Here is a 52,785-nt window from a genome sequence, read left to right as displayed (position 1 = left end):
GGCGTCGCCCGGCATCGCCTCGCGGCACAGCTCGCCTTTGTAGCGGAAATACACGCGCACGCGATTACCGCGCACCTCAACTCCATCTGCCATCTGCGTCCCCACGCTGTTGCAAAAATCCAGCTTACTGGCCGGAAAAGAAAAGGCCCGTCGCCGGGCCTAGAGGTTTGTTGTGATTTTTCTAGGTGTTCAGTCAGGCGCCCGGCTTGTGGCATCGGTAAGGCGTAGCACGTCGGCCAGCCTGACCAGGCTATCGCCGCGACCTACCGTGCATCCGGGCCGGCGCTGCACTGCGACGACTTCCAGTCTCCGCAGGGCCTCCGGCAACTGGCGCCAGGCCTTGGCGTCGAGCTGGCGCTGCAGCTCCTCCTGCAGGCGCTGCTTTTTCGCCAGCTTCTCGCGCATGCGTCCGGCGCAGGGCTCGACCAGGTACTCATGCACCCGGCGATCATCGCCGCAATCGTTCAGGCAGTCGCAGGGCTCAGCCATGCTGCACCTCCGCAGTCTGCCTATCGGCGCGGCGCAGCATGGCCAGGGCGTTGAGGTAGGCCCGCCGATCGCTTGGCGTGCTGCTGGTGAAGATGGCCGCGCACCCGGGCTTGGCAAAGCGCAGATGGCCACCCCGGGTGCGAGTGATCGACCAGCCGGCCGTCCAGGCATAAGCGAACAGCGAATAGGCAGGCTTGCGGAGCTGGCGGGGCTGAGTGATGACGATATCGGTCATGGCCGATTCTCCGCGCCGCAGTTTGGACATTCGTCGTAGTTCTGGCGCTCGGTCAGGAACCGGCCGCATGGCTCGCAGCGGTAGGTGTATTTGCGGATTTTCTGAGGCTTGATCCTCTTCAGCTTCAAGCGTGCGCCGCGCAGGGCTTCCTTGTGGTTCATGCGCTCGACTGATACCAGCCGGCGTGACTTGCTGTCGATGTAGGTAGCAGGCAACGGCCAGTAGCCGCGAGCAGCCAGGCCAGCGACGTGCCCAAAGGTGAACGCCTTTGCATCGGCTAGGTTCGAGCTGCTACCGCCGCCACAGGCCATCCAGATGAGGTCGTTGCCGTTCCACTCGCGGTGATAGGCAGCATAGAAGCGCTGCTCACCATCGGCCGCCAGGGCTGCCTCGTCGTCCTTCACGTATTGGCAATCGACGCCGACGTGGTGTCGCTCGTCGATATACGCCTTGGGCCAGGGCAGATCGGTTTCGCGGCACTCGTACTGCTTCACCGCACTCTCGCGGGTGAACTGCTCGGCCTTGTCAAGGTTCGAGGTGTAGCCGCCGGCAAGCGCCCACCACATTGCGCCGGAGCCGACATTTGAGCGGCTGTCCTGCAGGTAGAAAAGATCGGTCATGCCACCTCTCCCGGATGGCTGAACACCATCACCTTGTTGGGGCTGACTAGGTCGTTTTGTTGCTCCTGGAGCAGTGCCGGGTCGAGGCCGAGCTTGCGAGCCAGGGCTGCGGCGGCTGCGCGGGCACTTTCGGTGCAGCTGGCGGTGCCTTTGTGGCCCTTGGCCCGGGCCACGTAGGTGTTGGTGGCGTAGCGGGCGAGGATTTCAACGGGCATAACGGCGCTCCTTTGCTGCCTTGGCGGCGGCTTTCTCGGACATCAGGGCGGCCCATTCGTCGGCCTTGTGCTGCTGGCGGATGCGGCTGCAGGCCTGGTGCTTGCGGGTGGAGCGGGCTTTGCCGCAGATGTCGCAGATGCTCGGCAGGCTCAGGCGGTGGCTGGCCAGCGGTGGGCGCTCACGCATGGGGCACCTCCAGCACCAGGACGCAACGGGCGCCGTCGCTGTTAATGCCGCTGACGATGCCGGCGCGCTCGAGTTCATCCATCAGTAGGCTGGCGCGGTTGTAGCCGATCGCCAGGCGGCGCTGCAGGACGGATACGCTGGCCCGCTGGTTGCTGATGACGTGCTCCATGGCCTCGCGGTAAAGCGGGTCGAGTGTGCTAGCCTCGGCGTCGCCGCCTTGGGGTTGATTCACTTGCATGGTGCTTCTCCTTTGGGGTGGTTGGCGTCGAGGGGTTGCAGCCCCTCGGCGCCGTCTTTTTCCGGCCTGGCCGGTGTCAGTTGGCGCGTGGCGCCCAGTCTTTTTTCAGTTGCGACCAGATGGCGTCGCCGTTCTCGATGTACTCATGCACCTCCTGCTCGGGGCGCCGGTCCAGGCGCAGCATGGTCATGCAGTCGTTCCACAGTGCCGTGTCGAGCCCGCGCAGGTCGGTGAGTGGGAAGGGAAATGCCGCGCCGTTGTACAAGCTGAGCAGGAAGCAACCGACGATGCGGCTTTGCCCGCTATCGCGTTGCGCTACCGGCAGCAGCCGTTGCAGGGCCTCGATGCCGGCGGCGCGGATGTACGGGCGCTCGGCTTCTTCTACGGCCAGGCGGTTTAGGTCGTCCTGGATGCGATCGCGGGCGTTCATGCGCTGGCCACCTCCTTCTGTTGCTCGAGCTTGTTGTGGCGAGCAGCCTGGAACTCGCTGGCCACGATCTCGACGGCACCCTCGATCCAGCCAGCGGTTGGTTGGCACGCGGCGACCTCGGCCAGGTGTTCGGCCTCGTTTATGGCAAAGCCCAGGTGGAAGTAGGCCGTGCCATCCAGCTCGAACTTGATCCCGCCGCACATCATCAGGCTGCCGGTGTTCACCCCGAGCTGGCCCCAGAACTTATGCGCGCTCAGGCGAGGCGGGCAGTGATCGCGCCAAAGGCCCAGCAGGCGTTCGTGCTCGGCGCGGATCGCCGCGCGCTCCTCCTTTGTCGTGCCCTTGGCGGGTGTGGCCGCTACGCGCAGAGCTCGGTAGCCGTAGTCATCCGGGCGGCGCCAGTGCACGTCGAGCTCGCGACTGGCGCTGAGTTTCACGCCGCCGGCATAGTGGCCGGTGATGTCGCGCATGGGGGCGACAGCCCCGCCGAACAGCTGGCCGAGGGCGAGTAGGCCGGCATTCAGTGCGTCCTTCTGGGTGTAGAAGTCGCGCACGATGGCCACGACGGCAGGGGCTGCGGATTTGTAGAAGTAGTCGGACATGATCAGCGCCCCCCCATCGGTGCGAGCGGGCCGAGCCATTCGAAGTCTTCGCTTAGCTGCTGGATGGTGAAGCCGTATTCGTAGCGCTTCTCGGTGTTGACCTGGTGCAGGTTTGACCACAGCACGCCATCTACCAGCTCGACCTGCACCAGGGCGTCAGCCTGCAGCAGATTGCCGCGAATCCAATAGGCGCCTGGTTGGGTGGGCTGGTCGTGCGTCCACTTGCTCGGTGCAACAGGCTCATTCGCCAGCATCAGCCCCGCCATGTAGTCGATGGCCTGCATGGTGTCTGGATCGGCCGCACCGAACACCAGGCGGGCGGTGGCTTCGGCGCGCGCGACAGCGGTTTTCCAGTCGGCGGGCGGCTGCTCGGGTTCGTCTGCATCCCAGCCGATGGCGCGGCGGCGGCGCATAAGGTTGAGCGCTTCGGCTGCGCCTTGGGTCAGGTGCGCGGGCTGGTGGCAGTTGCCGGCGGCCAAGTCTTCGACGAGCTCCTGCAGGGCATCCATCGCCGCCAATTCGTGGCCACGGCTCCAAGCGACTACCTCGCCACCGTCCACCTCTTTCGGTACGGTTTCGCCCTTGGCTCCACGAATAACGATGGTGTCGTAGCGTGGTGTGCTTGTCTCGGCGTCGCCGCCTTGGGGTTGATTCACTTGCACGGTGCTTCTCCTTTGGGGTTGCCCAGGCGTTGCAGCGCCTGGGCGATGGGTTAGTGGGCGAGGGTCAGGAGCAGGTCGGGCACCTGGCTGGCGATGGCCACCAGCGCCACCAGGGCGAGGGCGCTGCCGATCAGGGTCAGGGCGAATTCCAGCCCGCTGGTTTCGTGGTCGTGGTCGTGGGTTTGCATGGTGCTTCTCCTTTGGGGTGGTGCAGGCGTTGCAGCGCCTGGGTTAAACAGCGGTACTAACTTCAAGTACTTCCAGGTCGAGCCTGGTGAATGAGCAATTAATCTTCTCGGCGTGAATCCCGAGCAGGCTTGTAAGAACAAGAATCTGTGGCGCCAAAAGCAGGGGGCTGACCATTAACCAGCCGAGCGTTCTTGGGTCGGATTTCGCCGCTTGATTCAGTAGAAGGATCGTCCGCTCAATGAGTTGCGCGTCATGCCTATGGTCAAAGCGATATAGAGCAAATAGCTCAAGTCCTTCTGGCGCCAGGTATTTCCGGCGCCTGCAGCCGGTGAATATCTGATTCAGGCGGCTATAGGGGGACTCTGTAATCCCGACTTTGGCGACGCATGATTCGGATCCAGGCGCTCCGATGATGTAGAGGTAAGTCGTCATTTCTTTTCCCTGTTTGGCCTGCTTACTTCGCCTTGAAAATCCAGCATTTGACGGTGGTGCAGCGCGGGGACATCTGGTTGCGCAGGTTGAAGGCCGCGCGCACGGCGCTGTCGACGCTCTTGTTGCTCTCGACGTAGGTGCGGCTGCGGCTGCTTTTCAGCAGGTTGCGCAGGGTGGCGATATCAGCGACCTTCTGCCGGTGCTCCGCCGCCCGCTCGCAGAACTCGTTGAGGTTGATGGCGATCAGGTCGTTCTTGCTGTGGTTCACCATCGGGTCATCGCTAATGCTTTCCAGGTACTCGTAGACCTCCCAGAACTCGGCCACTTCCTGCGGGTCGGCGTTGATCGCGCCCTGGCGCTCGATGGCCATGCGGGTGAGTTCGGCGAGTGCCGCGCTGTGCTGCTGGTCGGTGATGGGCACCATCAGGCGCAGGGCGTCGACCGCTGCCATCAGCTGGGCGTGGTTCTTGATGATCCGCTCGACGCGGATCTGGTTGAGGGCGCGCAGGGTGCCCTCATGCACCTTGACCTGGCGGCGGAACACCTCGAGCACCGCCTGCTCGGCCTTCACGGCCATCAGCAGAAAGTGGCTGACGTCCAGCGTGCTGAGGTGGTTGAGGTTATCGACCGCCGCGCGGCTGGCACTGGTGACCTCGGGGCGCACGAAGTGCAGCTTGATGATGCGCGTGAGGATGGCCTCGCTGGCGGTCACCGTGGCGTTCTGGCTGATGGCGATGGTGCCGCGAAACGGTGGCTCATAGGTTTCGTTGCCGGCCGTCTTCACGCCCGTGACGCCCAGGGTGCCGCCGTTGAACAGCGGCTTGAGCTCGTCCCAGTCATAGGCCTTGGCCGGGCCGCGATCGTTGTCGCTGCGGTCGGCCTCGAGCAGCACCAGGGGCATGCCCGATATCTGGCCCATCCAGCGGCGCAGGCCGGCGCGGGTCATCTTCGAGGGGTCTTTGCCTTCTTCGTCGGGGCGGCCGAGCAGCTTCCACAGAAAGTTGAGCAGGGTGGTCTTGCCAGCGCCGGCCTCGCCGGTCACCTCCAGGAAGGGGAAGCTCTGAAACTCGGCGCGGATCTGCTCGGCGAACAGCGAGCCAAACCAGAAGGCCAGCGCCACCAGGCCCTGGGTACCGAAGCTAATCCACAGCCAGTCGAGCCACTCCTGCCGATAGCCGTGGCTGTCGCGGGCGATCTCCAGGCGGATGGACTTCTGCAGGGTCTTGAGGCGCAGCTTCTTGAACTCGAAGTAGTCCTCGGCGTTGGCCTTCTCGACCAGGCCGCCATGCACCGCCACGTCGCCGAACACATAACAGCTGTGCTCTTTGCTGTAGCCCACGTAGTCAATGGTCTGCACGGTTTTCAGGCCGTAGAGCTGGTCTTTCATGATCTTGTCGAGCTGACCGCCGGTACCGGCGAACATCGCGCCGGCGGCCATGCCGAGCAGGCGCTTCTTGAACTCGCTGGCAGCTGCTACCTGCCCGCCGGTGAAGGTGTTGCGCACCGCCGGGGCGTCGTGCGGGAAGTCGACGCGGAAGTAGTACCAGCTCTCGTCGGTCACCTCGTTGCGCTGGAAGTACAGGGCGGTGGGGTAGCAGTTGGCGATTTCGACCACGGCGCCGCACTGGCGCAGGGCTTTGTCGCGGATCTGACGATCGTTGAGCAACTGGTCATCTTGGCGCTCGGAGCTTTCGAGCTGATGCTTGGCCTTGGTGAACTTGTCCATGTCCATCTTGAACCAGTACATGCGGCTGCTGTAGCCGAAGTGGAATTCGTTACGCTCGTTCCAGTCGTACATCAGCACGCCCTTCTCAGTGGCGCTCTCGGCCAGCAGCAGGGCGCCGTGGTAGCGGGCTTCGTCCAGATCGCGCTCGACTTTATCGGCACGCTTTTCGGCGTCATCGATGAAGGCCCAGCGCTGGTGCAGGTCGTTCCAGTCGACCTTGCGCTCGCGCTGGGGGATCTGCGCCGCCACGCAGCTGTAGCCCAGGTCGCTGGCCAGCTTGACGTGCTTGCGGGTGTAGCGGTGCGCGCCGGGCTCGTTGTCCAGCGCCCAGACCAGGCGCGGCAGCTTGCCGCCACGCTGGCGTGACAGTTCCTTGAGCGACTCCTCGGGGAAGTAGGCGCTGCTCATGGCCGACACGGCGGCGATGCCGTGGTGCAGCAGGGCGATGGCGTCGAAGATGCCCTCGACAATCCACAACTCTTTGGCCTCGAGCAGGTCGACGCATGGCGGGCACCACCAGTGGCCCTTCGGTGACTGGCCAGGGGCGAAGCGCGCTTTCATCTTGCCGAAGCGGTGCGGGCGATCGATCAGGCGTTCCCAGTAGCCGCCTTTGTCCAGGGCGAAGCGCACGGTGGCGCTGCCTTCGTTGATCTCGCGGCTCCAGTAGTTGTCCTGGCTGTAGCAGCCCTTGATCAGGCTCAGGTCGAAGCCGCGGGCGAACAGCAGGTAGTTGTCGGCCGAGGCGTTGGGGTTGGCCTCGGTGGCCGGGGCGCGCTTGCTCCAGTCGTCGAACAGATCCTCGAACAGCTCTTTGACGTGCCACTGCTCGCCGCACTTGCTCTCGCGGCCACAGCGGATGAACCAGGGCTCGTCCTGGCGGGAATACAGCTCACGCTTGCCGCAGCTCGGGCAGGTGCCCTTGCGCATCCAGGGCGTGCCTTTGGCGTGCTGCAGGCCGTAGTCGCTTTCCAGGCGGCGCAGTACTTCGCTGCGGATCTCGCGGTCCATGGTCTTCATTGGCCAAACTGCTCCCAGGTGGTGGCGAGGTTTTGCAGGTCGCGCAGGGCCTGCTGAGTGACGCCCCACTGAATGAGGTAGTTGTCGGCCATGGCCGTGAGGTAGCCGCTCAACCGGTCCTGGTATTCGTAAAGGCCCAGGGTATTGCCGGCGCGCGCGGCCTTCTCCAGCTGGCTGAGCCAGCCCAGGGCCATAGGCCGGTTGGCGATGTGGCGGGCCAAGGGGGCGGACGCCTCGAGTGCGGCTTTAACGGCGGGGCTCATGCCTGCACTCCCTGCTCGGCCAGCTGCTTGCGCAGTTCGCGGGCGCTGCGGCAGATGCCGGCGATGTGTGGGTGGTCGGCTAGCACGCGCTGGGCACGAAAGCCCTCGGCCACGTAGCGGTAGCGGTCGGAGTACCAGCACGCGGCCATGGCCTGCTCGTACTGGTTGACCAGCCAGCGCAAATACGCCTCGGCCTGGCTCTGGTTCAGTTGGATGGAAACGCTGATGTCATTCATAACGGTCACCAATCGGGCGCAACTTGCCCCTGCCCACGGTGGGCGGGCATAGGCAGGGGCAATGGGTTTAGAGGTTGTGGCTGGTGATGAAGCGGCTGGGCAGGATGCGGCGTGGCATCAGGGCGCGCTCGCCGTTACGCCGGTCGATCACCCACACATCGCTGCTGCGGTCGGTACCGATGGCCAGGTCGATGCCGATCCAGGGTTGCTGTGGCTTGCCCAAGTTGCTCATGGCCAGGTGCACCAAGCGCGGCGCCATGAACACCGGCACTTCCAGCGTGTTGACCAGGTGGCTGGTGGCGCGGTCGAACAGTGCGCCATCGTCGGCCAGGTGCTCGCTCTGGTGGCGTTGGAGAAAGCCCAGGGCGGCGGCCTGCATGCTGTCGCGGTAATCCGGTTGGCTGAGGATGTTCATGCTGTTGCCTCCACTGCATCGAGCAGGTCGAGTTGGTCGGTGTGTTCGCGAAAGTCCTGCTGGGCCTGCTTGCGCACGGCCGAAGGGGCCAGCGGCAGCGCCAGTCGCGGCTGGTCCAGGCCGGAGGGGCTCAGGGCGTAGTCCCAGCTGAGCGAGCCGCTAAAGGTGGCGCCGCAGGGGATGTGGGTGCACTGGGCGTACATGCTGCGGAACACCGGGGTCTGGCCCTCGCTGTTACGGATGCGCATGCGGTTACCGCAGGCCGGGCACACCAGCTTGTAGACGCTCATGGCTTGACCACCGTGTGCAGGGTGATCACGGCGCTGACTTCGCTATGGCGGGCGGCGATGTGTTCGCGGTGGGCGGCGATGATGGTGGCCAGCTCGGCCTCGTTGATCACGCCATCTGCCAAGGCCTGGGCAATCACCTGGTCGACATGGCCCTTCTTCACGTCGGTGGCCAGGGAGCGGGTGTAGAGGTCGAGGTTGTCCAGCGTCTCGGCCTCGGGCATGGCCACGTAGACGCCGCCGTACAGGGCGCAGATGTAGTCCGGCAGGTGGGTGGTGCCGGCCTGCTGCTCGAGCATGTGGATCTGTTCGTCGGTGAGCGGTTGGCTGCCGGCGTTCTCGTACACATGGTTGTCGAGCTTCTTGACCGTGCTCAGGCCCAGGCGGCTGGCGGCGCATTCACGGCCGCCCGGGTAGGCGCTGACTACAGCACTCATGACCTGTCGGCGGGTTTCTAGAATCGGGCGTTTCATCTTCTGGTTTTCCCCTGTCCCTAAGCGCATTACGGTTTAACCACGCCATCTTTGATGCCGAGTAATACGGCGGCGCGATGTGCTTCGCCGCGTTTGCCTTTCTTACGGCCGTTGAGCAGGTCGCTGACCATATTTCTGTTCAAGTCATGGGTGCGACAAAACTCGGCAATGCTGATCCCCTCGCGGTCAAGAGCCGCGCGGGCTTGCTCGGGAGTTAGTAGGGAATGCATAGTGTTCATCCGTGTTTAATCGTGTTTGATGAAGGGGATTCTTGGGCAGAAATCTGTTCAAGTCAACTGATATTGATCAAAAAAATGCTCATAACCCCCGGGGTCGGCGAACGCCTGCGCGAAGAGCGTGATCGGCTGGGCCTGAATCAGACCGATTTCGGCATAGCTGCTGGGGTCAGTCGCGGCACGCAAAAGGCCTACGAACTGGAATCCAGCTCGCCTGATATCCGCTACCTCAGCACCGTGCAGGGCATGGGTGTCGACGTGCTGTACCTGTTGACCGGCAACCGAGCAGCGGCCGACGGTGAAAGCCTCAGCGCGGGGGAGGCCAAGGTGCTCGAGCAGTACCGGAGCATGACCGAGGAGAGCAGGGCCTCGGTCGAGCGCGTGGCCGAGGCGCTGGCGAATTACAAAATCTAAGGAATGTCGATGACCAGGAATGGATTGTTCGGGCTGGCGATCGCCGGCCTGCTGCTTGCGGTCACTGCGGCGGCCGCCGCCAATATCGAGCTGGTGAGCGCCGAGGACTACGGCCAGGACTGGCCGTTCAAAGGCGAAGAAATGCACCTGCTGTGCATGCCAGGCAATGCCGTGGTGGCATCCGATCCGGAAAGCGGGCGTATGTACCCGCTGAACGGCACCGCCAGCAGCCAGGCCAAGCGTTTGGGGCTGGATCCGCTCGAGGCTATCTGGCTGGATAACCCGGCGATACCTGGCACCAAGGTCAGTGTGGGGCCGCTGATCGAGCGAGGGCTTGCACTGTGCAAGAGCTGATCGAACTCGACGACGACACGGCCTTCGGCGCGCGCCTGCGCGCAGAGCGTGAACGGCTGGGGCTGGAGGTACACGAACTGGCGCACCTGTCCGGTCGCCCGGATATCACCCAGAAGCGGTACGAGGCGGGCTCCACCCCCATTCCGATCGACTACCTGCAGGCGCTGCATGCGCGCAGTGATGTGGACGTGTGGTACCTAGTTACTGGTCGCAGGTCATCGGAGCGCGGGCGTTAATGACTGAGCACGAATTGTTCGCCCACTACGAGAAAATCTACTTCCATGAGCTTGGCCGCAAAGAGCAGATATTTTCTCGGCTGAATATCCCGTTAGCTGTAATAGTTGCGATTGTCGGCTTTTACGCGGTGATTCTGGGCGGTGACTACAAGCAACTTTCATTCGGCATGACGATTTGGTTTTGGGTGTTCTTCGGGCTTTCAGCCTTGGCACTAGTGGTTGGCACTGTCTTTTTTGTGGATTCTTTGCTGGGCCGGATGGACCAAGCACTTCCAACTGCCAACGACACGGAATCTTGGCGAGTTGAGATGCTTACTTACTACAGCGACCAACCCGATCCAGAGGCGATCGTCGCTACCGAGCTGCGGCAAATGCTGTATCGCGCCTACATGAACTGCGGGACGATCAGCACACTGAACAATGACAGGAAGTCATCCAGCCTCTACTTCTGCAATATGGCACTTATCACTGCCGCGGCTTTAGCGGTCATTGCTTACTCTTTCGGAATGCTGCCGAAACTTTAGGAGTACTTCATGTCACAGAAGCCACCACCACCTCCGCCGCCACCGACACGGTTGGTAAGGAACGATGTTCGCCCGCCACCGCCACCGCCACCGCCACCTAGGCCACCGATTAGCCACAAGTAGTAAGCGCAAGCCCCGGCCAATAGCCGGGGGGTTGCGAAATGTGCCAGCCGTTTGAATTCACTTGATTGCTGTGTTGGTGGCACGTTGCCATATGCTGACAATGGAACGCTCCCGGGCGTTTTAGGCGGTGCTGGTTTGGCACCGGGCGCCCGTCACATGGAAATGGACTGGAGTGCAGCATGTTGAGCAACCTTACCGACCTGGTACGCCTGATCAGGCTTTATTGCTCGTTGAGCAAGCGGCAGCGCGGGGACATCTTGCGGATATCTGAGGCGTACGCGCAGTCAGCCAAGTAAGGAAACACGAACCCCCGACCTGGTGCCGGGGGGATTCTGGAATATCTCACCCTGCAAGGATGCGCCCATGTTGATTCTTACCCGCCGTATTGATGAATCCCTCGTGTTGACCGTTGCCGATGACGTCGACCCCGTGCAACTGGCCGAAAGCCTGCGCCAGGGCATCACCATCACCCTGTGCGATATCGCCGCCCATCAGAGCTGGGCAAAGATTGGCGTGGAAGCGCCCAGAGAGGTGCGGATTATGCGAACTGAGTTGTTGAGCCGGGGCGACTAGCGTGCTTTTTCAGCCAAGTAAAGGAGTCTCGAGCATGCGTCATCCAGTCCCAGCATCACTAGCAGCTACCTACACCACTGACCTCTGCCTGCGAGCCGTTCCGGGTGCGCTGCCAATATCGGTGCCGTATGAGCCGCTGGCTGGCAAGCCGCAGATGGAGTGCTTCCCGATTGTGGCCGAGCATGTGGCCCTGCATGGTGGGGAGGCTCTTATCGGTTGGGCAATTTGGGAGGTGCCGGGTGTTTTTATCGAGGCCGAGTTCCACAGTGTCTGGAAGGATGCCAGCGGTTTACTGCACGACCTGACGCCTCGGTCGATTCCTTTTGAAGCCATCCTTTTCCTGCCGGACTCGACCCGGCAATACCGTGGCCGGCAGGTTGACAATATTCGCCAGCCCTTGGCGAAGGATCTGGATGTTTACCGGTACTTGTACCTGGTGTCGCGGACTTTCGAGTTGATGAATGCCGGAGACCTGGCCGAGCAGTATGGTGAAATCAGCCTGCCGCCGAAGGCTGCTAAGGAATACCGGAAAGTATTGGGCGAGCTGGCGAAGCTGCAGGCGCGGCTTGATCGGCGCTATCCATGAGTACCCTACATTGCGCGTTTTATAGATGATGGCTGGTCTGTTCATTGTTGGTTCTCCTGCATCTTCTTCCATTCCCGATCCACCGCCCGCTGTGCGCTGGCCTTGCTGCTGTAGAGGTGGTGCAGGCGCTTGGGCGTGCTCTGCTCGCCGGCGGTGAGGCGCTTCTCGGTGCCGGTTTTCTCGTCGCGGTACCAGGCCAGTACGCCGCTGTAGTTGCCGCCGCTGGTGTCGGCCAGTTCATCGAGGTTGTCCTCGGGCAGCTGGCTCTGTAGCTCCAGGCTCATGGTGTAGCCGGCATCTGCGGTGAGGCTGTGCTGCACGTTGCCGCCGTGCCAGATGATGGCGTCTATCTCGCCCTTGACCCCGGCCAGGGTGTAGGTGAGCTCGGGGATCAGCTCCGGGCGGGCTTTGGCCAGGGTGTAGCTGAGCGTGGCGCTGCCGCGTTGCAGGCGCTGCCATTCGGCGCGGGCGGCGCGCAGGGCGCTTTGTTGGTCGCTGTAGCTGTGGCGCAGGTCCTTGAGGTTGGCGCCACCGCCGGCGATGGCCTCCTGCTTTTTCGCGCTGTTGACGTCGTAGAAGTAGGCGCGCACGCCGTCGTAGCTGTCGCGGTCGGCCTGCAGGTAGCGGTGCTGGTCGCCGTCTGCCCTGGTGAGGGTAATGTGTGGCAGGTTGGCGCCGCTGACGCTCTTGCCGCCGCTGGCGGGCATGCACAGCAGACAGCCGGCCTTGACGGTGGCCACCGCGTCGAAGTCCTCGCCGAGGCGGGTGAGCAGGTTGGCGTCGGACTCGTTGGCCTGGTCGAGCTGCAGGATGGGCAGGGCGGCCAGGGCCTCGGCGATTTTGGCGGTGAGCTGGTTGCGGCTGGCGATTGTTTGCAGCACGGCGCCGAGGGTGGTGTCGCTCCAGCTGGTCTCGCGCTTGACCTTGAAGCCCTTGCGCAGGTCGGCGCTGCGGGCGCGGATGTTGAGCACGTCTGGCGCGCCGCTGTGTTCGGTTTCGTCCACGGTGTAGCTGCCTTTGTCTACCAGGCCGCTGTCGCTCCAGCCGAGCCACAGGCGCAGCACCGCGCCCTTGGGCGGGATGGCGAGCAGGCCGTCGTGGTCGCTGAGGCTGAGGTCGAGGGTGTCGGCCTCGATGCCGCGGTTGTCGGTGAGCCCGAGGCTGATCAGCCGCGGGCTGATGAGCTGGGCGATGTCCTGGCCGTCTACGGTGATGCGGTACAGCGCAACCGGGTAGTCGTTGTCGCCGATCAGGCGGCGGCCGGCCTGGCGGATGGCGCCGGTCACGGCGCTGATGGCGGCCTCGATCACAGCACGGCCCGGAGGATGTTGCCGACACTGCCGAGGGCGGCGCCGAGCTTGTCGACCTGGCCGTCATCGATGCGCGCCAGGCTTATGCTGAACTCGATACGCCGCGCGGCGCCGTCGGGGAAAAACAGGGTGCGGGTTTCGCTCAGATCCTCGATCACCCAGATGCCGAGAATGCGCCCGGTGCCCTCGACCAGGGGCCAGGCCTTGCCGGTGTCGGCCATGGTGCGCAGCACGTCGAGGCTGATCGGCGTGCCGGCCAGCTCCGGCAGGATGATGCCGGGCAGGGTGATGAGGTCATCGCCGCGGCCGGCGAACTGGCGCGCCGGGTTGGTGCCGACGCGGGCACTGCTGGGGTGTCGCCAGTCTGTTTTACGTTGCAGCTCCTGGTAGGCCAGGGTGGGCAGGCTGAACACGAACATGCCGAGGGCCATCATCATGGGGAGTACTCCTGTTAGTCCTGGTCGGCGAGGCGACCGCGCTGGCGGGCCTGCTGCTGTTGCTGGGCGGCGGCCAGCTGGCGTTGCACTTCGCGGCCGATGGCGGCGGCGTCCATGCCGGGGGCGGCGTTGATGGTGAAGTTGTAGGTGTCGCCGCCGCGTGCAGGGCTGGCACCGTTGCGGGCGCTGATCGGCGCACGGCTGTCGAAGCTGATGCCGGCATTGCGGCCGAGCATGTCGCTGCCGGCGCTGGCGACGCCTCTGGCGGTACCGGCGATCTGCCGCAGCACGTCGCGCTCTCCACCGGCCAGGCCCTGGCCCAGCCCGGCCATGGTGAAGCCGCCCAGTTCGGCGAACACGCGCGAGGGGCTGTGAATGCCGAGGGTGTCCTTGAACCAGCCGATCGTGGAATTACCCGCGCCGACAATGGCGGTTTTGACGCTGCCCATGGCGTTGGTGATGCCGCTCACCAGGCCGCTGATGAGCATGGCGCCGAACTCGCTGAACTTGCCCGGTAGCTCCAGGCCGAAGTAGCCCATCACGCCAGCGAACGCCTTGTAGAACAAGCCCAACGGCGACCAGTTGAGCAGCAGGCTGGCCACGCCACCGATGCCGCCGGCAAATGCCGCTTTGATATCGGCCCAGAGGCCACCGAAGAAGGCCTTGATCGGCTCCCAGTAGGTGTAGATGGCGTAGGCCGCGAGGGCGATGGCGGTGATGGCCAGGCCGATGGGGTTCATCAGCAGGGCGCGACCGATCAGCATGACGCCCTTGGCGACCAAGGGCAGGGCGGTTTTGCCGAGCCTGAACAGGGTGCTGGCCAGCCCTGCGCCCTTGATGCCGAACAGCGCCATGCCGTAGCGCACCATGGCGAACGGGCCGAGGATGCTGGCCAGGGCCAGGGTGAGGCCGCCCATGGTCGCCATGAGAATGCCCAGGCCGGCGGCGGTCTTGATGATTTGCCCGGCCAGTTCGGGGTTTTCGGCGATCCAGCCTTTGACGCCGCCGATAATGCCGGTGAAGGCCTGGGTGATGCCGCGCATGGGCCCGTTCTGCTGCTCCTGCATCTGAATGCCGAGGTCTTGCCAGGCGCTGTTGAGGGCATCGAGGTCGCCCTTGAGGTTGTCGCCCATCACCTTGGCGGTGGTGTTGGCCTCACCTTGGGCCTCGCGCAGGGTGCCGATGAACTTCTGCAGCTCGCCGCTGCCGGCCTGCTTGACCAGCACCTGCAGGCCGCTGACGGCCTCTTCGCCGGCGATACCCTTGAGCAGGCCCTGGCGATCGGCGTCGCCCATGTTTTTGGTTTTCTCGTAGATCTCCTGCAGCACGGTGGGCATGTCGCGCAGGTTGCCCTGGGCGTCCTTGGCGCTGATGCCGAGTTTGTCCAGGGCCTTGGCTGCCATCTTGGGCGGTGCGCTGAGGCGGCTGAGAATCGCGCGCAGGGCGGTACCGCCCATGCTGCCCTGGATGCCCGCGTCGCCCAGCTTGCCGGCCATGGCGGCCACTGTTTCGATGTCCTGGCCCACTGCACTGGCCACCGGCGCCACATATTTCATGGTTTCGCCGAGCATCTGCAGGTTGGTGTTGGAACGGGTGAAGGTGCCGACCAGCACGTCACCCAGGCGCCCGGTTTGCGCGGCGCTCATGTTGAAACCGGTGAGGATGTTGCTGGCGATATCGGCCGTCTCGGCCAATTCAGCGCCGCCGGCCTTGGCCAGGCTGAGCATGCCCGGCAGCGCCGCCTGGATGGCCTTGGCGGTAAAGCCGGCCATGGCCAGAAAGCCCTGGGCGTCGCTGGCGTCGGTGGCGGTGAACTGGGTGCTGGCGCCAAGCTGACGGGCCTGGGCGCGCATGGCCTGTAACTCGGGCGAGTCCTTGCTCTGACGGGTCAGGGCCGCCACCTTGCTCTGGCTGGTGTCGAACTCCAGCCCGGGCGCCATCATCCGCGCGCCGGCGTAGAGGATGCCGCTGCCGGTGGCCAGGCCGGCCGCGCCGGTACCGGCCATGCTTCCGGCCAGGCCCTGGGTGTTCTGATACTGGGCCTTGGCCGCCGCCAGGCGCTTTTGCTGGCTGGTGATGCGCTTGAGGCGGTTTTCCTGCTGGCTGAGGGCGTTGTTGGTGGCGCCGATTTTGGCGCGCAGGTCGCGCTCGCCCTGGCTGAGGTTACGGGTGCTGATGCCGGCGGCGTTGAGCTTGGTGCGCAGGCCCTGCAGCTGCACTTGCTGGGCGCCGTGGCTTTGCTTGAGGGCGTTGGCCGTCCGCACGGCGGCCTTGAATTCACGGGACATTGCCCGGGTGGGCGCACCACTGGCGGCGATGTCGCGGCTGAGCTGTTTGACCTTGCTGCGAGCGGCGCCGAGGGCCTGCTCGGTTTGCTCGGCGGCAGCGCGCTGGGTGCGCCAGGCGCTGACGTCCTTCTGCTGGTTGTTCAGCTCTTTGAGCTTGTCGCGGGTGTCTTTCAGTGCCCGGGCGGCGCCGATGCTGCCGCCCTGGATGCGCTTGAGCGGGGCGGTGACTTTGTCCAGCGCCGAGAGGATGACCTTGAGTTGTAACTTGTCAGCGCTCATCGGCTTGGCTCCGTATCCGCGCCCGTTCGCGCCAGTCCATCAGTTCGGTGAGGCTCAGGCGGTTCATGGCCGCCGGAGCCCAGTGGAACACCACGGCGAGATCCGCCATGGCGTCTTCTACGCGGTGAGGAAGGCTTCCGCCTTCGCTGACTTCTTCAACAAAAAACTGGCCACCTTGCTGCCCAGGTCGACCAGGTCGGCCGGGTCCATGCGGCCGACCTCGATGTCGGTAAGGGCTGGGCTGGTGATACGCGGCAGCACCTTGCGCAGAGCGTTGACCTCGAGGTTCATCAGCTCGACCAGGGCCACGCCGCGCAGCTCGCCGGCCATTGGTTTGCGCACGGTGATCGTGTCGATGCTGGTGGTGCCGCGCACGATAGGCGTGTCCAGTTCGCAGACTTCTTCGTTGGGGTTCTTCACCGGCTCAGGTTGGGCGGTGATGGCCGGCGCGGCGCTGGCGGTGTCGGACTTGGGCATGGTGCTCTCCTTGTTGATAGTTGCCGGCCAGTTGGCCGGCCGGGGTGGTGTGCTGCCGTAGCTGCCCACGGCTTAGATGCCGAGGGCTTTGCGTTGCTCTGCGAGCATGTCGACGCCGTCGATGATCTCGATGAAGTTGAGCAGGTCGACCTCGATGATCACTTCACCGTTGACCACCAGCTTGTAGTAGCTGCAGGTGGTGGTGATTTTGTGCTCGGTGTCTTCGCCGGGGGCGGCATCGCCCATGTCGATGGTTTCGTGGCGGCCGCGCACGACCATTTCCACGGCGACCACTGCGCCGGTGTCGTCCTGCTGGTAGGCGCCGACCCAGCGCAGCATCACGCCGTCGGCCTTGACCGCGCCGAACTGCTTGAGGGCGATCAGATCCAGGCCGCCGAGGGTCCAGTCGAACTGGATGCCATCGTCTGACCAGCCGAGGTCGGCCTTGACCGGGCCGTTCATGCCGCCGCCACGGTAGCCTTCCATCTTGCGGCTGAGCGGCGGCGGGGTGGCGGACTTGCAGACGCCCAGGTAGCTTTCGGCGTCGTTGAACATGTTCATGTTCTTGAGTTTGCGGGGCATGGCCATGGGGCTGCTCTCCTGGCAAGGGGTGGCGGGCGCGGTGGTTCAGGCCGCGCGGGCGGGGTTAGGCGTTGATCTTGGCGGCGAAGTCGACCAGGAACTTGTCGGTGATGCGCTGGCGCAGGGTCAGATCCTCGAGCGGCGGCACCGGGGTGTACTCGTAGTCGATGAACAGCTTGCCGGCCTTGAGGGTGGTGGCGTCGTTGGCTTCTTCGTCGTACCAGCAGTCGAAGCCGATCAGGTAGCCCTGGCTGACCAGTTCGCGGCCCTTGGCGTTGATGCCCTCGATGATGTCGCGCACCAGGGAGGGGTGCATGGGCTTGTCCACGGCCCAGAAGTGCGCCTCGGCCATGGTGTCGGCCAGCACCTGGGCGGTGCGGGTGTAGTTCTCGAAGGCGAACAGCGGGTCGGCGCTGCAGGTGCGCGAGCCCCAGAAGCGGAAGCCGCTCTCCTGGATGAGCGTGGTGACCTCGGCCTCGTTGAGGTAATTGGCGTCGGTGGCGGGGTTTTGCAGATCCCACCAGACGTCGGCGCTGATGCCGGTGACGCCGCCCACCGGGACGTTGGAGAGGGTCTTGTGCCAGCCGATTTCCTTGTCGAGCTTGGCGCGCAGGCCCAGGGCGCGGGCCACGGCCGGCGCGACGACGGTGGTGCTGCTGACGGTGTCCCAGCGCTCGAAGCTCGGCCAGATGACCATCACCTCGCGGTCGCCGAAGTTGTCGCGGTAGGCGACGGCCTCTTCTTTGGTGGCGCAGTCGTAGGCGGACACGTAGGCGAAGGCGCGCAGGTCCTTGGCGATGCTGGCCAGGGCGGTGGCCACCGGCAGGCTGTCCAGCCCGGGCACGCCGAGAATACGCGGCACCATGCCGAGGCGGCCCTTGGCGGCGAGCAGGGCCTTCATGCCGGTGTACTTGCCCTCGGCGGTGGTGGTGCCGATCAGGTTGGAGACGGTGGCGGCCTCGTCGACGCCCTCGGCCACGCGCACCACGATGGTGAACGGCTTGGTCTGGTCGGCGACGGCCTGCAGGCTGGCGGCCAGGGTGCCGCTGGTGCCGGCGCTGCCGACGGCGGTTTGCACGTTGGTGATGAGCACCGGGGTGTCGAGCGGGAATACCAGCGGGTCGGCATCCTCGCCGGTGCAGACCATGCCGACGACGGCGGTGGAGACGGTGCGAATCGGGCGGGTGCCCTCGTTGATTTCGAGGACGCGGACGCCGTGAAGGTAGTCGGGCATGGTGGCTCCTGCGGGTAGCGGGTGTGCGAGCGTTTGACGGGACCAGTGAGGCTGTAGGTTGACGCGCGCGCGATGGGCGGGCGAGCGGCGGGGCTGGTAGCGGGGGGCGCTACAGGGCGCAGATGCAAAAAGCCCCGCACGGGGCGGGGCTTCGGGTGGTGCCGGTGGGATCAGGCGTTGTTGCCGATGCCGGCGACGGCGGCCTCGATGCTGGCGATGGTTTCGGCGGCGATGTTCTGGGCTTGCTCGACGTTGTTGGCGGCCATGGCCTGGCGCACCAGGTCCTTGGCGCCGAGGCGGGTTTCGCGCAGCAGGTAGAGGGCCTCGTTGTACTGCGCAGCTTCGACCAGGATGCTGTCGGCGGCCTGCTGTGCGGTGCGGTCACCCATTACCCATGCCGCCACCGTGCGCGGCACTTCCTCGGGTGGGTAGCCGGCGGCTTTGAAGGCCTGCGCCTCGCTGGCCGCCAGTTGGTACTCGACTGCGCGCAGGGGGTCGCCGGCGACCTGGGCGCGTGCGGTGTCTGCTGCGCCGTCGATCTGGGTGCAGAGGCTCGCCTGCAGGGCCAGCAGGTTGGCCGCTTGCAGCTCGGCGTCTAGCGCCCAGGTGCTGCCGGTCCACTGGTAGTCGGCCGAGGGGCGCGGCTCGCTGGTCAGCCCGTCGGGCAGCTCGCCCAACTCGGTGTGCTGCTGTGCGGCGCCAGTGGCGGTGCTGTAGACGGTGCCACGTTGGTCATTAACCAACTGCCAGGCGCTGCCGTCTTCGCTGCGCTGGGCGGCCTGGCCTGTGGGCGCATCCGGCGGCGCGTCGGTGTAGGCGTGGGCCGGGATCAGCCAGGCGCCTTCCTCCAGCGGGTCAGGGTCGGCGTTGGTCGGGCCGAGGTATTCGCGGGTGAGAGGGTTGGCGCAGTAGATTTCCATTGTTAGTCCTTAGTATTTGATGCAGGCGAGCAGGGCGATGTTGCGCGGTCTTGCTACGCCAGCGACGCCAGCGACGGCCCCAGCACTCAGATCGGTGTTAGTGACGGTGGAGGGGACGCCTGTTATAGCTACTTGAGGGTAGGCGCTTGCATCTAAGTCTTCGTCAGCCCCGACATCAATCCGCGCCTGTGCCGCGTTACCCGTTGGGTTGGTTTCTATATTTGACCTAACTCCATAAGAGGCGGGGCTGGGGCTGGCAGTTGTGCCAGTGTCGATACCGTAGATGGAGCCCTTTTGCGCAGATCCTAACTGGCGCCCAGGATCAACTCCGCGCCCATCGTCCCAGCCGCGCAGGAACTCGCCGCGCAGGTCAGGCAGCTGGAATGTGGTTGATCCATCGCCTGCACCGAACGTTGTGCCGATAGCGGCGAACAGGGCGGCATAGGTGGAGCGGCTGATGGTGGCGCCGTTGGCTTTCAACCAGCCGCTGGGGGCTGTGCTTCGTGCGAAGGGCGCTACTACGCCAACCCCGACCGCCGACTGTACGAACTCAGTGGTCGCGAGCTGGGTGGTACTGGTGCCGGCGACAGCGGTTGGTGCCGTTGGCGTGCCAGTCAGTGCCGGACTGGCCAGGCGGCCGATTTCATCCCAGTCGCCCCAAACACCAAGGCTCATTACACGAATAAAAATACGTGTCGATGAAACTGCAAAATAAAGTTGCCGCCGATAGGTCGTTGATGCGTCCCAATCCTGATGCCAAAGGTATCCAGATCCCTGGCCTGGCGGTAGGCCTACCGCTCCAGCACCAACCACATGGAAACCGGCAGTAGTAATAGCATCTAAATCAGTCTGCCGGACTTTTGCGCCACCCGACTCACCCAAGCCGAAACCATTATTAGCAACAAAAGCCGTTAGGCGCGCAGCCAATGGCTGTTTGCCTGCCAGGGCATTGGTCATGGTGGTGGCGAAGTTCGGATCATCGCCCAAGGCGGCGGCCAGCTCGTTGAGGGTGTCGAGCGCGCCAGGCGAGGAGTCGATCAGGGCAGCAATAGCGGCCTTGACGAATGCGGTGGTGGCCAGTTGGGTGTTGTTGGTCGCCTGCGCCGCGGTCGGCGCGGTTGGCGTGCCCGTCAATGCCGGGCTGGCCAGTGGGGCTTTCAGGACGATAGCCGCATCCAGCAGGGACTTTACAGCCGCCACGAACGCAGTGGTCGCCAGTTGCGTGGTGTTGGCTCCGGCCGCGGCAGTTGGCGCGGTGGGCGTACCCGTCAATGCCGGGCTGGCGAGCGGCGCCTTTTCATCCTGCAGCTTCTTGCCTTGGGCGGCGGTCAGTGCCTTGCTGGTGCTGGGGCTGATCAGGCTATCTTCCAGCTGGACCACGCCGGGGGTGTCGGTGGTGGCCGGCGGGTTGAGGAAGGTGACGTCGCCGAAGCTCAGGCTGGCGGCGTCCAGCGATTCGAGAATGATGTCGACGGCAAGCAGCAGGGTGGAGGCGCCGGCCTTCTGGATGATCCAGCCGGCGCCGGCCACCTGCGAGTAGACCGCGACCAGGGTGCCGCTGGCGCTGTACAGGCCGAACTCGCCGACGTTGTAGGCGTCGCTGCCTTCATCCTTGGCGATAACGTGGATGGTGTCGGCCGCCACCGCCTGGCCGGCGATCGAGCCGACCCGCTTGACCTCGGCCGTCAGCGCCGTCTGCGCCTTGCTGGGGGCGTACTGGCCGGTACCGAAGCCGATCTCGGTGATGACCACCGGGCCGGTGCCGGTGTTGTCGGCGTTGATGATTTCGGCGCGGCCGGCATCGGTGATGGTGATCAGTAGTGCCATTAGGGGGCCTCAGTGCATTGCAGGCGGCGGTAGACGATCGGGCGGGCGGCGCCTTGCAGGCCGAGGCCGCCGGTTGCCGCCAGCCCGAGGGTGAAGGTGAAGTGCGAGCGCACGGGCTTGGTGCGCTCGATTTCGGCGATGACGTCTTGCTGGTAGGCCGCGGTGTTGGGCACGCCGGCGCCGAGGGTGAGCACCACCTCGAAGGTGTGCGGGGTGCCCTTGGGGCTGAGCTGCCACCATTCGCGCAGGGCCAGGGCGTTGCCGAACGAGGCCACCACGTCGCGCACCGACTTAGTGGTGCCCTTGCGGCGCTGGATCTCGATGGCCTGGCGGATGCGGGCGCGTTTTACCGCTTCTGGCCAGTAGGGCTGCCAGCTGTCGAGCGACAGCGACCAGGCCAGCCAGGGCAGCAGCTCGGCGGGGCAGGTGTCGGGGTTCCACAGTTCGCGCAGCGGCACAGCCAGTTCAGCCAGGCGCGCGGTGCTTTGCTCGATGGCGCGCTCGAGTGCGGTGGCGTTACTGGGCAGGAGGCTGGGCAGGTTACTCATCGAGGCCGCCGTCGGTCAGGGCGATGGCGGTGCAATAGGAGGCGCTTTGCCGATCGATGACCAGAGTGGCGGCTGGCTCGGTCAGCTCCACCCGCTGCACGCCGGGCTGGTGCAGGGCGGCGTAGATGCCCGAGAGGGTGACGTCGAGCCCCAGGCGGTGCTGGCTTTCGGTGTAGGCCTCGATTGCCGCTTGGGCGGTGGCCATGATCACGGTGCGATCCGGGCCGGCATAGAAGTACAGGGCGGCCTCGACCTGGTAGGGGACGATGGTGGCGCCTTGGACCTGGACGAAATCGGTGAGCGGGCGGACGTCCTCGGCCGAGAGGCTGGCCTCGACCGCGGCGAGCAGCTCGGCGCTGGCGGTGCCGTCGCCGTCACGCGAGAGCACGGTGACCAGCACCTCGCCGGGGGTCGGGCTGATGGCGCTGGCGTCCAGCACCAGGCCGTCGGCGCTGAGCGCGTGGAAGATGTAGGCGCCCTCGGGGCCGGCGGTGCTGAGCCCTTCCAGGGACAGTTGGATGCGGTAGCGGAAGTCGCTGTTTTTCTCGAACACGGCGGCGGTCGGCGGGCTGGCGTCGGGGTCGGCCGGGGTGACCTCGAGGCGGGTGACGCCGAACGTGGCACCGAGCTGGTCCAGGTCGGTATCCATGGCATAGGACAGCATCACCGCCTTGGCCGCCTCATTGATGCGCTGGCGCAGCACGGTTTCGCGGTAGGCGGCGACCTCGAGGAGCTTCATCACCGGATCCGACTCGAGGAAGGTGTCGAACTCGGGCAGGCGGGCGGCCAGGTCGGCGAGCATTTCGGCGAGGACCTGCTCGTAGTCGATGACCTCGATGACCTGGGGCGCGGGAATGAGCGCCAGGTTGATGGCGGTGAACTGGCTCATCCGATGGCCCCCAGGCTGAGCGGAATACTGATGCTCTGTTGTTCGTTGCTGTCGATCACGGTGACGTCCAGGGTCAGCTCGAACTGGCCGGCCATGCTGGCGTCACTCAGTTGCACGCGGCTGATGCGCACGCGCGGTTCCCAGCGCATCACGGCCATGGCGATGGCGGCGTAGCAGAGCAGGCGGGTGGCGGGGTTGCCGGGCTGGTCGATGAGGTCGACCAACTGGCTGCCGTACTGGCGGCGCATGACGCGGCTGCCGATGCGGGTGGTGAGGATGTCGCCGATCGACTGGGCGATGTGCTCGAGGGTGGTGATGCTGCGGCCGGTGTGCCTGTTCATACTCAACCTCCCGCGAATACGTTGGCGCTGCCGGCGGCGACGCTGGAGCCACAGGCGACCGGGTCGCCGATGCGGCCCAAGGGCTTGCCGTTGGCGAACACCGTGGCGCTGCCGTTGGCCAGCACGCTGGCATGGGTTTCGGGAATGCTCGGGCAGGTGTGTGCGGCCCAGGCGTCGCCCTGGCGGTGCACGGCGATGCCGTTGACGTAGACGCTCGGCGAGGCGCCGGTGCTCGGGCGCGGCGGCCAGCAGCCGTGGCCAGTGCAGGCGTCGCCGAGGCGGGTGACGGCGGCCATCAGTTGAGATCCACGCGGGCGGCGGTGACGGTGAAGTTGCCGGCCGCGACGATGCTGACGTTGCCGCCGGCGGTGATGCTGATGTCGCCGGTGGTGGTGATGTCGGCAGTGCCGGGGATGGTGGCGCTGAGCCTGTGCGCGGCGCTGTCGTATTCGATGACGGCGCCGTCGCGGTAGGTGCTGCGGTGCAGGGCGGCGCGGTCGCCGTTGGCCGGGATCAGATCGGAAAACAGGCCGGTGATGGCCACGCCGTTGGCTAGTTGGCCGGAGGGGCTGAGCAGGAGTACTTGCTCGCCGACGGTGGGCGGGTTCCATTCGCGGTCGGCGCCGGCGCGCGGGGTGAGCCAGGGCAGCCAGGCGGTGAGCAGCGTGCCGGTTTGCACGCGCACGCGGGGCGGCAACTGTTGCGCAGGGTCGCCGTGGTCCACTTCGGCGATGGTGCCGAGGCGGATCAGGTTTTCCAGCAGGCGGGCGAGGGTGGCTAGATCGTTCATGGGGTTGATGGTGGCGCCCTCGCGCGAGGGGCGCAGCCGTGGCGCGCTGTAGCGCGGGCGCTTACAGGGTGTCAGGTGCCGGCAAGGTGCTGCAGGACCTGGTCGCGGACCATTTCGCGTTCGGCAGCGCTGAGGCCGAGCAGTTCGCGCTTGGCGTAGTGCACGTCTTTGGCGCCCGGCGCGGGGCGATCGCGCAGGCCGTACTGGTGCACGCGGGCGATGCGACTGATGCGCCCGGCGAAGCCGACGGTGGCGGCACTGGCGCTGCCGCTGGCCTTGACGTAGCGCACGGTGCGCAGCTTGGTGAACATTTTGGCCTTGCGCTTGATGCGCCCGACCTTGCCGCGCAGCTTGCGCTGTTTACGCGGGGCGAAGGGCGTGCCGTCTGGGTTGCGCTGGGCGACGATGCGCTGCTGTTGGCTGCGCCGCAGCTGCTGGGCCACGCTGCGCGCCAGCTTGCCGCGCTGGGCCGGCTCGATGCGGCTGATCAGCGGGGTGAGCCAGTCGCCCAGGTCATCGAGCATGTCGCTCATGGCGCGGGCCGTTTGATTTGTGGCGACTCAAGGTCGACGCCGATCGGCGTCGGTGGAGCGGATTCCCACTCGGCCTGGAGGATGCCGTCGGCGTAGAGCTGGTAGGTCTGCGCCGGCAGCTGCTCGGTGTATTGCGGCTCGCCCGGGTAGCTGATGAGCAGCTGGCCGTCCTCCTGGCGCTTGACCAGCACGCGCTCGGTGAGCGGCAGGCTGATGGCCATGTCGACCTTGGCGTTGTCGAGCACGTCGACCTCGAAGGTGATCGAGTCCTTGCCCAGCTCGAGGTTGGTGAGCAGCTCGGACTGGTTGACCAGCAGCCAGGCCAGCAACGGCACCACCACCGTATTGGGGCTGCCGGCGAAATCCGTGAGCAGCAGCTGCAGGCTGTAGCTGTACTCGAACGACAGGCCGGCGGCGGCGGTGCTGCGTACGGTGCCCTGGTCGACGAACACCATCAGGCGATCGGGGTTGTGGCGCAGCTCGGTGATGGCGCCGAGCAGGTGGTCGCGCAGGCTTTGCGGTTTGTTCATGGGTCGGCTCGCGGCTGTTGGTGGCGGTAAACCATGTCGACCTGGGCGGCGCATTCAGCCCAGGCCAGTTCGGCGCGCTCGGCGTCGGTGAGCAGCTCGCCGTTAATGGCCGGGCTGGTCGCCGGCAGGACGCAGGGCACCACTGCGGGACAGCCAATCTCGATAAGCTGCGGCGCCGGTGATGGCGGGTCGTTGGCGCAGCCGCCGAGCAGCATCAGGCAGAGGCTGGCTTGCCCAGCGCCTAAGATCAGAATTTTCACGTTTGAGTCCCTCGATCTGGGTTTCGCGGTCGCTGAGGCCCTGGCGCAGCAGGTTCTGGGTGCTGCGCAGGGAGGCTTGGGCGGTGCGCTCTTTGCCCAGTTCGGCGGCCAGCCTGTTGGCATGCGCCGCAATCTGGCGGGTTTGCGCTTTGGATTGCTCGAGCAGGCTGATGGCCTGATCTGCCCTGGCCTCGGCGGCATCCAGGCGCAGCGTCTGGATCCATACCGCCCAGGCCAGGGCAGCGAGCAAGGCGATGCCGTAGAGGGCTCGGTGCAGGGTGGTCATGCCGCCACCTTCTGCCCACAGCCACAGTCAGCATGCCGCCGGTAGGCGCGATCGAGCTTCACGTCGTACAGGTTGCGGGCATAGGCCGGGCCGTTGTAGCGCTTGGCGAATTGCGCCCACTTGCGAGCTTTGAGCGCCTTGAGCAGGGCCGGGTCGGCTTCGATAAAGCGCACGAACGCCTCGAACTGCTCGGCCTCGCTGCTGGCTATGCGGGTGGTGAAGTCGGTGATGCTGGCGTAGCCGAGCGCTTGCCAGTGGTAGCCCATGATCTGGAAGGCGCCCCAGCTGGCCGACTCGTCGGCGCAGAGCGCATCCAGCAGGCGGGCCTGGGCCAGGCGCTGATGTTCGGCGGTGCCGCCGGCATAGCCGCCCGGGCGTGGGTTGACCAGGGCTGGGTAGGTGGCGGCGAGCTGCTCGGCGTGGGCTTGCAGCGCCGCGGCGTCGTCACCCTCATGGCGCGGGGTGCCGAGCAGGCGGTGCATGACGTGGCGTTCGAACAGCACCTTCGGCTTGCCGTTGCTGAGGAAGCCTTCGCCGAGGCTTTCCACTTCGTTGACGGCGTAGATGGCGGCCAGGTCGACGCCGAGGCGTTTGGCGGCTGCCACCAGGTGGATATTGCCGAGCAGGCGCGAGCAGTCGGCGCCGAGCAGGGCGGCGCGGGTTTTCGGGCCGGCGATGCCATCGGCGACCAGGCCGGCCTTGAGCTGGTAGGCGCGCACGGCGTGCTCGGTGGCGTCACCGTAGTCGCCATCGGCGAACAGCTGGGCACCGCGCTGGTTGAGGGCTTTTTGCAGGAGCAGTACGGCCTGGCTGCGGTCGCCGTGGCGGAGACTGGTCATAGTTCATCTACCTTGCGATCAAGCAGACGCTCGGCGGCGGCGCGGCTGGTTTCGACGCCGAGCAGGCCGACCACGCAAGCGAGGAACACCCCGGCGCCCTGCGGCGCGCCGATCAGCTCCGGGCCGTAGGACACACCGACGCCGAGCAGACCGCACAGCGGGGCTTCCAGGGCCAGTTGGCGAAACTTGCCGCCGGTGTAGATGATTCGCCAGACGGCAATAAGCAGGGCCAGGCCTCCGGCGTAGAGCGCAGGGAAGTTGTGCTCTAGCCAGGTGGCGAACCAGGCCCAGGTTTCGGGGCGGTCAGGCATGCGTTTCATCCTGTTGTCCTGTGGTGGCTGGGGTGATGGTGCCGCGGGCCATATCAACCAAGTAGGCAGGCCGCTCATTGATCTGGTGGGCGAGCTGAACGAAGGGCAGGCGGTTGATGCGCTGCACCACTTCGCCGAGCTGGGCCGGGCTGTAGCGCTGCGGGCTGGTAAAGCCGAGCGCGGCGGCGCAGAACTCGCTGCAGAACCAGCGGCGCCGGCTGTGCAGGCCGCTGGCGAGCAGTTGGCTGAGGAAAATGCCGAGCCAGTCGTAGCCCATGGCCTGGTGCTGCTGGTAGAGCCATTCGATGTTGTGGCGTTCGGCCCAAGGCAGCGGGAGCAGATCCCAGTGCTCGATGTTTAGCTCGAGGCGCTTGGCACGCACGCCGCCGTCCATGGCGCTAGCCGAGAGCCAGCGGCCGTCGGGCATGACAATTTCGCAGTGGCTGTATTTGGAGCGCGTCCACAGGCGGATCAGGCGGTTGAACAGGGTGCCTTGGCCTTTGTAGAGGGCGAGGTAGATCAGTCCCATAGGTTCACCATCTGGCGTTGAGGTTGCGGGGCTTCGTCGGGCATGAGCACCAGGGCGCCCTGGGCGATGATCGGGCCGTTGTCGGCAAGCCCCGGGTTGGCCTCGAGCACGGCTTCGGTGACGCCGGCGGTACGGCCGTAGTGGCGCCAGCAGAGGGCGTCGACGGTGTCGCCCTGGTTGGCGCGCAGGTGCATGGCCATCAGATGAGTTCCACGGTGGTGCGGCGTTTGCCGAGCAGGTCGCTCATGGCCCAGCGGGCGTCGCGGCGGTATTCGTCGATGCTGGGGGTGAGCTCTTCGGCGTTGGCGTTGCCGGTGTTGGTGCTGTCGTAGCTGCGGTAGCGCTCGGCCAGTTCGGCGCCGGCGGTGCAGTAGACGGCGCGCAGGTAGAGGTGCACCGGGCGGCTCACGCCCTGGATCAGCGGGCCGGGCACGTCGGCCAGGCCGGCGTAGCCGAGGGCCTGCTGGGCGAGCTGGTAGGTTTCTAGCTCGCGGTTGACGCTGAGCACGGCGTTGACCAGGGCGACTTCGAGGCGCATGGAGCTGATGCTGCTGTCGAGGCGCAGGGCGGCGCGCACGGCTTCACCGTCGAGATCCGGCCACCAGCCGTCGTTGCTGATGGGGTGGGGCTCGGCGGCGGCGGGAATGCTGCCGTTGGCGATGAAGCCGCTCATGCTCTGGCCCCGCGCCGGTCAAAGTCGTGCACGGAGCCGAGGATCTCGCGGCGGGTGAATTGGCAATGGCGCTGGCAGAGGCTTTCCAGCAGCTGGTTGGCGTTGCGATTGACCAGGAGAAACTCCTGGTGAGTCGCCGGGGTGATTTCGCCGTAGCGGATCGGCCCGGTGCAGACGCTGCGGTCGTATGCCTCGGTTTCACGGACATATTGCTCGGCAATCGTCTGCAGCTGCTGTTCGCGCTCGGTGAGCGTGAAGTCGCACTGGTACAGGTCCGTGAATCTGTTCATGTTCTGGCCCTAAAACGGCGGTGGTCGGGGCGTCACAACTGGGAAAGGAGAAAACCCGTTGATCAGCCCCGAGCCGCCGTGTGCGTGGGGACGCTCGGTTAGCTGGCCTGTGGCGGCGCAGCGTGTTTTTTCAGGAGGCGCTCGACGCGCTCCAGGTCTTTTTTGCCGCCGCAGTTGCTGTGCAGGTCGATGGCGCGGGCCAGGTGCGCCTTGGCCAGTACCAGATAGCCAATGTGCGCAGATGTGAGCTGCTCATCTGGCGCTTTCGCGGCGTTTTCCTTGCCCAGGGCCAGGTGCAGCTTGGCGCGGGCTTGGTCGGGCATGTCTTGTTCGGCGGTGAGGGCAGCAGCTTGTTCGATGATTGCGAGCGGGAAGCTCTCGCCCGATTTCTGGGCCTTGAGTGCGGCGTTGGCGATTTCCTCGGCGATGAGGGTGCCGGTGCTGCGCTCGAAGCGGTCGGGCATGAGCATGTTGTGCTTGATGACGTAGGTGGCGATTTCCAGGGCGCCCTGGTAGAGCCCCGCGTCGATACACCAAACCATGAGGGTGGTTAGCACTTCGTCCTGTGCTCCGTTGCCGGCAGCCAATACGCCTTGGATGTAGGGCTCGTAGGCCGGGATCAGCTGGGCCTTGAGCTCAGCCTTGCCCTGGTTGGACTGCACGTTTTTCAGGCGCTGGCGGTCCTGCAGGAGCTGGGCGAGTTGCTGCTCGTAGGCGGTGGCGCCGGCCATGGAGATAGCTGGCGCTGTGGCGGCGGCCTCCTTGGCTGCGCGCTTGCGCAGCTGGTTGCGTTGGGCTGGAGTCAAGCTCACGGGGTCACCTCTTAGGCTTCAGTCGGTTCTGGGTAGGCGACCGGCGTGATGTTATCGATCAGGGCGACCAGGCCGAAGTCTTCGATGACGTAGGCTTCGTTGGAGGACTGGTAGTCGGCGATGCGGTCAAGCTCGGGCTCGTCTTTCAGGTGACGACGACGGGCACCGTTCTGGTAGTAGATCGACAGGTTGCTGAGGGTGGTGATGAGCACGGTGTTGTCCGGGAAGAACGGCGCGTCGACCACCGGCAGGCCACCCAGGCGGGCGCGGCTGACGATCTCTTGCGCGGCGTTTTCTTCCTGGTTGGCGTCGGCACCCTTTTCCACGGCGGCCAGCAACTTGCTGTGCATCAGGTTGCGCGAAACCATCACGCGCAGATCCGGACGGCTGCGATGCCATGGGTCGAGCATCTGGATGCCGTCGAATACCAGGCCGTCGAGGGTGGCGTAGTCGCCCTCGAATACGGTGTCCACGCCTGCCACCTTGATGACTTTGCGCGGGCCGAGGGTGACTTCGCCGGAGGCTTCTACCACTTCATCCAGCACGCGGTCTGCTGCGCCGGTGCGGATCTTCTGCAGCCAGCCGATGTTGACGTCTTGCAGCAGCGGGTTGGCGCCAATGTCGGTGGTGGCGGCGGCACTGGTGCCGTTGAAACCGATCATGATGCGGTCCAACGCCTGGCGCAGGACGATGGCGGCGCTCAGTTTGCTCTGGAATTCCGGAAACTTGGCCCAGGCATCCAGCAGGGCATAGGGGAACGCGCTGTCGAAGTTGGTTTGCTTGCAGGTGTAGGCGTCTTTGCTCAGGGCGCTGCGGCCTTGGGGGCTGCGCCGGGTGCCACCGGAGGTGTCGGTACGGCCGGCAATAGGGCCGTTGACGCCCAGCAACAGGGCTTCACCGGACTGATCGTCGACGCCAATGATGTTGATTTGTTTCAGGAAGCCATCGGACTCCTGAACCGCAACTTCCAGCTTTTGCTGGATGCTGGGGTCTACGTTGAATTTTTCATGGGCGCTGGCCACGCCGTTGATCAGGGCGATCTGTACGGCCAGGGCGGCGAAGGCAAAGCGGGTTTCTTTACGCATGGGGGTGTTCTCCGGTGTATAGGCTTGTCGGTTGGGCCGTGGGATCAGAACTGGGTCAGCACGTTGCCGGCGCCGCCAGCGGCAGGCGGGCGATGGTGTTGGCTGTGGTCAGCGGTTTGGCCAAGCTTGGTTTTGAGCGCTGTCAGCTCGGTATCCAGGCTGGTGAACTGCTGCTGCAGTGCCGCCAGGGCTGTGCCTGATGCGTCGGCTTTTTCGGCCTGCTGGGTGGCCAGGGTTACCAGGCTTTCCAGGGCTTCACCGATGTCGGAGAAGGTGGTGGCGTCCTTGCCTTCTTTGTCCTTGCTCATTTTGATGAAGTCACCGAGCTTGGCTTTGATGGCTGCAAAAGCGCTGGGCTGGTCGGTGACTTCTTCGAATTCGATGGCTGCCTCTTCGGCGGCGGTGAACAGGTTGTCGGCGTGGGTTTTGCGGCTGTTCAAGGTGCCGTGTTTGGCGCTGAACGACAGGGCTTCGGTGCCCAGGCTGGCCGGGGTGTCGGTGATGGCCAAGCCGACCAGGTAGGCCTTGCCGGTGTCGGCAAACTTGGGATAGACCTCGGCGGAGGTGTAGACCTTTTGCCCGGCCTTGTTCAGGGCGAGCAAGGAGGCGTTGGGTTCGAGTTGGGCGAACAGTGCGAGCTTTTTGACGCCTGCAATCTCGACTTCCTCAGCCTTGAGCGCCAGGACGTCGCCATAGGATCCGAACTCACCGCCCGGCCAGGCCCATTTGATGTGCTCGCAGTTGATGCGCGCGCCATAGGTGTTGGGGCTGTACTGCTCCGCCATTTCCTCGATCCAGTTGCGCTCGATCTGGCGGCCGTCGGTGGTAGCACCTTCGACGGCGATGCGAGTCCACTTGGAGCGGAATTTCTTGGCGGGTTGGTTGGTGGCGGCCATTTGGACTGTCCTCGATGCGGTGGCGGCGTGCTGCCGTTGCGTTGAGGGCATGTTCGGCAGCGCCGACGTTACGGGCAACGACGCGACGCTGTAGGGGCGGGCGTTACAGCGCGCGGGGCGGGTACGACACGCGCGCGAGAGGCAGCATCTGCGCCATGAATGCTGCCGTTGAAATTCCCGTCCGTGATAACCGCCGCCAGGCCAAGTTTTTGTACTGGACGGGTTGGCGCGTCACCGAAATTGCCGAGCACCTGGGCGAGAAGGAAAAAACCGTCCACAGCTGGAAGGCTCGTGACGAGTGGGACCGGGCGGACAACGTGGAGCGGATCGGCGGTGCGTTGGAGGCGCGGCTGGTGCAGCTGATCCTCAAGGACGGCAAGACTGGCGGGGATTTCAAGGAAATCGACCTGCTGCACCGCCAGCTCGAGCGCCAGGCGCGCATCGAGCGCTTCCAGGGCGGCGGTACCGAGGCGCAGCTAAACCCTAACCTGGACAAGCGCAACGAGGGGCCGAAGAAGAAGGCCCGGCGCAATGAGTTCAGCGAGGAGGACGTCGAGAAGCTGACCGAGGCGTTCAGGGATGGCTGTTTCGGCTATCAGCTGGACTGGTACCGGGCGGGCAATCAGCGCACGCGGGCCATTCTCAAGAGCCGGCAGATTGGCGCGACGTTCTACTTCGCCCGGGAGGCGCTGCTCGATGCGCTGGCGACGGGGCGCAATCAGATCTTTTTGTCTGCGTCGAAGAATCAGGCGCACATCTTCAAGGCCTACATCCAGGCATTCGCCCGCGAGGTGTGCGGCGTTGAGCTGACGGGTGATCCGATCATTCTGGCCAACGGCGCCGAGCTGCACTTCCTGGGCACCAATGCGCGCACGGCGCAGGGCTACCACGGCAATTTCTACTTCGATGAGTTCTTCTGGACGTTCAAGTTCAAGGAACTGAACAAGGTCGCCAGCGGCATGGCGATGCAGAAGCAGTACCGCCGCACGTACTTTTCGACGCCCAGCTCGATGGCGCATGAGGCCTACACCTTCTGGACGGGTGAGCGCTTCAACAAGGGCAAGCCGGCGGCGCAGCGGATCAACCTGGACGTGTCGCACGACGCGCTGCAGCAGGGCCGGTTGTGCGAGGACAAGGTGTGGCGGCAGATCGTCACTATCCTCGACGCCGAGCAGCGCGGCTGCGATCTGTTTGATATCGAGGAGCTGCGCCAGGAGTACGACGCCGAGGCCTACCAGAACCTGCTGATGTGTCAGTTCGTCGACGACGGGGCGAGCATCTTCCCGCTGTCGGCGCTGCAGCCGTGCATGGTCGATAGCTGGGTGGAGTGGGGCGAGGACTACAAGCCGTTCGCGGCCAGGCCGTTTGGCGATCGCCAGGTATGGGTCGGCTATGACCCGGCCGAGACGGGCGATAGTTCGGGCCTGGTGGTGGTGGCGCCGCCGATGGTGGCGGGGGGCAAGTTCCGCGTGCTCGAGCGGCATCAGTTCCGCGGGATGGATTTTGCGGCGCAGGCCGAGTCGATCCGCCAGGTGTGCCAGCGCTATTGGGTGACCTACATCGGCATCGATACCACGGGCATGGGCTCGGGCGTGGCGCAGCTGGTGCAGCAGTTCTTCCCCGGGCTGACCAAGTTCAGCTATTCGCCAGAGGTGAAGACGCGCCTGGTGCTCAAGGCGCACGACGTGATCCACAAGGGCCGGCTGGAGTTCGACGCCGGCTGGACCGACTTCGCGCAATCGCTGATGGCGATCCGCAAAACCATTACCGCCAGCGGGCGGCAGTTCACCTATACCGCCGGGCGCAATGAGACCACCGGTCACGCTGACCTGGCCTGGGCGCTTTTTCACGCACTACACCACGAACCGCTCGAGGGGCAGACCGCTGCCAATACCGGGCGGATGGAGCTTTTTTAAATGACTACAGGCAATCAGGTGGCCGTTGCGGCCGACGCGCAGGGCGTTAGCTCTCACCAGGGGGCGACTGCCTTTACATTCGGCGCGCCGGAGTCGGTGCTGTCGGCCCACGAGATTTTCGATTATCTGGAGTGCTGGTTTAACGGCCGCTGGTATGAGCCGCCGCTGTCGATGGATGGGCTGGCGCGCTCGGTGAAGGCCAGCGTGCACCTGGACTCGGGCCTGCGCTTCAAGCGCAATCAGCTGAGCCGGACCTTCATCCCGCACAAGCTGCTGAGCCGCGAGGCGTTTGACCAGTACGCCCAGGACTATCTGGCACTGGGCAACGGCTACGTCGAGGCGCGCCGCTCGATGCTGGGTTCGCCGCTGGCGTTGAAGCCGACGCTGGCCAAGTACATGCGGGTGGGCAAGGACGGGCGGTTCTTCCAGGTGCAGGGCTGGAAGGATGAGCACGAATTCGACCAGGGCAGTGTGTTTCACCTGCGCGAGCTGGACTTGCATCAGGAGATCTACGGGCTGCCGGAGTGGATCTGTGCGCTGCAGTCGGCGTTGCTCAACCAGTCCGCCACGCTGTTCCGCCGGCGCTACTTCGAGAACGGCAGTCACGCCGGGTTCATCCTGTACATGACCGACGCCGCCCAGCAAGAAGACGACATCGATGACCTGCGCACGGCGCTGAAGAACTCCAAGGGCCCAGGAAATTTCCGCAACCTGTTCGTCTATGCGCCCAACGGCAAGAAGGACGGCATCCAGCTGATCCCGGTGAGCGAGGTGGCGGCGAAAGATGAATTCAACTCGATCAAGGACAAGACGCTCGAGGACGTGCTGGCCGCGCTGCGGGTGTATCCGCAACTGATGGGCATCGTGCCGAAGAACGCGGGCGGCTTCGGCTCGCCCCAGGAGGCCGCCGGAGTCTGGGCCACGCTGGAACTGGAGCCGATCCAGACACGCCTGGCCCTGCTGAATGACTGGGTAGGCGAGGAGGTGGTGCGCTTCAAGCCGTTTGAGCTGGGCATCGTTAGCAAGTAATCACCAGCTGCACCAATAAGCCGCCCTCGAGGCGGCTTTTTTGTGTCTGCGCGACTAGATGTTTGTCGGCGCCTCATGCGGAATAACCCCAGCACATCATACTTCGAAGCGCTTTAAAAGTCCTCTTAAAAGTCGCTGCAGCCCAGTAAATACGCGGGTTTGCGGCTCATTCAGACGGGCGGCAGCGGCTGCCGATATCGACACGCGATCGAGGCACCACCTGCGCACCACCATGGGGCGCCCGCCGGCCAGCAGGCTGGGCCAGCCCCTGGCGCGCGCCGTCATCCCCCCACCTCACCTGCGGGCTAAATGGGTCGAATTCTCTGCACCCCTGCGGATGGCTTCTGGCGGCCCTGGGCGGTGGCTGTGGGCGTGATGCTTGCTCGCTGAATACCTGCGATTCCCTGCAGCGTGCGTCGTTTCTGCGGCCTCCTGGGCGGCTTGCTGAGCGCTTCGTTTTCAGTTCGATCATCGGGAAAGGGTAATTTTGGTATTGGATGCGGCTGCATGGTACTCAAGGCCCCGTATTTCCTGGGCTCTGGCGATTACCTTGGATGGTGATTAATGGTTAGGGGTAGGGTAATAATTTCGTAAGTGTTTGATTTTAAAGGCTTGCAGCTTTGTTGGTGGAAACCATGGTTAGAGGTAAGGTGGTTACTAGATACTTACCATTTAATTACCTTTAACAATATTTACTAACCTATTGAAATCAAACGCTTTGAGCCGTGATAAAAAAACACCTAACCGAAATTACCTGTTTTCGATGGGTCAACCTGAAAACCGGTTGACCGCAGGGGGCGGGGCTTTTACAGTGCGCACCCCTTCATTCACTGGGAATGACTTGGGAACAAATACAGGCTCTCGCATAGCGCGCTAGCCGCAGAAAATCAGGCTTTCAGGCGTGTCCGGGGATCTGGTGTTGAGTTCGAGTCTCTCCGTCCGCACCATCTTTTAGCTCCCTCCCGTTTGCCGCTAGCATCTAGGGTGACTTCTGCAAATTGACCCTCTAGAATGCATGCCCTTGATTCGGGGCCGGTAAACGGCCGGCCTATGTCTGTGCAACGAGGAATACCCATGCAAGTTTCTGTTGAAAGCACTTCTGCTCTTGAGCGTCGCATGACCGTCGGCGTTCCCGTCGAGCGCATCGAGACTGAAGTCAACAAGCGTCTGCAGCAGACCGCCCGCAAGGCTAAAGTTGCTGGCTTCCGTCCTGGCAAGGTGCCGATGAGCGTGATTCGCCAGCGCTATGAAGACTCCGCTCGTCAGGAAGCCCTGGGTGACCTGATCCAGGCCACCTTCTACGAAGCCGTGGTCGAGCAGAAGCTCAACCCAGCAGGCTCTCCGGCCGTCGAGCCGAAAACCTTCGAGAAGGGCAAGGACCTTGAGTACATCGCGACTTTCGAAGTCTTTCCGGAATTCGAGGTAGCCGGTCTCGAGACCATCGCTATCGAGCGTCTTCAGGCCGATGTGGCTGATGCCGACTTGGACAACATGCTGGAAATTCTGCGCAAGCAGAACACCCGCTTTGAAGTGGTTGAGCGTGCTGCCGAAAATGGCGACCAGCTGAATATCGACTTCGCTGGCAAGATCGACGGCGAAGCCTTCGCAGGTGGTTCTGCTACCGGTTCTCAGCTGGTTCTCGGCTCCGGCCGCATGATCCCTGGCTTTGAGGATGCCCTGGTTGGTGCCAAAGCCGGTGATGTCCGGGTGATCAATCCGGTATTCCCAGAGGACTACCAGAATCTGGATCTGGCCGGCAAGACCGCTGAGTTCACTGTTACCGTGAACAGCGTTTCCGCCCCCCAGTTGCCTGAGCTCAACGACGAATTCTTCGCCCAGTTCGGCGTGAAGGAAGGCGGCCTGGAAGGTTTTCGCGCTGAAGTGCGCAAGAACATGGAGCGCGAGCTGCGTCAGGCCATCAAGTCCAAGGTGAAGAACCAAGTGATGGACGGTCTGTTGGCTGCCAATCCGATCGAAGTGCCGAAGTCCCTGATCGGCAATGAGATCAATCGTCTGCGCGTGCAGGCGGTGCAGCAGTTCGGAGGCAATATCAAACCCGAGCAACTGCCGGCGGATATGTTCGAAGAACAAGCCAAGCGTCGCGTGGTGCTGGGTCTGATCGTTGCCGAAGTGGTCAAGCAGTTCGAGCTCAAGCCTGACGATGCTCGTGTGCGCGAGATGATCCAGGAAATGGCTTCTGCTTACCAAGAGCCTGAGCAAGTCGTGGCCTGGTACTACAAAAACGACCAGCAAATGAACGAAGTCCGTTCGGTTGTGCTGGAAGAACAAGTTGTAGATACTGTTTTGCAGAAGGCTAATGTGACCGATAAATCGGTCTCCTACGAAGAAGCTGTCAAGCCGGTGGAAGCTCCGCAAGCCGCCTGATTTCTTTACCTCGTTCGAGCACACCATAAGCCAGCCACCGTGCTGGCTTATGCGTATTTGATATATGACTGTTTAGGGAGCGAGTGCAAGAAATGTCCCGCAATCCTTTTATGCAACAAATGCCAGAGATCCAGGCCGCTGGCGGCTTGGTACCCATGGTCATCGAACAGACGGCCCGCGGTGAGCGCGCCTATGACATTTACTCACGTCTGCTCAAGGAACGCGTGATCTTCCTGATTGGCCCGGTCGAAGACTACATGGCCAACCTGGTAGCCGCGCAGCTGCTGTTCCTCGAAGCGGAAAATCCGGACAAGGATATCCATCTGTATATCAACTCGCCGGGTGGCTCGGTGACTGCAGGCATGTCGATCTACGACACCATGCAGTTCATTCGCCCAGACGTGTCGACTATCTGCATCGGCCAGGCATGCAGTATGGGTGCTTTGCTGCTGACTGCTGGCGCTGCTGGCAAGCGATTTTGTCTGCCGCACTCGCGGATGATGATTCATCAGCCGTTGGGTGGCTTTCAGGGGCAGGCGTCGGATATCGAGATTCATGCTCGCGAAATCCTGACCATTCGTGATCGCCTGAATAACGTGCTGGCTGGTCATACCGGTCAGCCGCTGGATGTGATTGCGCGTGATACCGATCGCGACAACTTTATGAGTGGTGAGACAGCTGTTGCTTATGGCCTCATCGATAAAGTTCTCGATAAGCGCCTGGCTTCGAGCTAGTTAAGGTGATCGTGCGCGGCCGGCATGCAGTCGGTCGCATTGCGGGCTTGAAAATGCTCGCATTTGCCTCCATCTTGTTTTTCAAGCCTACCGTATTGGATTGATCGAATGACTGACACCCGCAATGGCGAGGACAACGGCAAGCTGCTTTATTGCTCCTTCTGCGGCAAAAGCCAGCATGAAGTGCGTAAATTGATTGCCGGCCCCTCGGTCTTTATCTGCGACGAGTGCGTCGACCTGTGCAATGACATCATCCGCGAGGAGGTGCAGGAAGCCCAGGCCGAAAGCAGCGCGCACAAGCTGCCTGCGCCAAAGGAAATCAGCGCCATCCTTGATCAGTATGTGATTGGTCAGGAACGGGCGAAGAAAATCCTGGCAGTGGCAGTTTATAACCACTACAAGCGGCTTAATCAGCGCGAGAAGAAGGACGATGTCGAGCTGGGCAAGAGCAATATCCTGCTGATCGGTCCAACCGGTTCGGGTAAAACCCTGCTGGCCGAAACCTTGGCGCGCTTGCTCAATGTTCCTTTCACCATCGCTGATGCCACCACGCTGACCGAAGCTGGTTATGTGGGGGAGGATGTCGAGAACATCATCCAGAAATTGCTGCAGAAGTGCGATTACGATGTGGAAAAGGCCCAGATGGGCATCGTCTATATCGACGAAATCGACAAGATCTCGCGCAAGTCTGATAACCCGTCGATTACCCGTGATGTTTCGGGCGAGGGTGTGCAGCAAGCCTTGTTGAAACTGATCGAGGGTACTGTGGCCTCGGTACCTCCGCAGGGCGGGCGCAAGCATCCGCAGCAGGAGTTCCTGCAGGTCGATACGCGCAATATCTTGTTTATCTGCGGCGGTGCTTTTTCTGGCTTGGAAAAAGTTATCCAGGGCCGTTCGACTCGGGGCGGGATCGGCTTCAATGCCGAGGTTCGCAGCAAGGATCTGGGTAAGAAGATTGGTGAGTCGCTGCGTGCCGTCGAGCCGGACGATCTCGTCAAGTTTGGTTTGATTCCGGAATTTGTCGGTCGTTTGCCGGTTATCGCAACCCTCGACGAGTTGGATGAAGCTGCGCTTATGCAGATTCTGACCGAGCCGAAGAATGCCCTGACCAAGCAATATGCCAAGCTTTTCGAGATGGAAGGTGTTGATCTGGAGTTCCGTCCTGACGCGCTGTTGTCCGTTGCGCGCAAGGCTCTGGAACGTAAGACCGGTGCCCGTGGTTTGCGCTCGATCCTTGAGGGGATTCTGCTCGATACCATGTACGAGATTCCTTCGCAGTCGGAGGTCAGCAAGGTGGTTGTCGACGAAAGTGTTGTCGATGGAACATCCAAGCCTCTGTTGATCTATGAGAACAGCGAGCCTGCTGCCAAGGCGGCTCCTGACGCCTGATCGATCTGTTACATGTTGAAAGCAAAGGGGCCTGCGGGCCCCTTTGCTTTTGCAGTCGAAACGCTTGTTTTTTGCTGGGGCTAGCCCCATCTTAGGGTTAAGGGTTATCCCATCTATTCAAGGCCTTCGGGGTCGCTGTAGAGCCAGAAATCATGAAGACAACCATCGAATTGCCTCTCCTTCCGCTACGCGATGTCGTGGTCTACCCGCACATGGTCATCCCGCTGTTTGTTGGTCGCGAGAAATCCATCGAAGCCCTGGAGGCCGCGATGAATGGCGAGAAGCAGATTTTGCTGATCGCTCAGAAAAATCCCGCCGATGATGATCCCGGTGAAGAAGAGCTCTACCGTGTCGGTACCGTTGCGACGGTACTGCAACTGCTGAAACTGCCCGATGGCACCGTAAAAGTGCTGGTCGAAGGTGAGCAGCGCGGAGAAGTCGAACGATTTATCGAGGTAGACGGCCACTGCCGCGCCGAAGTGCAATTGATCGACGAGGTCGATGCACCGGGGCGCGAGTCCGAGGTGTTTGTCCGCACTCTGCTCAGTCAATTCGAGCAATATGTGCAGCTGGGCAAAAAGGTTCCACCCGAGGTGTTGTCCTCGCTCAACGGCATCGATGAGCCGAGCCGCCTGGTCGATACCATGGCAGCGCACATGGCGCTGAAGATCGAACAGAAACAGGAAATCCTGGAAATCACCGACTTGTCGGCGCGGGTTGAGCATGTGCTCGCCTTGCTGGATGCCGAGATTGATCTGTTGCAGGTCGAAAAGCGCATTCGTGGCCGGGTCAAGAAGCAGATGGAGCGCAGTCAGCGCGAGTACTATCTGAATGAGCAGATGAAGGCCATTCAGAAAGAACTTGGCGACAGCGAGGACGGTCTCAATGAACTCGATGAGCTGAAGAAACGCATCGAGAACGGCGGCTTGAGCAAAGAGGCCTACAGCAAGGCCCAGACCGAGCTGAACAAGCTCAAGCAGATGTCGCCTATGTCGGCAGAAGCCACTGTGGTGCGCTCCTATATCGACTGGCTGGTGAATGTGCCGTGGACGGCGCGTAGCAAGGTGCGCCTGGATCTGGCGCGTGCCGAAGCTATCCTGGATGCCGATCACTACGGCCTCGATGAGGTCAAGGATCGTATCCTCGAGTACCTCGCCGTGCAGAAGCGGGTGAAGAAGATCAAGGGGCCGGTGCTGTGCCTGGTCGGGCCGCCGGGTGTGGGCAAGACCTCGCTGGCGGAGTCCATCGCACACGCCACCAACCGCAAGTTCGTGCGCATGGCGCTCGGTGGCGTGCGCGATGAAGCAGAGATTCGCGGTCACCGCCGTACCTATATCGGCTCGATGCCGGGTCGTATGATCCAGAAAATGACCAAGGTCGGCGTACGTAATCCGCTATTCCTGCTCGATGAAATCGACAAGATGGGTCAGGACATGCGCGGCGATCCAGCTTCCGCGCTGCTTGAGGTGCTCGATCCGGAGCAGAACCACAATTTCAATGATCACTATCTGGAAGTCGATTACGACCTCTCGGATGTAATGTTCCTCTGTACTGCCAACTCCATGAACATTCCGGCAGCTTTGCTCGATCGCATGGAGGTCATCCGTCTGCCCGGTTATACGGAAGATGAGAAGATCAACATCGCCATCAAGTACCTGGCGCCCAAGCAGATCCAGGCCAACGGCCTGAAAAAGGGCGAGCTCAGTTTCGAGCGCGAAGCCATTCGCGACATCATTCGCTACTACACGCGCGAAGCCGGTGTGCGCAGCCTGGAGCGGCAGATTGCCAAGGTCTGCCGCAAGGCGGTGAAAGAGCACAGCCTGGAAAAACGTTTTGAGGTGCTGGTGACAGCTGACTCGCTTGAGCATTTCCTCGGTGTGCACAAGCACCGTTATGGCTTGGCGGAACTGCAAGATCAGATCGGTCAGGTGACCGGGCTGGCCTGGACTCAAGTCGGTGGCGAGTTGCTGACCATCGAAGCGGCAGTGGTGCCGGGCAAGGGGCAGCTGATCAAGACCGGTTCGCTGGGCGATGTGATGCTTGAATCCATTACTGCGGCGCAGACCGTGGTGCGTAGTCGGGCTAAGAGCCTGGGAGTCCCTCTGGACTTCTATGAGAAGCGCGACATCCATATCCATATGCCGGAAGGGGCAACCCCCAAAGACGGCCCTAGCGCGGGCGTAGGCATGTGCACGGCGCTGGTCTCGGCCCTGACTCAGATTCCGGTGCGTGCAGATGTAGCAATGACCGGTGAAATCACCCTGCGTGGCCAGGTGTTGGCCATCGGTGGCTTGAAAGAAAAACTCCTGGCGGCACATCGGGGTGGAATCAAAACCGTGATCATTCCGGAAGAGAATGTGCGCGATTTGAAAGAGATTCCGGAGAACATTAAGCAAGACTTGCAGATTAAACCGGTTAAATGGATTGACGAAGTCCTGCAGATTGCGCTGCAATACGCGCCGGAGCCCTTGCCTGACGCGGCTCCTGAGCTGGTTGCAAAGGATGACAAGCGCGAAACGGATTCCAAGGGGCGAATTAGCACGCACTAGTTGGGAGGCTTCCTTGACACAATTTTAGAGCCCTTGTTATAAAGCGGCTCTTATTGTGTCGGAAGATCATCCAGCACTCGTTTTGCTTACACTAAAAATCAAGAAACAATCTCATCAGAAATTAAGGGGACTTAGAGTGAACAAGTCGGAACTGATCGATGCCATTGCTGCATCTGCTGATATCCCGAAAGCTGTTGCTGGCCGTGCGCTGGATGCAGTGATTGAATCTGTCACTGGTGCTCTGCAGGCTGGTGACTCCGTAGTACTGGTTGGTTTCGGTACCTTTGCTGTCAAAGAGCGCGCAGCGCGCACTGGTCGCAACCCGCAAACGGGTAAGCCGATCAGCATTGCTGCTGCGAAGATTCCAGGTTTCAAAGCCGGTAAGGCACTGAAAGACGCCGTTAACTAAGCGCCTTTCAAGCATTGCCTCAGGTCAGCTTAAGCGCTGATCTGGCAGCGGAGCGGTAGTTCAGTCGGTTAGAATACCGGCCTGTCACGCCGGGGGTCGCGGGTTCGAGTCCCGTCCGCTCCGCCAGTTACGAGAAGGCGCATCCTCGGATGCGCCTTTCTTCTATCCGGTTATTACCCACACTGCACGACTGCTGATTTTGTACAGTCGTTCTGGGGGAAGCATGCTGCAGAATATCAGGGACAATTCACAAGGTTGGATTGCCAAAACCATTATCGGTCTCATCGTGGTACTGCTTGCGCTGACCGGTATCGAAGCCATTTTCACCAGTGCCAGCAACAGTCAGAATGCTGCAGAGGTCAATGGCGAAAAAATCACCATCAATCAGCTCGGCCAAGCGGTCGAGATGCAGCGGCGTCAGCTTTTGCAGCAGCTTGGGCGTGATTTTGATGCTTCCTTGCTGGACGAGAAGTTGCTTCGCGAAGCGGCACTCAAAGGCCTGATCGAGCGTACGTTGCTGTTGCAGGGTGCAATCGATGCGAAATTCGCATTGTCCCCGCAGGCCCTCGATCAGCTGATTCTGCAAACGCCCGAATTTCTGGTCGACGGCAAGTTTGATGCCGCTCGTTTCGACCAGGTAATCCGCCAGCTCGGCTACACGCGCATGCAGTTCCGCCAGATGCTCGAGCAGGAAATGCTGATTGGCCAGTTGCGCGCGGGCCTATCGGGTAGCGCCTTCGTGACCGATGCTGAAGTGACTGCTTTCGCGCGGCTGGAAAAGCAGACTCGTGACTTCGCGACCCTGACGCTGAAGGCTGATAGCGATGCGGTCCAGCTCAGCAGCGATGACATCAAGGCCTACTACGATGCACAGGCTAGCCAGTTCATGAGCCCTGAGCAGGTCGTGCTGGAGTATGTCGAACTGAAGAAGGATGCATTCTTCGATCAGGTTGAAGTCAGTGATGAAGAGCTGCAGAGCGCTTACGAAAACGAAATTGCTAACCTGGCCGAGCAGCGCCAGGCGGCGCATATCCTGGTAGAGGTAAGCGATTCGCTCGACGATGAGCAGGCCAAGGCCAAGATTGAGCAAGTGCAGAAGCGCCTGCAGCAAGGCGAAGACTTTGCCGCGCTGGCCAAGGAATTCTCCGACGATCCAGGTTCTGCTGCCAACGGTGGCGATCTCGGGTTTGCTGGCCCTGGCGTCTACGATCCAGCCTTTGAAGAGGCGCTCTATGCCTTGGACGAAGGCCGGGTATCGGCGCCGGTACGCAGCGAATTTGGCTGGCATCTGATCAAGCTGTTGGCTGTTCAGGCTCCAGAGGTGCCGAGCTTCGCCAGCCTGCAAGACAAGCTGGTACGTGACTTGAAAACGAGCAAGCTGGAGCGGCGATTTGTCGAGGTCAGCAAACAGCTCGAAGATGCTGCATTCGAAGCGTCGGATCTGGCTCAGCCTGCCCAGGAACTGGGGCTGGAAGTCAAAACCAGTGAAGCCTTTGGGCGTGAGGGGGGCGAGGGGCTGACTGCTAACCGTCAGGTAATTCAGGCGGCTTTCAGTGCTGAGGTGCTGGAGGATGGTAGTAACAGCAACGCCATCGAACTCGATCCGAATACCGTTGTTGTGTTGCGCGTCAAGGAGCACAGGAAGCCTGAGCAACTGGCTCTCGAGCAGGTCGAAGAAAGCATTCGTGAGCAGCTGACCAGGGTCCGGGCCACTGAAGCTGCCAAGGCCGAGGGTGAGGCTCTGCTGGCATCCTTGAATGATGGCAAGACGCCGGTTGAGCAGGCGGGGTCGGGGCAAACCTGGGATGTGGTTGAAGCCGCGACACGCAGTCAGGAGGGGGTTGAGCCCGCGGTACTGCAGGCGTTGTTCCGTATGCCCAAGCCGAGCGCGGCTGGCCAGTCGACGTTTGCCGGGGTCACGCTGAGCACTGGTGATTTTGTGGTGGTGCGCCTCGATGGTGTGAGCGAGCCTGAAGGGCCATTGGCGGATGAAGATAAGGCTATCTACAGCCGCTTCCTTGCCTCGCGCAGTGGTCAGCAGGACTTTGCGGCCTTCCGTAAGCAACTGGAAGCCGAGGCGGATATCGAGCGATTCTGATATCTGCTGTGTATAAAAAAGGCCGCTATAAGCGGCCTTTTTTATTATTCATGGCGCGGAAATCAATCTTCCATTGCACCCATTGCCGTGGTGTTGAAGCCGCCATCGACGTACATGATTTCGCCACTGACACCCGATGCCAGATCGGAGCAGAGGAAGGCGCCGGCGTTGCCAACTTCATCAATGGTCACATTGCGGCGCAGGGGTGTCTGCTTCTCGTTGGCGGCAAGCATTTTGCGGAAGCTCTTGATCCCCGAGGCGGCGAGGGTGCGAATCGGGCCGGCAGAGATTGCGTTGACCCGAGTGCCTTCAGGGCCGAGGCTGCCGGCCAGGTAGCGGACGCCGGCTTCCAGGCTGGCCTTGGCCATACCCATGACGTTGTAATTGGGCATGGTGCGTTCTGCACCAAGGTAGGAGAGGGTCAGCAGGCTGCCGTTGCGGCCTTTCATCATTTCGCGGCCGGCCTTGGCCAGGGCGACGAAGCTATAGGCGCTGATGTCGTGGGCGATCCGGAAACCTTCACGAGTAGTGACGTCGGTAAAGTCGCCATTGAGTTGGTCGCCGGGCGCAAAGCCAACCGAGTGGACGATGCAATCCAGGCCATCCCATTGCTTGCTCAGGGCTTCAAATGCGCTAGCGATCTCTTCATCGCTGGCTACGTCGCAGGGGAAGCACAGCTCGGGACCGGAACCCCAGCCAGCGGCAAACTCTTCGACGCGCCCTTTGAGTTTCTCATTCTGATAAGTGAAGGCCAGTTCGGCGCCCTCACGGTGCATGGCCGCGGCAATGCCCGAGGCAATGGACAATTTGCTGGCAACGCCAACGATCAGTACGCGCTTACCGCTTAGAAAACCCATGTGTGCTCTTCCTCTTCCTGCTTTTAAGGATTTAGTCAGCAGCGCCTGGAGCCAATAAAGCCGCTTCCAGTAACTGCTGGGTATAAATATGCTGTGGCGCGGCAAAAATCGCCGCCGCCGGGCCTTGTTCGACCGCTTGCCCCTCCTTGACCACGATCAGGTGGTGGCTGATCGCGCGAACTACCGCCAAGTCGTGGCTGATAAACAGGTAAGTCAGGTTGTACTTGGCCTGCAATGATCGCAGCAACTCCACTACTTGACGCTGAACCGTACGGTCGAGTGCCGACGTCGGCTCGTCCAACAGTATCAGCGCCGGTTTCAGCACCAGTGCGCGGGCTATGGCAATCCGCTGCCGTTGCCCGCCGGAAAACTCATGGGGGTAGCGGTGCCGAGTATCCGGATCCAGGTCTACCTCCAAAAGTGCGTCGATGATCGCCTGTTCCTGTTCCGCCGCCGTGCCCATCTGATGAATGCGCAGGCCCTCGCCGACAATCATGCCCACCGTCATCCGCGGGCTCAAGCTGCCGAACGGATCCTGGAACACCACCTGCATCTGTCGGCGCAGCGGACGAACCTGGGGTTGCGTCAATCCATTCAATGTCTGGCCCTGAAAGCGAATGGCGCCCTGACTGCCAATCAGCCGCAGGATTGCCAGGCCCAAGGTGGATTTACCGGAACCGCTTTCGCCTACGATGCCCAGGGTTTGACCCTGGGGCAGACTGAAATTGATGCCATCCACCGCTTTTACATAATCGACCGTACGGCGCAGCAGTCCTTTCTTGATTGGGAACCAGACGCGCAGATCATCGACTTCCAGCAGTGGCACACCGGCAGGGTTGGCCACCGGTTCGCCGCTTGGCTCGGCACCTAGCAGTTCCTTGGTATAGGGATGCTGCGGTGCATGGAACAGTTGCTCACACGACGCTTGTTCGACGATCTTTCCCTGCTGCATGACACATACACGATGGGCAATTCGTCGAACCAGATTGAGGTCGTGACTGATCAGCAGCAGCGCCATGCCCAGGCGTGCCTGCAGATCCTTGAGCAGTTCGAGGATCTTCAGCTGCACGGTGACATCCAGTGCAGTGGTCGGTTCGTCGGCGATGAGCAGTTCCGGCTCGTTGGCCAGGGCCATGGCGATCATCACCCGTTGCCGTTGGCCGCCGGAGAGTTCATGGGGGTAGGCTTTGAGGCGTTTGTGCGGTTCCGGGATGCCGACCAGTCCGAGCAGTTCCAAGGTGCGCGCGGTGGCCGCCTTGCCGGTCAGGCCCTTGTGCAGGGCCAGTACTTCATTGATCTGCTTTTCGATGCAATGCAGCGGGTTCAGCGATGTCATGGGTTCCTGAAACACCATGGCAATGCGGTTGCCGCGGATGTTGCGCAGTTTGTTCTCGTTCAGTTTGAGCAGGTCATGCCCGGCATAGTGAATAGTGCCGCTGGGATGCCGAGCCAGGGGGTAGGGCAGCAGGCGCAGGATCGAGTGGGCGGTAACCGATTTTCCTGAGCCGCTTTCACCGACCAGGGCCAGGGTCTCGCCGCGGTGAATATCGAAGCTGACGCCCTCGATCACGCGTTGCTTCGACTCACCACTGACAAATTCGACGGCCAGGTCACGTACTTCGATAAGGGTCTCGGATCGGGTCATCTTATTTCCTCGGATCGAAGGCATCGCGTGCCGCTTCGCCGATAAACACCAGGAGGCTGAGCATCAGCGCCAGCACGGTAAAGGCGCTGATACCGAGCCAGGGCGCCTGCAGGTTGGATTTACCCTGGGCGACCAGTTCGCCCAGCGAAGGCGCACCCGGCGGCAGGCCGAAGCCAAGGAAGTCCAGCGCGGTCAGGGTGCCAATGGCGCCGGTGAGGATGAAGGGCATGAAGGTCATGGTCGAGACCATGGCGTTGGGCAGGATGTGATTGAACATGATGGCGCCGTTCTGCATGCCTAGGGCTCGTGCAGCCCGCACGTATTCCAGATTGCGCCCACGGAGGAATTCGGCGCGCACCACATCGACCAGGCTCATCCAGGAGAACAGCAGCATGATGCCCAGCAGCCACCAGAAGTTCGGTTGCACGAAGCTGGCGAGAATGATCAGCAGGTAGAGCACCGGAAGACCCGACCAGATCTCCAGGAAGCGTTGCCCGACCAGGTCGACCCAGCCGCCATAGAAGCCCTGTAGGGCCCCTGCGAATACGCCGATGATCGAGCTGAGGATGGTCAGGATCAGCGCGAACAACACCGAAATGCGGAAGCCGTAGATCACCCTGGCCATGACGTCGCGGCCCTGGTCGTCGGTGCCCAGCCAGTTGTCGCGCGATGGCGGCCCCGGCGCCGGCACTTGCAGGTCGTAATTGATGCTGGAGTAACTGAAGGGGATCGGCGGCCAGAGCATCCAGCCGTCTTTCTGGCCGATCAATTCCTGGATATAGGGACTCTTGTAATTGGCCTGCAGGGGGAATTCGCCGCCAAAGACGGTTTCCGGGTAGCGTTTGAGTACCGGGAAATACCACGCGTTGTCGTAGTGCACGACCAGGGGTTTGTCGTTGGCGATCAGTTCGGCGCCGAGGCTCAGGCCGAATAGCACGAGGAAGATCCACAACGACCACCAGCCACGCTTGTGGGCCTTGAACAGTAGCAGGCGTCGCTGATTTAACGGAGAGAGCGTCATCTCAGCCCTCCCGGCTTTCGAAGTCGATGCGCGGATCGACCAGGGTGTAGGTGATATCACCGATCAATTTCACGGCCAATCCCACTAAGGTGAAGACGAACAGGGTGCCGAATACCACCGGGTAGTCGCGGTTGATGGCCGCCTCAAAACTCATCAGACCCAGGCCGTCGAGGGAAAAAATCACCTCGATCAACAAGGAACCGGTAAAGAAGATGCCGATGAAGGCGGAGGGGAAGCCGGCGATGATGATCAGCATGGCATTGCGGAACACATGGCCATAGAGCACGCGATTATTGCTCAGGCCCTTGGCCCTGGCGGTGGTCACATACTGTTTGTTGATCTCGTCGAGGAAGCTGTTCTTGGTCAGCAGGGTCAGGGTCGCGAAGTTACCGATGACCAGGGCTGTCACGGGCAGCGCCAGGTGCCAGAAATAGTCGAGGATCTTGCCTGCCAGGCTGAGCTCGTCGAAATTGTTCGAGGTCAGACCGCGTAGGGGAAACCAGTTGAGGTAGCTGCCGCCGGCGAAAACCACGATCAACAGAATGGCGAAGAGAAAGGCCGGGATCGCATAACCGACGATGATCGCCGAACTGGTCCATACGTCGAAGGCGCTGCCGTGGCGGGTGGCTTTGGCGATGCCCAGCGGGATGGAGACCAGGTACATGATCAACGTGCTCCACAGCCCCAGCGAGATCGATACCGGCATCTTCTCGATGATCAGGTCGACCACCTTGGCGTCGCGGAAAAAACTCTCGCCAAAGTCGAAGCGGGCATAGTTTTTCAGCATGATCCAGAAACGTTCGGGGGCCGGCTTGTCGAAGCCGTACAGGCGTTCTATCTCGGCGATCAGTTCCGGGTCGAGACCCTGTGCGCCCCGGTAGTTGGAGCCTGCGATTGCAACTTCGGCGCCGCCGCCAGCGATACGGCTGGTGGCGCCTTCAAAACCCTCCAGCTTGGCGATCATCTGCTCCACCGGTCCGCCCGGGGCGGCCTGGATGATGATGAAGTTGATCAGCAGGATGCCGAGCAGGGTGGGAATGATCAGCAACAGGCGACGAAAGATATACGCCAGCATCTTATTGCTCCGTGTTTGCCGCTTCGGCGTTGTCCGTGGTGGCGGGTTCCTGTTGCGGGCGAGCCCACCAGGTATTCAGGCCGATGTCATATTTGGGGGTGATTTTCGGGTGCTCGAAGCGGTTCCAGTAGGCCACGCGCCAGGTCTTGATGTGCCAGTTTGGGATGACGTAATGGCCCCACAACAACACGCGGTCAAGGGCTCGGGTATGGGCGATCAGGCTCTCTCGTGAGTTGGCGTTGATCAGGCCATCGACTAACTGGTCGATGGCCTGATCTTTCAGGCCGATGAAGTTGCGGCTACCAGGATTGTCGGCGCTGCTGGAGTGCCAGTACTCGCGCTGCTCATTACCCGGCGAATTGGACTGGCCGAAGCCGCCCACGATCAGGTCGAAATCCCGCGAACGCAGGCGGTTGATATATTGCGAGACGTCGACCCGGCGTATGACCAGTTCCATGCCGAGATCGGCCATGTTGCGCTTGAATGGCAGCAGCACGCGCTCGAACTCGGTCTGGGCGAGGAGGAACTCGAAGCTGACCGGCTCGCCTTCGGCGTTGAGCATCTGGTCGCCTTCGATACGCCAGCCGGCTTCCTGTAGCAGTTGGTAGGCGCGCCTCTGCTGTTCGCGGATGATGCCGCTGCCGTCGGTGACGGGAACGCTGAATTCATCGCTGAACACCTGCGTCGGGATCATGCTGCGCAGCGGCTCGAGGAGTTTCAACTCGTCGGGGCCCGGCAGGCCACTGGAGGCCAGTTCGGAGTTGTCGAAATAGCTGCGGGTGCGCGTGTAGGCACCATTGAAGAGCTGGCGGTTGGTCCATTCGAAATCGAACAGCAGGCCCAGTGCCTCGCGCACCCGCTTGTCTTGGAACAGTGGCCGGCGAATATTGAAGATGAAGCCCTGCATGCCCGTGGGGTTGTGGTTCTCGATCTCTTCCTTGATCAATTGGCCATTGGCGACGGCAGGGGTGTCGTAGGCGGTAGCCCAGTTCTTCGCGCTAGTTTCCAGCCAGTAGTCGAATTGACCGGCTTTCAGAGCTTCGAGGGCTACCGTGTTGTCGCGGTAGTATTCGATCCGCATGGTGTCGAAGTTGTAGAAGCCGCGGTTGACCGGCAGATCCTTGCCCCACCAGTCCTTGACCCGCTCATAACGAATGGAACGCCCGGCTTTGACTTCGGCAACTGTGTAGGGGCCGCTGCCCAGTGGGATCTCCAGGTTGCCTTTGCTGAAGTCGCGCTCGGCCCACCAGTGCTTGGGCAGGACCGGCAGCTGGCCGAGAATCAGTGGCAGTTCGCGGTTGCCGGCATGCTTGAAGATGAAGCGTACCTGGCGTGGGCCTTCGACTTCGACCCGGTCGACATCGGCATAGTAGCCGCGGTACGTGGGTGCGCCATGGGTCATCAGGGTTTCGAAGGTGAACTTGACGTCCTCGGCGGTCACCGCCTGACCATCATTGAAGCGGGCCTCGGGGCGCAGGTAGAAGCGTACCCAGGTGTTGTCTGGGGCTTTCTCGATTTTTTCGGCAAGCAGGCCGTACTCGCTGAAGGGTTCGTCCAGGCTGTGGCGGGTCAGGGTGTCGTAAATCAAGCCGATATCATCGGCCGCCACGCCCTTGTTGATGAAGGGGTTGAGGCTGTCAAAGCCGCCAAAACCGGTCTGGCGAAAGGTGCCGCCTTTTGGGGCATCAGGGTTCACATAGTCGAAATGCTGGTAATTGGCCGGGTATTTCGGTGGTTCGTCATAAAGGGTCAGGGCGTGCTTGCCGGCGGCCTGGGTCAAGCTGGCCAGACCGAGTAGCAGGACAGCGCTGCCGTGCAGTAGACATGAGCGCAGACGCAGCGTCATCGGGCATTCTCCGTGGGTTTCAGCCACCAGGTGCGCAGGCCCAGGGTATAGGGCGGCGTGGTGACGAAGGCAAACCGGTTGCGGTAGGCCAGGCGGTGATAGTTGATGTACCAATTCGGAATGGTGTAGTGCTGCCACAGCAGCACCCGGTCGAGTGCGCGGGTGGCTGCGATCTGCTCATTGCGGGTTTTCGCCGCCAACAGTTTGTCGAGCAAGGCGTCGACCACCGGATTATTTACGCCGGCGTAGTTCTTGCCGCCTTTGACCTTTGCCTGGCTGGAGTGGAAGTACAGGGATTGCTCAAGACCCGGGCTGAGGTTTTGCGGCAGGGTCAGCAAGATCATGTCGAAATCGAATTGATCCAGGCGTTGCTTGTACTGGGCGCGATCGACGGTGCGCAGATTGGCCTGGATGCCGATGCTGGCAAGGTTCTCGGTGAACGGCTGGAGGATGCGCTCGAGATTTGGGTTGACCAGCAAAATCTCGAACCGCAGCGGCTCGCCCTCGGCATTCAGCATATGCTGGCCGGAGGGTTTCCAGCCAGCCTCGGCCAGTAGACCGAGGGCGCGGCGCAAGGTTTCCCGGGGGATACCGCGACCATCGGTTTGCGGCATGCTAAAGGGTTCGCTGAACAGGCGTTTCGGCAGTTGTTTGCGGTAAGGCGACAGCAGCAGCCATTCGGCACCTTGGGGCGTGCCGGTGGCGGAGAACTCGCTGTTTGGGTAATAGCTCTTGGCGCGTACATAGGAGCCATTGAACAGCGCGCGGTTGGTCCACTCGAAATCGAACATCAGTCCCAGGGCTTCACGTACCTTGCGTTCGGCGAATGCTGTGCGCCTGCTGTTGATGAACAAGGCCTGGGTTTGCGTGGGAATCTGGTGCGGGATCTCGGCGCGAATCACCTCGCCACTGGCCACCGCCGGAAAAAGGTAGCCGTTGGCCCAGTTCTTCGCTTGTTGCTCGATATAGAAGTCGAACTCACCCGCCTTGAAGGCTTCGAAGGCAACATGGCTGTCGCGATAGAACTCGACCTCGACCCGATCGAAGTTGTATTTGCCGCGATTGACCGGCAATTTCTCCCCCCACCAATCCTTCACCCGCTCGAAGGTCAGGCTGCGCCCCGGGTTGACCTGGGTAATGCGGTAGGGGCCGCTGCCCAGCGGCGGTTCGAACGTGGTGGCCTTGAAATCGCGGTCTTTCCAGTAATGCTGGGGCAGTACCGGTAATTCGCCCAGGCGCAGAATCAGCAGAGGGTTGCCCGAGCGCTTGAACACAAAGCGGATGCGGTGGCGATTGAGGATATCGACTCGCTTCACTTCCTGCAGGCTGGTTCGGTACTGCGGGTGCCCTTCCTTGAGCAGCAGGCGATAGGAAAAGGCCACGTCATAGGCGGTGATCGGCTTGCCGTCATGAAAGTGCGCCTCTGGGCGCAGGTTGAACACCACCCAGCTGCGATCTTCGCTGTACTCGACCGACTTGGCGATAAGGCCGTAACTGGAGGTCGGTTCATCGCCGGACGGGTCGTAATGACCGGTGCCCGCCATCAGCGTTTCGTTCAGCCCGGTGACACCGTACTGCAGGAAATTGGCGGTGGAAATCGGGCTGGTGCCCTTGAAGGTGTAGGCATTGAGGGTGTCGAAGGTGCCAGCCCCCATGAATCGTACCGTTCCGCCTTTTGGCGCATCGGGATTGACCCAGTCGAAATGGGTAAAGCTGGCGGGATACTTGAGCGCACCGAATTGTGCATAGCCATGGCTTTCGCTGACGGTCGCCCACGCGGGAAAGCCGATGGCCAAACTGATGATTAGTAAGAGGAGGGGACGTATCAAGTGAAAGATCCGATCCGGAGCGGCTTTGGGGCTTCTAGTCCGGTACAGTAACAGCTTGTATCCGCAGGAAAAAGGCCGGGCCTATTGGCTAGGCATGCTGGCATTATTACTATCTTTGGCTTACTCACAACGAGGCCTTGAACTTGGATACACGTAGCCATGGTCTGCAGTCATGGATTGATCGTCTGAACGAGGCCGAATTGCCGGCCCTGGCGACTGTGGTGCAGGATCTGCAGCGCTTGGCGCAACAAGAAGACTCGTCTGTCCAGCAACTGGCGGACGTCCTGCTTCGCGATGCTTCGCTGACGTCCAAGGTGCTGCGTGTCGGTAATAGTGCGTATTACAACCCGTCGCAAGAAACCATCAAGACCATCTCGCGCGCCATCGTGCTGATCGGCTTCGACAATGTGCGCCTGATCAGTCTCTCCGTGAGCCTGATCGATGGATTGCTCACCCGCGCTCCGCGCGAGCAGTTGCAGGAGTTGCTCGCGCGGTCGTTTCACGCAGCCGTACAGGCACGCAATATTGCCGGTTACGTGCTGTCGAGGCATGAGGAGGAGGTTTTCATCGCGGCCTTGCTCTATCACTTGGGCGAACTGGCCTTCTGGGGCTGTGGCGGTGAACAGGCGGATGAACTGGCCAGTGCCTTGGCCCAGCCGGGCGTCGTTGTCGAAGATGCGGTGCGTGCGGTGCTTGGCACCAGCTTCCGCCAGCTTACCCAGGGCCTGGTGAAAGGTTGGAATCTCGGCGAGATCGCCAGCTTGGCGCATAACAGCGTCAACCATAACGACCCGGCGGTACGCGCGGTCAATCTTGGCGCACGCATCAGTGAGGCGGCGCTCGAAGGTTGGGACTCGCCAACGATGGAGGCCCTGGTCGCTGAGATGGCGATATTCATTGGGGTCAGCCCCGAAGATGCGATGCAGCAGGTACTGGCCAGTGCCGACGAGGCGGTCAAGGTGGCAGCGACCTTTGGTGCCAGCCAGCTCTGCCGTCTGATCCCCAATACCGATCCCGAGCAAATTCGTCTGCAGCAGGAGCAGCGCAAGGCGCGCCTGCTGCAACCCAATCTGCAGCTGCTGCAACAAGCCCTGCAGGATCTGGGCTTGCTGGCGTCTCGCCGGGGCGATCTGGGCTTGATCCTCGATACCTTACTCAAGGGCCTGCATCAGGGGGCGGGGCTGGAGCGAGTGATGCTGGTAGTGCTGGCCGATGGGCAGAGTTGCTTTCGGGCCAAGCGGGTGGTTGGCGAGGGTACCGAGAGCTGGATGAGCG

66 protein-coding genes, 1 tRNA gene and 1 pseudogene (2 of these 68 only partly in view) are annotated in these 52,785 nt (G+C 62.5%); 16 read left to right on the top strand and 52 right to left on the bottom strand.

Annotated elements, in window-relative coordinates; all coding sequences use genetic code 11:
* From PH586_RS09140 to PH586_RS09050, 19 genes are all read right to left on the bottom strand, one after another.
* A protein-coding gene (locus tag PH586_RS09140) for an Arm DNA-binding domain-containing protein (protein ID WP_271347444.1) crosses the window boundary here: on the bottom strand, positions 1–93 show its 5' end (the start). 1,074 nt of this gene lie to the left of the window's left edge; 93 of the gene's 1,167 nt are visible here — the first part of the coding sequence; it begins with the start codon at positions 91–93; its stop codon lies beyond the left edge, outside the window.
* 96 nt (positions 94–189) lie between these two features.
* The gene (locus PH586_RS09135) at positions 190–489 is read right to left on the bottom strand and encodes a hypothetical protein (RefSeq protein WP_271347443.1); all 300 of its coding nucleotides are present in this window, start codon (positions 487–489) and stop codon (positions 190–192) included.
* The gene (locus tag PH586_RS09130) at positions 482–724 is read right to left on the bottom strand and encodes a type II toxin-antitoxin system HicA family toxin (protein ID WP_271347442.1); all 243 of its coding nucleotides are present in this window, start codon (positions 722–724) and stop codon (positions 482–484) included. Before PH586_RS09130 ends, PH586_RS09135 begins: the two co-directional genes overlap by 8 nt.
* Entirely contained in the window at positions 721–1,344 is a 624-nt protein-coding gene (locus tag PH586_RS09125) for a hypothetical protein (RefSeq protein ID WP_271347441.1), read from the bottom strand. Before PH586_RS09125 ends, PH586_RS09130 begins: the two co-directional genes overlap by 4 nt.
* A complete protein-coding gene (locus PH586_RS09120) occupies positions 1,341–1,559 on the bottom strand; it encodes a hypothetical protein (protein WP_271347440.1) in 219 nt (72 codons plus the stop codon). Before PH586_RS09120 ends, PH586_RS09125 begins: the two co-directional genes overlap by 4 nt.
* Positions 1,549–1,746 carry a hypothetical protein gene (locus PH586_RS09115; RefSeq protein WP_271347439.1) on the bottom strand — a complete coding sequence of 66 codons (198 nt, stop codon included), beginning with the start codon at positions 1,744–1,746 and terminating at the stop codon, positions 1,549–1,551. The genes PH586_RS09120 and PH586_RS09115 overlap by 11 nt, the downstream gene beginning before the upstream one ends.
* Positions 1,739–1,984, bottom strand: a complete 246-nt coding sequence (locus tag PH586_RS09110) for a DNA translocase FtsK (RefSeq protein ID WP_271347438.1) — start codon at positions 1,982–1,984, stop codon at positions 1,739–1,741. The genes PH586_RS09115 and PH586_RS09110 overlap by 8 nt, the downstream gene beginning before the upstream one ends.
* A gap of 76 nt (positions 1,985–2,060) precedes the next feature.
* Entirely contained in the window at positions 2,061–2,414 is a 354-nt protein-coding gene (locus tag PH586_RS09105; RefSeq protein WP_271347437.1) for a DUF7673 family protein, read from the bottom strand.
* On the bottom strand, positions 2,411–3,016 hold the full coding sequence (locus tag PH586_RS09100) for a hypothetical protein (protein WP_271347436.1): 606 nt from the start codon (positions 3,014–3,016) through the stop codon (positions 2,411–2,413). Before PH586_RS09100 ends, PH586_RS09105 begins: the two co-directional genes overlap by 4 nt.
* A gap of 2 nt (positions 3,017–3,018) precedes the next feature.
* Positions 3,019–3,678, bottom strand: a complete 660-nt coding sequence (locus PH586_RS09095; RefSeq protein WP_271347435.1) for a thiamine pyrophosphate-dependent enzyme — start codon at positions 3,676–3,678, stop codon at positions 3,019–3,021.
* A gap of 50 nt (positions 3,679–3,728) precedes the next feature.
* Positions 3,729–3,866: a hypothetical protein gene (locus PH586_RS09090; protein ID WP_271347434.1), complete on the bottom strand. Its 138-nt coding sequence runs from the start codon at positions 3,864–3,866 to the stop codon at positions 3,729–3,731.
* 43 nt (positions 3,867–3,909) lie between these two features.
* The gene (locus PH586_RS09085; protein ID WP_271347433.1) at positions 3,910–4,299 is read right to left on the bottom strand and encodes a GIY-YIG nuclease family protein; all 390 of its coding nucleotides are present in this window, start codon (positions 4,297–4,299) and stop codon (positions 3,910–3,912) included.
* A 22-nt stretch (positions 4,300–4,321) separates the two neighbouring features.
* On the bottom strand, positions 4,322–7,042 hold the full coding sequence (locus tag PH586_RS09080) for a toprim domain-containing protein (RefSeq protein WP_271347432.1): 2,721 nt from the start codon (positions 7,040–7,042) through the stop codon (positions 4,322–4,324).
* Complete coding sequence (locus PH586_RS09075) at positions 7,039–7,305, bottom strand: hypothetical protein (RefSeq protein WP_271347431.1); 267 nt, start codon at positions 7,303–7,305, stop codon at positions 7,039–7,041. Before PH586_RS09075 ends, PH586_RS09080 begins: the two co-directional genes overlap by 4 nt.
* Positions 7,302–7,541: a hypothetical protein gene (locus tag PH586_RS09070; protein WP_271347430.1), complete on the bottom strand. Its 240-nt coding sequence runs from the start codon at positions 7,539–7,541 to the stop codon at positions 7,302–7,304. The genes PH586_RS09075 and PH586_RS09070 overlap by 4 nt, the downstream gene beginning before the upstream one ends.
* 67 nt (positions 7,542–7,608) lie before the next feature.
* Positions 7,609–7,956, bottom strand: coding sequence for a hypothetical protein (locus PH586_RS09065; RefSeq protein WP_271347429.1), 348 nt, complete (start codon positions 7,954–7,956; stop codon positions 7,609–7,611).
* On the bottom strand, positions 7,953–8,246 hold the full coding sequence (locus PH586_RS09060) for an ogr/Delta-like zinc finger family protein (RefSeq protein ID WP_271347428.1): 294 nt from the start codon (positions 8,244–8,246) through the stop codon (positions 7,953–7,955). Before PH586_RS09060 ends, PH586_RS09065 begins: the two co-directional genes overlap by 4 nt.
* Entirely contained in the window at positions 8,243–8,716 is a 474-nt protein-coding gene (locus tag PH586_RS09055; protein ID WP_271347427.1) for a YmfL family putative regulatory protein, read from the bottom strand. The genes PH586_RS09060 and PH586_RS09055 overlap by 4 nt, the downstream gene beginning before the upstream one ends.
* A gap of 29 nt (positions 8,717–8,745) precedes the next feature.
* Positions 8,746–8,946: a DNA-binding protein gene (locus tag PH586_RS09050; RefSeq protein WP_271347426.1), complete on the bottom strand. Its 201-nt coding sequence runs from the start codon at positions 8,944–8,946 to the stop codon at positions 8,746–8,748.
* 84 nt (positions 8,947–9,030) lie between these two features.
* On the opposite strand from PH586_RS09050, the gene PH586_RS09045 reads away from it, so the two are divergent.
* The 6 genes from PH586_RS09045 to PH586_RS09020 all read left to right on the top strand — a co-directional run bounded on the left by PH586_RS09045 (position 9,031) and on the right by PH586_RS09020 (position 11,762).
* On the top strand, positions 9,031–9,366 hold the full coding sequence (locus PH586_RS09045) for a helix-turn-helix domain-containing protein (protein WP_271347425.1): 336 nt from the start codon (positions 9,031–9,033) through the stop codon (positions 9,364–9,366).
* A 9-nt stretch (positions 9,367–9,375) separates the two neighbouring features.
* Positions 9,376–9,720, top strand: coding sequence for a DUF2511 domain-containing protein (locus PH586_RS09040; protein WP_271347424.1), 345 nt, complete (start codon positions 9,376–9,378; stop codon positions 9,718–9,720).
* Complete coding sequence (locus PH586_RS09035; protein ID WP_271347423.1) at positions 9,708–9,956, top strand: helix-turn-helix domain-containing protein; 249 nt, start codon at positions 9,708–9,710, stop codon at positions 9,954–9,956. The genes PH586_RS09040 and PH586_RS09035 overlap by 13 nt, the downstream gene beginning before the upstream one ends.
* Positions 9,956–10,480, top strand: coding sequence for a hypothetical protein (locus PH586_RS09030; RefSeq protein ID WP_271347422.1), 525 nt, complete (start codon positions 9,956–9,958; stop codon positions 10,478–10,480). The genes PH586_RS09035 and PH586_RS09030 overlap by 1 nt, the downstream gene beginning before the upstream one ends.
* Positions 10,481–10,966: 486 nt before the next feature.
* A complete protein-coding gene (locus PH586_RS09025) occupies positions 10,967–11,176 on the top strand; it encodes a carbon storage regulator (RefSeq protein ID WP_271347421.1) in 210 nt (69 codons plus the stop codon).
* A gap of 34 nt (positions 11,177–11,210) precedes the next feature.
* Positions 11,211–11,762, top strand: a complete 552-nt coding sequence (locus PH586_RS09020; RefSeq protein ID WP_271347420.1) for a hypothetical protein — start codon at positions 11,211–11,213, stop codon at positions 11,760–11,762.
* Positions 11,763–11,803: 41 nt separating this feature from the next.
* Here the strand turns inward: PH586_RS09020 and PH586_RS09015 are convergent, their stop codons facing one another.
* From PH586_RS09015 to PH586_RS08885, 27 genes and pseudogenes are all read right to left on the bottom strand, one after another.
* Positions 11,804–13,072: a phage late control D family protein gene (locus PH586_RS09015; RefSeq protein ID WP_271347419.1), complete on the bottom strand. Its 1,269-nt coding sequence runs from the start codon at positions 13,070–13,072 to the stop codon at positions 11,804–11,806.
* Positions 13,069–13,509 (bottom strand): phage tail protein, encoded by a 441-nt coding sequence (locus PH586_RS09010; RefSeq protein ID WP_271347418.1) that lies wholly within the window; start codon positions 13,507–13,509, stop codon positions 13,069–13,071. The genes PH586_RS09015 and PH586_RS09010 overlap by 4 nt, the downstream gene beginning before the upstream one ends.
* Positions 13,510–13,523: 14 nt before the next feature.
* The gene (locus tag PH586_RS09005) at positions 13,524–16,076 is read right to left on the bottom strand and encodes a phage tail tape measure protein (RefSeq protein ID WP_271347417.1); all 2,553 of its coding nucleotides are present in this window, start codon (positions 16,074–16,076) and stop codon (positions 13,524–13,526) included.
* On the bottom strand, positions 16,066–16,185 hold the full coding sequence (locus tag PH586_RS09000) for a GpE family phage tail protein (protein WP_271347416.1): 120 nt from the start codon (positions 16,183–16,185) through the stop codon (positions 16,066–16,068). Before PH586_RS09000 ends, PH586_RS09005 begins: the two co-directional genes overlap by 11 nt.
* A gap of 8 nt (positions 16,186–16,193) precedes the next feature.
* A complete protein-coding gene (locus tag PH586_RS08995; RefSeq protein ID WP_271347415.1) occupies positions 16,194–16,553 on the bottom strand; it encodes a phage tail assembly protein in 360 nt (119 codons plus the stop codon).
* A gap of 72 nt (positions 16,554–16,625) precedes the next feature.
* Positions 16,626–17,141 carry a phage major tail tube protein gene (locus tag PH586_RS08990; RefSeq protein WP_271347414.1) on the bottom strand — a complete coding sequence of 172 codons (516 nt, stop codon included), beginning with the start codon at positions 17,139–17,141 and terminating at the stop codon, positions 16,626–16,628.
* A gap of 58 nt (positions 17,142–17,199) precedes the next feature.
* Positions 17,200–18,369 (bottom strand): phage tail sheath protein, encoded by a 1,170-nt coding sequence (locus PH586_RS08985; protein WP_271347413.1) that lies wholly within the window; start codon positions 18,367–18,369, stop codon positions 17,200–17,202.
* Positions 18,370–18,539: 170 nt separating this feature from the next.
* Entirely contained in the window at positions 18,540–19,289 is a 750-nt protein-coding gene (locus PH586_RS08980) for a hypothetical protein (RefSeq protein ID WP_271347412.1), read from the bottom strand.
* Positions 19,290–19,298: 9 nt separating this feature from the next.
* Complete coding sequence (locus PH586_RS08975; RefSeq protein WP_271347411.1) at positions 19,299–21,116, bottom strand: tail fiber protein; 1,818 nt, start codon at positions 21,114–21,116, stop codon at positions 19,299–19,301.
* The gene (locus PH586_RS08970) at positions 21,116–21,664 is read right to left on the bottom strand and encodes a phage tail protein I (RefSeq protein ID WP_271347410.1); all 549 of its coding nucleotides are present in this window, start codon (positions 21,662–21,664) and stop codon (positions 21,116–21,118) included. The genes PH586_RS08975 and PH586_RS08970 overlap by 1 nt, the downstream gene beginning before the upstream one ends.
* The gene (locus tag PH586_RS08965; RefSeq protein ID WP_271347409.1) at positions 21,657–22,553 is read right to left on the bottom strand and encodes a baseplate assembly protein; all 897 of its coding nucleotides are present in this window, start codon (positions 22,551–22,553) and stop codon (positions 21,657–21,659) included. The genes PH586_RS08970 and PH586_RS08965 overlap by 8 nt, the downstream gene beginning before the upstream one ends.
* Positions 22,550–22,894, bottom strand: coding sequence for a GPW/gp25 family protein (locus PH586_RS08960; RefSeq protein ID WP_271347408.1), 345 nt, complete (start codon positions 22,892–22,894; stop codon positions 22,550–22,552). The genes PH586_RS08965 and PH586_RS08960 overlap by 4 nt, the downstream gene beginning before the upstream one ends.
* 2 nt (positions 22,895–22,896) lie before the next feature.
* Positions 22,897–23,190: a PAAR domain-containing protein gene (locus tag PH586_RS08955; protein ID WP_271347407.1), complete on the bottom strand. Its 294-nt coding sequence runs from the start codon at positions 23,188–23,190 to the stop codon at positions 22,897–22,899.
* Entirely contained in the window at positions 23,190–23,684 is a 495-nt protein-coding gene (locus PH586_RS08950; protein ID WP_271347406.1) for a phage baseplate assembly protein V, read from the bottom strand. The genes PH586_RS08955 and PH586_RS08950 overlap by 1 nt, the downstream gene beginning before the upstream one ends.
* Before the next feature lie 71 nt (positions 23,685–23,755).
* Complete coding sequence (locus tag PH586_RS08945; protein ID WP_271347405.1) at positions 23,756–24,217, bottom strand: phage virion morphogenesis protein; 462 nt, start codon at positions 24,215–24,217, stop codon at positions 23,756–23,758.
* On the bottom strand, positions 24,214–24,747 hold the full coding sequence (locus tag PH586_RS08940; RefSeq protein WP_271347404.1) for a phage tail protein: 534 nt from the start codon (positions 24,745–24,747) through the stop codon (positions 24,214–24,216). Before PH586_RS08940 ends, PH586_RS08945 begins: the two co-directional genes overlap by 4 nt.
* The gene (gene lysC, locus PH586_RS08935; RefSeq protein ID WP_333908322.1) at positions 24,744–24,962 is read right to left on the bottom strand and encodes an Rz1-like lysis system protein LysC; all 219 of its coding nucleotides are present in this window, start codon (positions 24,960–24,962) and stop codon (positions 24,744–24,746) included. The genes PH586_RS08940 and lysC overlap by 4 nt, the downstream gene beginning before the upstream one ends.
* A pseudogene (locus tag PH586_RS08930) lies at positions 24,928–25,293 on the bottom strand (Rz-like lysis system protein LysB); the annotation flags it as partial. The pseudogene PH586_RS08930 and the gene lysC, both read right to left, overlap by 35 nt.
* A complete protein-coding gene (locus PH586_RS08925; RefSeq protein ID WP_271347402.1) occupies positions 25,290–26,132 on the bottom strand; it encodes an N-acetylmuramidase family protein in 843 nt (280 codons plus the stop codon). The pseudogene PH586_RS08930 and the gene PH586_RS08925, both read right to left, overlap by 4 nt.
* A complete protein-coding gene (locus tag PH586_RS08920; RefSeq protein WP_271347401.1) occupies positions 26,129–26,443 on the bottom strand; it encodes a phage holin, lambda family in 315 nt (104 codons plus the stop codon). Before PH586_RS08920 ends, PH586_RS08925 begins: the two co-directional genes overlap by 4 nt.
* Entirely contained in the window at positions 26,436–26,972 is a 537-nt protein-coding gene (locus PH586_RS08915) for a hypothetical protein (RefSeq protein WP_271347400.1), read from the bottom strand. The genes PH586_RS08920 and PH586_RS08915 overlap by 8 nt, the downstream gene beginning before the upstream one ends.
* Positions 26,963–27,172 carry a tail protein X gene (locus PH586_RS08910; RefSeq protein WP_271347399.1) on the bottom strand — a complete coding sequence of 70 codons (210 nt, stop codon included), beginning with the start codon at positions 27,170–27,172 and terminating at the stop codon, positions 26,963–26,965. The genes PH586_RS08915 and PH586_RS08910 overlap by 10 nt, the downstream gene beginning before the upstream one ends.
* The gene (locus tag PH586_RS08905; protein WP_271347398.1) at positions 27,172–27,645 is read right to left on the bottom strand and encodes a head completion/stabilization protein; all 474 of its coding nucleotides are present in this window, start codon (positions 27,643–27,645) and stop codon (positions 27,172–27,174) included. The genes PH586_RS08910 and PH586_RS08905 overlap by 1 nt, the downstream gene beginning before the upstream one ends.
* The gene (locus PH586_RS08900) at positions 27,642–27,935 is read right to left on the bottom strand and encodes a hypothetical protein (protein WP_271347397.1); all 294 of its coding nucleotides are present in this window, start codon (positions 27,933–27,935) and stop codon (positions 27,642–27,644) included. Before PH586_RS08900 ends, PH586_RS08905 begins: the two co-directional genes overlap by 4 nt.
* Positions 27,936–28,033: 98 nt before the next feature.
* Positions 28,034–28,747, bottom strand: a complete 714-nt coding sequence (gene gpM, locus PH586_RS08895) for a phage terminase small subunit (RefSeq protein ID WP_271347396.1) — start codon at positions 28,745–28,747, stop codon at positions 28,034–28,036.
* A gap of 11 nt (positions 28,748–28,758) precedes the next feature.
* Positions 28,759–29,832 (bottom strand): phage major capsid protein, P2 family, encoded by a 1,074-nt coding sequence (locus tag PH586_RS08890; RefSeq protein WP_271347395.1) that lies wholly within the window; start codon positions 29,830–29,832, stop codon positions 28,759–28,761.
* Positions 29,833–29,876: 44 nt separating this feature from the next.
* On the bottom strand, positions 29,877–30,728 hold the full coding sequence (locus PH586_RS08885; protein WP_271347394.1) for a GPO family capsid scaffolding protein: 852 nt from the start codon (positions 30,726–30,728) through the stop codon (positions 29,877–29,879).
* A gap of 155 nt (positions 30,729–30,883) precedes the next feature.
* Between PH586_RS08885 and PH586_RS08880 the strand changes: the two genes are divergently transcribed.
* The 9 genes from PH586_RS08880 (at position 30,884) to PH586_RS08840 (ending at position 43,237) form a co-directional block, all read left to right on the top strand.
* Positions 30,884–32,644, top strand: a complete 1,761-nt coding sequence (locus tag PH586_RS08880) for a terminase ATPase subunit family protein (RefSeq protein ID WP_271347393.1) — start codon at positions 30,884–30,886, stop codon at positions 32,642–32,644.
* A complete protein-coding gene (locus PH586_RS08875) occupies positions 32,645–33,673 on the top strand; it encodes a phage portal protein (RefSeq protein ID WP_271347392.1) in 1,029 nt (342 codons plus the stop codon).
* A gap of 1,074 nt (positions 33,674–34,747) precedes the next feature.
* Positions 34,748–36,058 carry a trigger factor gene (gene tig / locus PH586_RS08870; protein WP_271347537.1) on the top strand — a complete coding sequence of 437 codons (1,311 nt, stop codon included), beginning with the start codon at positions 34,748–34,750 and terminating at the stop codon, positions 36,056–36,058.
* A 92-nt stretch (positions 36,059–36,150) separates the two neighbouring features.
* On the top strand, positions 36,151–36,792 hold the full coding sequence (clpP, locus tag PH586_RS08865; protein WP_271347391.1) for an ATP-dependent Clp endopeptidase proteolytic subunit ClpP: 642 nt from the start codon (positions 36,151–36,153) through the stop codon (positions 36,790–36,792).
* A gap of 108 nt (positions 36,793–36,900) precedes the next feature.
* Complete coding sequence (clpX, locus tag PH586_RS08860) at positions 36,901–38,181, top strand: ATP-dependent Clp protease ATP-binding subunit ClpX (RefSeq protein WP_238041198.1); 1,281 nt, start codon at positions 36,901–36,903, stop codon at positions 38,179–38,181.
* Between the two features lie 152 nt (positions 38,182–38,333).
* Positions 38,334–40,730 (top strand): endopeptidase La, encoded by a 2,397-nt coding sequence (gene lon, locus PH586_RS08855; RefSeq protein ID WP_271347390.1) that lies wholly within the window; start codon positions 38,334–38,336, stop codon positions 40,728–40,730.
* Between the two features lie 136 nt (positions 40,731–40,866).
* Positions 40,867–41,139, top strand: coding sequence for a nucleoid-associated protein HU-beta (gene hupB, locus PH586_RS08850; protein ID WP_025165694.1), 273 nt, complete (start codon positions 40,867–40,869; stop codon positions 41,137–41,139).
* A 49-nt stretch (positions 41,140–41,188) separates the two neighbouring features.
* Positions 41,189–41,265: transfer RNA gene (locus tag PH586_RS08845), tRNA-Asp, on the top strand.
* 97 nt (positions 41,266–41,362) lie between these two features.
* Positions 41,363–43,237, top strand: coding sequence for a SurA N-terminal domain-containing protein (locus PH586_RS08840; RefSeq protein ID WP_271347389.1), 1,875 nt, complete (start codon positions 41,363–41,365; stop codon positions 43,235–43,237).
* A gap of 62 nt (positions 43,238–43,299) precedes the next feature.
* Here the strand turns inward: PH586_RS08840 and fabI are convergent, their stop codons facing one another.
* The 6 genes from fabI to PH586_RS08810 are packed head-to-tail and all read right to left on the bottom strand — an operon-like array spanning position 43,300 to position 51,507.
* On the bottom strand, positions 43,300–44,094 hold the full coding sequence (fabI, locus tag PH586_RS08835) for an enoyl-ACP reductase FabI (RefSeq protein WP_271347388.1): 795 nt from the start codon (positions 44,092–44,094) through the stop codon (positions 43,300–43,302).
* Between the two features lie 31 nt (positions 44,095–44,125).
* Positions 44,126–45,739, bottom strand: coding sequence for an ABC transporter ATP-binding protein (locus PH586_RS08830; protein WP_271347387.1), 1,614 nt, complete (start codon positions 45,737–45,739; stop codon positions 44,126–44,128).
* Between the two features lies 1 nt (position 45,740).
* Entirely contained in the window at positions 45,741–46,760 is a 1,020-nt protein-coding gene (locus PH586_RS08825; RefSeq protein WP_271347386.1) for an ABC transporter permease, read from the bottom strand.
* Between the two features lies 1 nt (position 46,761).
* Entirely contained in the window at positions 46,762–47,835 is a 1,074-nt protein-coding gene (locus PH586_RS08820) for a microcin C ABC transporter permease YejB (protein WP_271347385.1), read from the bottom strand.
* A 1-nt stretch (position 47,836) separates the two neighbouring features.
* Positions 47,837–49,681 carry an extracellular solute-binding protein gene (locus tag PH586_RS08815; protein ID WP_271347384.1) on the bottom strand — a complete coding sequence of 615 codons (1,845 nt, stop codon included), beginning with the start codon at positions 49,679–49,681 and terminating at the stop codon, positions 47,837–47,839.
* A complete protein-coding gene (locus PH586_RS08810) occupies positions 49,678–51,507 on the bottom strand; it encodes an extracellular solute-binding protein (RefSeq protein WP_271347536.1) in 1,830 nt (609 codons plus the stop codon). Before PH586_RS08810 ends, PH586_RS08815 begins: the two co-directional genes overlap by 4 nt.
* Positions 51,508–51,653: 146 nt before the next feature.
* Here PH586_RS08810 and PH586_RS08805 point away from each other — a divergent pair, with 146 nt between their 5' ends.
* Positions 51,654–52,785: the 5' portion of an HDOD domain-containing protein gene (locus PH586_RS08805; RefSeq protein ID WP_271347383.1), read on the top strand. It continues 314 nt past the right edge of the window; only the first 1,132 of its 1,446 coding nucleotides appear in the window; it begins with the start codon at positions 51,654–51,656; its stop codon lies beyond the right edge, outside the window.

Source organism: Pseudomonas aestuarii, assembly GCF_027988105.1.
GTDB lineage: Bacteria > Pseudomonadota > Gammaproteobacteria > Pseudomonadales > Pseudomonadaceae > Aquipseudomonas > Aquipseudomonas aestuarii.
This window is presented reverse-complemented; position numbering and strand designations above follow the sequence as displayed.

What these genes read in the sequence shown, in the direction of transcription:
- PH586_RS08915 (WP_271347400.1), bottom strand. Translation starts at nt 26,972, where the DNA reads ATGGGACTGATCTACCTCGCCCTCTACAAAGGCCAAGGCACCCTGTTC.
- PH586_RS09120 (WP_271347440.1), bottom strand. Translation starts at nt 1,559, where the DNA reads ATGCCCGTTGAAATCCTCGCCCGCTACGCCACCAACACCTACGTGGCC.
- PH586_RS08990 (WP_271347414.1), bottom strand. Translation starts at nt 17,141, where the DNA reads ATGGCCATGCCCCGCAAACTCAAGAACATGAACATGTTCAACGACGCC.
- PH586_RS08830 (WP_271347387.1), bottom strand. Translation starts at nt 45,739, where the DNA reads ATGACCCGATCCGAGACCCTTATCGAAGTACGTGACCTGGCCGTCGAA.
- PH586_RS09050 (WP_271347426.1), bottom strand. Translation starts at nt 8,946, where the DNA reads ATGCATTCCCTACTAACTCCCGAGCAAGCCCGCGCGGCTCTTGACCGC.
- PH586_RS08955 (WP_271347407.1), bottom strand. Translation starts at nt 23,190, where the DNA reads ATGGCCGCCGTCACCCGCCTCGGCGACGCCTGCACTGGCCACGGCTGC.
- PH586_RS09130 (WP_271347442.1), bottom strand. Translation starts at nt 724, where the DNA reads ATGACCGATATCGTCATCACTCAGCCCCGCCAGCTCCGCAAGCCTGCC.
- PH586_RS09100 (WP_271347436.1), bottom strand. Translation starts at nt 3,016, where the DNA reads ATGTCCGACTACTTCTACAAATCCGCAGCCCCTGCCGTCGTGGCCATC.
- PH586_RS08820 (WP_271347385.1), bottom strand. Translation starts at nt 47,835, where the DNA reads ATGCTGGCGTATATCTTTCGTCGCCTGTTGCTGATCATTCCCACCCTG.
- PH586_RS08950 (WP_271347406.1), bottom strand. Translation starts at nt 23,684, where the DNA reads ATGAACGATCTAGCCACCCTCGCCCGCCTGCTGGAAAACCTGATCCGC.
- PH586_RS08890 (WP_271347395.1), bottom strand. Translation starts at nt 29,832, where the DNA reads ATGCGTAAAGAAACCCGCTTTGCCTTCGCCGCCCTGGCCGTACAGATC.
- PH586_RS08980 (WP_271347412.1), bottom strand. Translation starts at nt 19,289, where the DNA reads ATGGAAATCTACTGCGCCAACCCTCTCACCCGCGAATACCTCGGCCCG.
- PH586_RS08925 (WP_271347402.1), bottom strand. Translation starts at nt 26,132, where the DNA reads ATGACCAGTCTCCGCCACGGCGACCGCAGCCAGGCCGTACTGCTCCTG.
- PH586_RS09115 (WP_271347439.1), bottom strand. Translation starts at nt 1,746, where the DNA reads ATGCGTGAGCGCCCACCGCTGGCCAGCCACCGCCTGAGCCTGCCGAGC.
- PH586_RS09025 (WP_271347421.1), top strand. Translation starts at nt 10,967, where the DNA reads ATGTTGATTCTTACCCGCCGTATTGATGAATCCCTCGTGTTGACCGTT.
- lon (WP_271347390.1), top strand. Translation starts at nt 38,334, where the DNA reads ATGAAGACAACCATCGAATTGCCTCTCCTTCCGCTACGCGATGTCGTG.
- PH586_RS08985 (WP_271347413.1), bottom strand. Translation starts at nt 18,369, where the DNA reads ATGCCCGACTACCTTCACGGCGTCCGCGTCCTCGAAATCAACGAGGGC.
- PH586_RS08970 (WP_271347410.1), bottom strand. Translation starts at nt 21,664, where the DNA reads ATGAGTAACCTGCCCAGCCTCCTGCCCAGTAACGCCACCGCACTCGAG.
- PH586_RS08825 (WP_271347386.1), bottom strand. Translation starts at nt 46,760, where the DNA reads ATGACGCTCTCTCCGTTAAATCAGCGACGCCTGCTACTGTTCAAGGCC.
- PH586_RS09075 (WP_271347431.1), bottom strand. Translation starts at nt 7,305, where the DNA reads ATGAGCCCCGCCGTTAAAGCCGCACTCGAGGCGTCCGCCCCCTTGGCC.
- PH586_RS09090 (WP_271347434.1), bottom strand. Translation starts at nt 3,866, where the DNA reads ATGCAAACCCACGACCACGACCACGAAACCAGCGGGCTGGAATTCGCC.
- PH586_RS08840 (WP_271347389.1), top strand. Translation starts at nt 41,363, where the DNA reads ATGCTGCAGAATATCAGGGACAATTCACAAGGTTGGATTGCCAAAACC.
- PH586_RS09105 (WP_271347437.1), bottom strand. Translation starts at nt 2,414, where the DNA reads ATGAACGCCCGCGATCGCATCCAGGACGACCTAAACCGCCTGGCCGTA.
- PH586_RS08815 (WP_271347384.1), bottom strand. Translation starts at nt 49,681, where the DNA reads ATGACGCTGCGTCTGCGCTCATGTCTACTGCACGGCAGCGCTGTCCTG.
- PH586_RS08965 (WP_271347409.1), bottom strand. Translation starts at nt 22,553, where the DNA reads ATGAGCCAGTTCACCGCCATCAACCTGGCGCTCATTCCCGCGCCCCAG.
- clpX (WP_238041198.1), top strand. Translation starts at nt 36,901, where the DNA reads ATGACTGACACCCGCAATGGCGAGGACAACGGCAAGCTGCTTTATTGC.
- PH586_RS09085 (WP_271347433.1), bottom strand. Translation starts at nt 4,299, where the DNA reads ATGACGACTTACCTCTACATCATCGGAGCGCCTGGATCCGAATCATGC.
- PH586_RS08900 (WP_271347397.1), bottom strand. Translation starts at nt 27,935, where the DNA reads ATGAACAGATTCACGGACCTGTACCAGTGCGACTTCACGCTCACCGAG.
- PH586_RS08880 (WP_271347393.1), top strand. Translation starts at nt 30,884, where the DNA reads ATGAATGCTGCCGTTGAAATTCCCGTCCGTGATAACCGCCGCCAGGCC.
- PH586_RS08920 (WP_271347401.1), bottom strand. Translation starts at nt 26,443, where the DNA reads ATGCCTGACCGCCCCGAAACCTGGGCCTGGTTCGCCACCTGGCTAGAG.
- tig (WP_271347537.1), top strand. Translation starts at nt 34,748, where the DNA reads ATGCAAGTTTCTGTTGAAAGCACTTCTGCTCTTGAGCGTCGCATGACC.
- clpP (WP_271347391.1), top strand. Translation starts at nt 36,151, where the DNA reads ATGTCCCGCAATCCTTTTATGCAACAAATGCCAGAGATCCAGGCCGCT.
- PH586_RS09070 (WP_271347430.1), bottom strand. Translation starts at nt 7,541, where the DNA reads ATGAATGACATCAGCGTTTCCATCCAACTGAACCAGAGCCAGGCCGAG.
- PH586_RS08995 (WP_271347415.1), bottom strand. Translation starts at nt 16,553, where the DNA reads ATGCCCAAGTCCGACACCGCCAGCGCCGCGCCGGCCATCACCGCCCAA.
- PH586_RS09040 (WP_271347424.1), top strand. Translation starts at nt 9,376, where the DNA reads ATGACCAGGAATGGATTGTTCGGGCTGGCGATCGCCGGCCTGCTGCTT.
- PH586_RS08960 (WP_271347408.1), bottom strand. Translation starts at nt 22,894, where the DNA reads ATGAACAGGCACACCGGCCGCAGCATCACCACCCTCGAGCACATCGCC.
- PH586_RS09055 (WP_271347427.1), bottom strand. Translation starts at nt 8,716, where the DNA reads ATGAAACGCCCGATTCTAGAAACCCGCCGACAGGTCATGAGTGCTGTA.
- PH586_RS09110 (WP_271347438.1), bottom strand. Translation starts at nt 1,984, where the DNA reads ATGCAAGTGAATCAACCCCAAGGCGGCGACGCCGAGGCTAGCACACTC.
- PH586_RS09065 (WP_271347429.1), bottom strand. Translation starts at nt 7,956, where the DNA reads ATGAACATCCTCAGCCAACCGGATTACCGCGACAGCATGCAGGCCGCC.
- PH586_RS09020 (WP_271347420.1), top strand. Translation starts at nt 11,211, where the DNA reads ATGCGTCATCCAGTCCCAGCATCACTAGCAGCTACCTACACCACTGAC.
- PH586_RS09030 (WP_271347422.1), top strand. Translation starts at nt 9,956, where the DNA reads ATGACTGAGCACGAATTGTTCGCCCACTACGAGAAAATCTACTTCCAT.
- PH586_RS08875 (WP_271347392.1), top strand. Translation starts at nt 32,645, where the DNA reads ATGACTACAGGCAATCAGGTGGCCGTTGCGGCCGACGCGCAGGGCGTT.
- PH586_RS09135 (WP_271347443.1), bottom strand. Translation starts at nt 489, where the DNA reads ATGGCTGAGCCCTGCGACTGCCTGAACGATTGCGGCGATGATCGCCGG.
- PH586_RS08975 (WP_271347411.1), bottom strand. Translation starts at nt 21,116, where the DNA reads ATGGCACTACTGATCACCATCACCGATGCCGGCCGCGCCGAAATCATC.
- PH586_RS09010 (WP_271347418.1), bottom strand. Translation starts at nt 13,509, where the DNA reads ATGATGATGGCCCTCGGCATGTTCGTGTTCAGCCTGCCCACCCTGGCC.
- PH586_RS09080 (WP_271347432.1), bottom strand. Translation starts at nt 7,042, where the DNA reads ATGAAGACCATGGACCGCGAGATCCGCAGCGAAGTACTGCGCCGCCTG.
- PH586_RS08945 (WP_271347405.1), bottom strand. Translation starts at nt 24,217, where the DNA reads ATGAGCGACATGCTCGATGACCTGGGCGACTGGCTCACCCCGCTGATC.
- PH586_RS09005 (WP_271347417.1), bottom strand. Translation starts at nt 16,076, where the DNA reads ATGAGCGCTGACAAGTTACAACTCAAGGTCATCCTCTCGGCGCTGGAC.
- PH586_RS08905 (WP_271347398.1), bottom strand. Translation starts at nt 27,645, where the DNA reads ATGAGCGGCTTCATCGCCAACGGCAGCATTCCCGCCGCCGCCGAGCCC.
- lysC (WP_333908322.1), bottom strand. Translation starts at nt 24,962, where the DNA reads ATGCTGCTCGGCGGCTGCGCCAACGACCCGCCATCACCGGCGCCGCAG.
- PH586_RS09045 (WP_271347425.1), top strand. Translation starts at nt 9,031, where the DNA reads ATGCTCATAACCCCCGGGGTCGGCGAACGCCTGCGCGAAGAGCGTGAT.
- PH586_RS09125 (WP_271347441.1), bottom strand. Translation starts at nt 1,344, where the DNA reads ATGACCGATCTTTTCTACCTGCAGGACAGCCGCTCAAATGTCGGCTCC.
- PH586_RS08910 (WP_271347399.1), bottom strand. Translation starts at nt 27,172, where the DNA reads ATGGCCATGCACCTGCGCGCCAACCAGGGCGACACCGTCGACGCCCTC.
- fabI (WP_271347388.1), bottom strand. Translation starts at nt 44,094, where the DNA reads ATGGGTTTTCTAAGCGGTAAGCGCGTACTGATCGTTGGCGTTGCCAGC.
- PH586_RS09000 (WP_271347416.1), bottom strand. Translation starts at nt 16,185, where the DNA reads ATGGCGGATCTCGCCGTGGTGTTCCACTGGGCTCCGGCGGCCATGAAC.
- PH586_RS08885 (WP_271347394.1), bottom strand. Translation starts at nt 30,728, where the DNA reads ATGGCCGCCACCAACCAACCCGCCAAGAAATTCCGCTCCAAGTGGACT.
- PH586_RS08940 (WP_271347404.1), bottom strand. Translation starts at nt 24,747, where the DNA reads ATGAACAAACCGCAAAGCCTGCGCGACCACCTGCTCGGCGCCATCACC.
- PH586_RS09060 (WP_271347428.1), bottom strand. Translation starts at nt 8,246, where the DNA reads ATGAGCGTCTACAAGCTGGTGTGCCCGGCCTGCGGTAACCGCATGCGC.